At 37.0% G+C, this 57671-nt stretch carries 47 protein-coding genes (1 of these 47 running past the window's edge); 8 read left to right on the top strand and 39 right to left on the bottom strand.

All coding sequences use genetic code 11. The features are described 5' to 3' along the window. Positions 1–73: 73 nt before the first annotated feature. The 9 genes from LY28_RS09350 to LY28_RS09390 form a co-directional block, all read right to left on the bottom strand. Positions 74–499, bottom strand: coding sequence for a DNRLRE domain-containing protein (locus LY28_RS09350; RefSeq protein ID WP_110461927.1), 426 nt, complete (start codon positions 497–499; stop codon positions 74–76). A 67-nt stretch (positions 500–566) separates the two neighbouring features. Further along, positions 567–2354 (bottom strand): tetratricopeptide repeat-containing glycosyltransferase family 2 protein, encoded by a 1788-nt coding sequence (locus LY28_RS09355; RefSeq protein WP_110461928.1) that lies wholly within the window; start codon positions 2352–2354, stop codon positions 567–569. Between the two features lie 163 nt (positions 2355–2517). Continuing rightward, positions 2518–3453, bottom strand: a complete 936-nt coding sequence (locus tag LY28_RS09360; RefSeq protein WP_110461929.1) for a YdhT family protein — start codon at positions 3451–3453, stop codon at positions 2518–2520. A 523-nt stretch (positions 3454–3976) separates the two neighbouring features. Further along, a complete protein-coding gene (locus tag LY28_RS09365) occupies positions 3977–4660 on the bottom strand; it encodes a Crp/Fnr family transcriptional regulator (RefSeq protein WP_110462056.1) in 684 nt (227 codons plus the stop codon). A 366-nt stretch (positions 4661–5026) separates the two neighbouring features. Then, positions 5027–5335: a thioredoxin gene (gene trxA, locus LY28_RS09370; protein ID WP_110461930.1), complete on the bottom strand. Its 309-nt coding sequence runs from the start codon at positions 5333–5335 to the stop codon at positions 5027–5029. Positions 5336–5747: 412 nt separating this feature from the next. Next, complete coding sequence (locus tag LY28_RS09375; protein WP_110462057.1) at positions 5748–8624, bottom strand: DUF6055 domain-containing protein; 2877 nt, start codon at positions 8622–8624, stop codon at positions 5748–5750. 221 nt (positions 8625–8845) lie between these two features. Continuing rightward, on the bottom strand, positions 8846–9412 hold the full coding sequence (locus LY28_RS09380; RefSeq protein WP_110461931.1) for a hypothetical protein: 567 nt from the start codon (positions 9410–9412) through the stop codon (positions 8846–8848). A 237-nt stretch (positions 9413–9649) separates the two neighbouring features. After that, entirely contained in the window at positions 9650–12064 is a 2415-nt protein-coding gene (locus LY28_RS09385; RefSeq protein ID WP_110461932.1) for a homocysteine S-methyltransferase family protein, read from the bottom strand. Next, a complete protein-coding gene (locus LY28_RS09390; protein ID WP_242981201.1) occupies positions 12064–12714 on the bottom strand; it encodes a vitamin B12 dependent-methionine synthase activation domain-containing protein in 651 nt (216 codons plus the stop codon). Before LY28_RS09390 ends, LY28_RS09385 begins: the two co-directional genes overlap by 1 nt. 381 nt (positions 12715–13095) lie before the next feature. Between LY28_RS09390 and LY28_RS09395 the strand changes: the two genes are divergently transcribed. Continuing rightward, positions 13096–14127, top strand: coding sequence for a tyrosine recombinase XerC (locus LY28_RS09395; RefSeq protein ID WP_110461933.1), 1032 nt, complete (start codon positions 13096–13098; stop codon positions 14125–14127). 86 nt (positions 14128–14213) lie between these two features. Here LY28_RS09395 and LY28_RS09400 read toward each other — a convergent pair whose 3' ends face one another. The 4 genes from LY28_RS09400 to LY28_RS09415 form a co-directional block, all read right to left on the bottom strand. After that, positions 14214–15452, bottom strand: coding sequence for a serine hydroxymethyltransferase (locus LY28_RS09400; protein ID WP_110461934.1), 1239 nt, complete (start codon positions 15450–15452; stop codon positions 14214–14216). A gap of 226 nt (positions 15453–15678) precedes the next feature. Continuing rightward, positions 15679–16668, bottom strand: coding sequence for an AIR synthase family protein (locus tag LY28_RS09405; protein WP_110461935.1), 990 nt, complete (start codon positions 16666–16668; stop codon positions 15679–15681). A 61-nt stretch (positions 16669–16729) separates the two neighbouring features. Beyond that, positions 16730–17413 carry a DUF2225 domain-containing protein gene (locus LY28_RS09410; RefSeq protein WP_110461936.1) on the bottom strand — a complete coding sequence of 228 codons (684 nt, stop codon included), beginning with the start codon at positions 17411–17413 and terminating at the stop codon, positions 16730–16732. 45 nt (positions 17414–17458) lie between these two features. Then, positions 17459–18868 carry a VanW family protein gene (locus LY28_RS09415; protein ID WP_110461937.1) on the bottom strand — a complete coding sequence of 470 codons (1410 nt, stop codon included), beginning with the start codon at positions 18866–18868 and terminating at the stop codon, positions 17459–17461. A 406-nt stretch (positions 18869–19274) separates the two neighbouring features. Between LY28_RS09415 and LY28_RS09420 the strand changes: the two genes are divergently transcribed. After that, positions 19275–20528: a hypothetical protein gene (locus tag LY28_RS09420; RefSeq protein WP_110461938.1), complete on the top strand. Its 1254-nt coding sequence runs from the start codon at positions 19275–19277 to the stop codon at positions 20526–20528. Positions 20529–20623: 95 nt separating this feature from the next. Here LY28_RS09420 and thiI read toward each other — a convergent pair whose 3' ends face one another. From thiI to LY28_RS09465, 9 genes are all read right to left on the bottom strand, one after another. Next, on the bottom strand, positions 20624–21799 hold the full coding sequence (gene thiI, locus LY28_RS09425; protein ID WP_110461939.1) for a tRNA uracil 4-sulfurtransferase ThiI: 1176 nt from the start codon (positions 21797–21799) through the stop codon (positions 20624–20626). After that, complete coding sequence (locus tag LY28_RS09430; protein WP_110461940.1) at positions 21796–22959, bottom strand: cysteine desulfurase family protein; 1164 nt, start codon at positions 22957–22959, stop codon at positions 21796–21798. Before LY28_RS09430 ends, thiI begins: the two co-directional genes overlap by 4 nt. A gap of 31 nt (positions 22960–22990) precedes the next feature. After that, positions 22991–23221 carry a hypothetical protein gene (locus LY28_RS09435; protein ID WP_242981202.1) on the bottom strand — a complete coding sequence of 77 codons (231 nt, stop codon included), beginning with the start codon at positions 23219–23221 and terminating at the stop codon, positions 22991–22993. Positions 23222–23487: 266 nt separating this feature from the next. After that, complete coding sequence (locus LY28_RS09440) at positions 23488–24288, bottom strand: NADH-quinone oxidoreductase subunit B family protein (protein WP_110461941.1); 801 nt, start codon at positions 24286–24288, stop codon at positions 23488–23490. A 43-nt stretch (positions 24289–24331) separates the two neighbouring features. Further along, complete coding sequence (locus LY28_RS09445) at positions 24332–25924, bottom strand: hydrogenase large subunit (protein ID WP_110461942.1); 1593 nt, start codon at positions 25922–25924, stop codon at positions 24332–24334. A gap of 2 nt (positions 25925–25926) precedes the next feature. Then, entirely contained in the window at positions 25927–27411 is a 1485-nt protein-coding gene (locus LY28_RS09450) for a hydrogenase 4 subunit F (RefSeq protein ID WP_110461943.1), read from the bottom strand. A 23-nt stretch (positions 27412–27434) separates the two neighbouring features. Beyond that, positions 27435–28097, bottom strand: coding sequence for a hydrogenase (locus LY28_RS09455; protein WP_110461944.1), 663 nt, complete (start codon positions 28095–28097; stop codon positions 27435–27437). A gap of 205 nt (positions 28098–28302) precedes the next feature. After that, the gene (locus tag LY28_RS09460; RefSeq protein ID WP_110461945.1) at positions 28303–29241 is read right to left on the bottom strand and encodes a respiratory chain complex I subunit 1 family protein; all 939 of its coding nucleotides are present in this window, start codon (positions 29239–29241) and stop codon (positions 28303–28305) included. 117 nt (positions 29242–29358) lie between these two features. After that, positions 29359–31257 (bottom strand): proton-conducting transporter transmembrane domain-containing protein, encoded by a 1899-nt coding sequence (locus tag LY28_RS09465; RefSeq protein ID WP_422784998.1) that lies wholly within the window; start codon positions 31255–31257, stop codon positions 29359–29361. On the opposite strand from LY28_RS09465, the gene LY28_RS19525 reads away from it, so the two are divergent. Continuing rightward, positions 31142–31450: a hypothetical protein gene (locus LY28_RS19525; RefSeq protein ID WP_242981204.1), complete on the top strand. Its 309-nt coding sequence runs from the start codon at positions 31142–31144 to the stop codon at positions 31448–31450. The genes LY28_RS09465 and LY28_RS19525 overlap by 116 nt on opposite strands. An 87-nt stretch (positions 31451–31537) precedes the next feature. On the opposite strand, the gene yneA is transcribed toward LY28_RS19525, so the two are convergent. After that, positions 31538–31837: a cell division suppressor protein YneA gene (gene yneA, locus LY28_RS09470; protein WP_110461947.1), complete on the bottom strand. Its 300-nt coding sequence runs from the start codon at positions 31835–31837 to the stop codon at positions 31538–31540. Between the two features lie 444 nt (positions 31838–32281). Here yneA and lexA point away from each other — a divergent pair, with 444 nt between their 5' ends. Then, complete coding sequence (gene lexA, locus LY28_RS09475; RefSeq protein WP_110461948.1) at positions 32282–32935, top strand: transcriptional repressor LexA; 654 nt, start codon at positions 32282–32284, stop codon at positions 32933–32935. A gap of 59 nt (positions 32936–32994) precedes the next feature. Here lexA and hfq read toward each other — a convergent pair whose 3' ends face one another. From hfq to LY28_RS09510, 7 genes are all read right to left on the bottom strand, one after another. Then, the gene (hfq, locus tag LY28_RS09480) at positions 32995–33237 is read right to left on the bottom strand and encodes an RNA chaperone Hfq (RefSeq protein ID WP_110461949.1); all 243 of its coding nucleotides are present in this window, start codon (positions 33235–33237) and stop codon (positions 32995–32997) included. Positions 33238–33546: 309 nt separating this feature from the next. Beyond that, positions 33547–34467 carry a tRNA (adenosine(37)-N6)-dimethylallyltransferase MiaA gene (gene miaA, locus LY28_RS09485; RefSeq protein ID WP_110461950.1) on the bottom strand — a complete coding sequence of 307 codons (921 nt, stop codon included), beginning with the start codon at positions 34465–34467 and terminating at the stop codon, positions 33547–33549. 45 nt (positions 34468–34512) lie between these two features. Beyond that, complete coding sequence (gene mutL / locus LY28_RS09490; protein WP_110461951.1) at positions 34513–36585, bottom strand: DNA mismatch repair endonuclease MutL; 2073 nt, start codon at positions 36583–36585, stop codon at positions 34513–34515. A gap of 110 nt (positions 36586–36695) precedes the next feature. Further along, positions 36696–39311, bottom strand: a complete 2616-nt coding sequence (gene mutS, locus LY28_RS09495) for a DNA mismatch repair protein MutS (RefSeq protein ID WP_110461952.1) — start codon at positions 39309–39311, stop codon at positions 36696–36698. 25 nt (positions 39312–39336) lie between these two features. Further along, the gene (locus LY28_RS09500; RefSeq protein ID WP_110461953.1) at positions 39337–39723 is read right to left on the bottom strand and encodes a YlbF/YmcA family competence regulator; all 387 of its coding nucleotides are present in this window, start codon (positions 39721–39723) and stop codon (positions 39337–39339) included. A 44-nt stretch (positions 39724–39767) separates the two neighbouring features. After that, on the bottom strand, positions 39768–41204 hold the full coding sequence (gene miaB, locus LY28_RS09505) for a tRNA (N6-isopentenyl adenosine(37)-C2)-methylthiotransferase MiaB (protein WP_242981205.1): 1437 nt from the start codon (positions 41202–41204) through the stop codon (positions 39768–39770). A 158-nt stretch (positions 41205–41362) separates the two neighbouring features. Next, positions 41363–41878 (bottom strand): GNAT family N-acetyltransferase, encoded by a 516-nt coding sequence (locus tag LY28_RS09510; protein ID WP_110461955.1) that lies wholly within the window; start codon positions 41876–41878, stop codon positions 41363–41365. A 209-nt stretch (positions 41879–42087) separates the two neighbouring features. Here LY28_RS09510 and LY28_RS09515 point away from each other — a divergent pair, with 209 nt between their 5' ends. After that, positions 42088–42507 (top strand): PaaI family thioesterase, encoded by a 420-nt coding sequence (locus tag LY28_RS09515; RefSeq protein ID WP_110461956.1) that lies wholly within the window; start codon positions 42088–42090, stop codon positions 42505–42507. A gap of 102 nt (positions 42508–42609) precedes the next feature. Here LY28_RS09515 and LY28_RS09520 read toward each other — a convergent pair whose 3' ends face one another. The 8 genes from LY28_RS09520 to rpsO all read right to left on the bottom strand — a co-directional run bounded on the left by LY28_RS09520 (position 42610) and on the right by rpsO (position 50611). Further along, entirely contained in the window at positions 42610–43374 is a 765-nt protein-coding gene (locus LY28_RS09520) for a hypothetical protein (protein WP_110461957.1), read from the bottom strand. A 236-nt stretch (positions 43375–43610) separates the two neighbouring features. Beyond that, the gene (locus LY28_RS09525; RefSeq protein ID WP_110461958.1) at positions 43611–43829 is read right to left on the bottom strand and encodes a YlzJ-like family protein; all 219 of its coding nucleotides are present in this window, start codon (positions 43827–43829) and stop codon (positions 43611–43613) included. After that, complete coding sequence (locus LY28_RS09530) at positions 43826–44563, bottom strand: ClpP family protease (protein WP_133250187.1); 738 nt, start codon at positions 44561–44563, stop codon at positions 43826–43828. Before LY28_RS09530 ends, LY28_RS09525 begins: the two co-directional genes overlap by 4 nt. A gap of 375 nt (positions 44564–44938) precedes the next feature. Next, entirely contained in the window at positions 44939–45526 is a 588-nt protein-coding gene (locus tag LY28_RS09535) for a dipicolinate synthase subunit B (protein WP_110461959.1), read from the bottom strand. A 3-nt stretch (positions 45527–45529) separates the two neighbouring features. Further along, positions 45530–46402: a dipicolinate synthase subunit DpsA gene (gene dpsA / locus LY28_RS09540; protein WP_110461960.1), complete on the bottom strand. Its 873-nt coding sequence runs from the start codon at positions 46400–46402 to the stop codon at positions 45530–45532. 181 nt (positions 46403–46583) lie between these two features. After that, positions 46584–47825 (bottom strand): M16 family metallopeptidase, encoded by a 1242-nt coding sequence (locus LY28_RS09545; protein ID WP_110461961.1) that lies wholly within the window; start codon positions 47823–47825, stop codon positions 46584–46586. A gap of 115 nt (positions 47826–47940) precedes the next feature. Then, complete coding sequence (locus LY28_RS09550; RefSeq protein WP_110461962.1) at positions 47941–50037, bottom strand: polyribonucleotide nucleotidyltransferase; 2097 nt, start codon at positions 50035–50037, stop codon at positions 47941–47943. A gap of 310 nt (positions 50038–50347) precedes the next feature. Next, positions 50348–50611: a 30S ribosomal protein S15 gene (gene rpsO, locus LY28_RS09555; RefSeq protein WP_110461963.1), complete on the bottom strand. Its 264-nt coding sequence runs from the start codon at positions 50609–50611 to the stop codon at positions 50348–50350. A 504-nt stretch (positions 50612–51115) separates the two neighbouring features. Between rpsO and LY28_RS09560 the strand changes: the two genes are divergently transcribed. From LY28_RS09560 to LY28_RS09570, 3 genes are all read left to right on the top strand, one after another. Next, a complete protein-coding gene (locus LY28_RS09560) occupies positions 51116–52081 on the top strand; it encodes an AAA family ATPase (protein WP_110461964.1) in 966 nt (321 codons plus the stop codon). A gap of 71 nt (positions 52082–52152) precedes the next feature. Next, on the top strand, positions 52153–53358 hold the full coding sequence (locus LY28_RS09565) for a DUF58 domain-containing protein (RefSeq protein WP_242981206.1): 1206 nt from the start codon (positions 52153–52155) through the stop codon (positions 53356–53358). 5 nt (positions 53359–53363) lie between these two features. Then, entirely contained in the window at positions 53364–55841 is a 2478-nt protein-coding gene (locus LY28_RS09570) for a transglutaminase-like domain-containing protein (RefSeq protein ID WP_110461965.1), read from the top strand. A gap of 44 nt (positions 55842–55885) precedes the next feature. Here LY28_RS09570 and LY28_RS09575 read toward each other — a convergent pair whose 3' ends face one another. Next, positions 55886–57671, bottom strand: the 3' portion of a protein-coding gene (locus LY28_RS09575) for a putative bifunctional diguanylate cyclase/phosphodiesterase (protein WP_110461966.1). It continues 116 nt past the right edge of the window; the window shows 1786 of its 1902 coding nt (coding positions 117–1902); its start codon lies beyond the right edge, outside the window; it ends in the stop codon at positions 55886–55888.

Raw genomic sequence — 57671 nt, forward strand, 5'->3', positions numbered from 1 at the left:
CTTTGTCCAGCCATTTTAACACTACACGGTCTAACGCCTATAGGGCTTAATCCTATAGGATAGTGGTTGCTGACTAACAAGTCGCGCCGTAATTTCTGTCGGGCTGCTTATACCAATCCCTTACCTGCTCTGTAATGTCAATGGGATATTTTGTGCAATAAGGCACAGACTTTGAAAAAATTATTTCAGAACTATTGAACTGAGGCTGGTTAAGCCAATTAACATTATTAACGTCCCAATCGCACATTAATTTGCTGCCTGAAAAGCAGTATAAAGCTCCCGCTGCCACACTGATTGAAAGAGTTGCCCTTTGGATACGGGAATTTTCCGGCAAAGATTTAAAATTGAATTTAATTAAGACTCTATATTCGAACTCGTTATAGAATTTTCCCACGAACATGGCATTACAGCTTGATATTGCTACATTTTTATAGTAGGAATTTATTTGTGCAATATCATAATCAATATATTTCATATCTGTGCCGCGGGACGGTAACATACCTTACCTCCTCATATAATAGAACTCATATATAGCACTTTTTTAATATACATAAGTATTCTGTCATTTACAGCTGCTTCAAAATATTCAATGCATCCTTGTCATATATTTCAAATTCTTTAATTGACCTGATCAATTCTTTTTTGCTCATATCAAAATAGCCATATTTATAGTATAGCTTTCCAAGGTGAAGCAGTACTGATTTATCACTGATTAAATTCAGCAGGTTTATTGCTATATAAAACTCATCAAACCTCTTGTTTATGAGAAATATTTCTAATATTTCGAAAATGATTGCCGTATATTCTTTTTCTTTTTCATCCTCTGTTAAAACCTGTGTTTCCTTGCCGAAAAAAAGGTTAACAAGCTGAGTATAGCTTTCATATATTTTTTTATTTTTGTCCTGAAATGAATTGTTTTTTAAGCTGTCTATTATATAAAATGCCAGAAGCTTTTCTTTAAGCATTATGGCACATATTACCTTATACATTGAAAATGAAGGAAAAAAATAATGATTGCTATCAAAATTGTTAATTTGTATGCCCTTTTCAAAATCTCCGGTTCTGACAAGGGCTTTTATTTCTAAAAGTCTGACATCATCTGATTTTATGCCGTTTTCTTCACATTTTTTAATATATTCCAATGCTGCTTCATAGTATCCGACGGAATAGCAGATATCTGCAAGAACAATAGCTGCCTTTGCATCATCTTCAAAAAAGAGCTCTAAAATATATTTAAATTCATCCGAAGCTACATTTTCCTCTTTTAGTATATAAGCGATTTTATACACCGAAATAATCAAGTCCGGTTTTATCCTGATAGTTTCATTGAAATATTTATATGCGGAATGATAATCCTTTTGCTCCATACAAATTAAAGCTAATTCATACATAGCCTTGAAGCTTCCGGTGCCATATAAAAACTTAAGTCCGGAAGGCGGGTCCCCTATTTCAATGCATTTCTCCCAAGCTCTTACAGCCATGAGTGGTCTGTCCATGGATTTATATATGCAGCCTTTAAAATAATACAGGTCTGTGAAGCCGGGGTAATATTGTATGCCTATATCGGTAAATTCCAGTGCCTTTGTATACAATCCGATGAAATAATTTGCCAGAACTATCCTTAAAACAAGAATAAATCCGTATCCGGCAGCCGGTGTAAAATTTTCATATGACTTATAATAATAATCCAACGCTTTAGCTATTTCATTCGATGCAAAATATTCATTACCCAAATTAAATAGTGCATATTTGTTATCAGGCTCTTTTTTCAGCTGTTCTTCCAGCAAAAATATATTTCGTTTTCTCTTATCCTTTCCTTTTATATTGCTGTCTAAATAGCCGTAATGATATATTTTTATTGAAACACAGACATCCTTTGTACTTATTTTATGGTTAACCAGCTGATTATGTACTTCACCCTCATATTTATACCCAAGGTTATTTTTAAATAATCTTGGGTTTAGATTTATGCTGATATTGCTACTGTCTGCAAAACTGCCGCAATAATTCAATGTTTCAAAATAATAAAGCGTTTTTTCCTCAAGACTGCTGCTTATTAATTGCAGAAAGGCTTCTTTGTCATCCCTGCAAAATTCATCATCCGCATCCATTATAAGTATCCAGTCCTTTGAGGCATACTTCAGTGATTCATTTCTTGCCTCGCTGAAGTTATTATCCCAAATATAATTGTATACACTAGCTCCGAAGCTTTCTGCAATGTATACAGTTTTGTCCGTTGAGCCTGTATCTACTATAATTACTTCATCCACAATGTCCTTAACACTATTCAGGCATCTTTGAAGGTTATCCTCTTCATTTTTTACTATCATGCATAAACTTATTTCATTCTTCATAATATGCTCCTTATTACCAATATAGAACTATAGAACATAAGGCTGAAAGCCTCCTTGGCTTGTGCCGAGCAGCCGGCCAGACACAAGCCATATTTAAAGGCTGTTCTATTAAATAAAAACTATATTTTAAAACTTGCTATTTATGCAAATGTCAAAATGACAGCTAATATCTTCCGTTGAATACCGCAACAATATCCTGCTGATAAGAAGAAGTATTGTTGATTTGTGCTGAGATATATTCTAAATAATAATCATTTGTTATTACCCTCGGACTCGCATTTACTGTAGCCGATTCAAAAATCAAGGTGCGCGGATAGGTTCCTATTGCAGTACTTGGCGTTACAGCCAGCTGTACTGTAACAGCTCTTTTGTTAGTTGCAGAGGTGTTAATAAAATACCATGAGGTATCCTGGTACTTTGCAATATTTATCAAATTGCTGTAAGTCGATGTTGCTGAACTTACTGTTAATGTTTGTGTAATAGAAGTAAAGGTTCTGTCAGCTAAATTTATTTTTACAGTGCCAGCTACAGTATTTAAGGTTCCCACAGTCAAAACCCTGCTTAAGGTACCCAGCAGCGAGACCTGATTGATTGTTCCCAGCTCTGCAACCCTGCCAACTGTTCCCAATGAGCCGATTTGCTCAACAGTACTCAGGGTTCCTACGGCCGATACCTTGCTTAAGGTGCCCAGCAGCGAGACCTGATTGATTGTTCCCAGCTCTGCGACCCTGCCAACTGTTCCCAATGAGCCGATTTGCTCAACAGTACTCAGGGTTCCTACGGCCGATACCTTGCTTAAGGTGCCCAGCAGCGAGATCTGATTGATTGTTCCCAGCTCTGCGACCTTGCTTAATGTTCCCAGTAAAGACACTTGATTGATTGTTCCTAATATCGATACCTTGTTTACAGTTCCTAAAGTTTCTATACTTAGTACTTTGTTTATTGTCCCTATTTCAATAGCAGAGGTACCCGTATTAACTAACAGCTCACCGGCTTCATTAATGCTGAGAGGCTTGTAAGAACCACTTGAGCTGTTGTAACCGTAAATTGCAGTTTTTAATTGCTCGGCACTGTTCTGAAAAACTATACTGTTTGACAACACTATCACTCCCTTATTGTAAGCAAATATATCAAGTATTTACTTATAGCATATAAATATATAACAGGTTAAGATATTATTACTATTAAAAAGCCGATATTAACTGACTAAAGTCAATTACGGTTTAAGCTAATTTTAGACACAGTTTGGGTTCGAATTTGTTCTGACTTTATGGAGCTTTAGCCGATAGTAATTGACTTCATTAATAATATATGAATTTATATACCTAAAAAGTTACTCTATTACAGGATTATGGTTAACTTTATTATTATAAAGCTCTGCTTTGACGTTAAATAATTTATTTTTTATAGAGGACTTTGCATTATTTCCGGAATACATAGAAAAACCTGCAGACATTGCATCTGCAGGAGTATATTTTTATATTACACCTATCACACAGTTAAAATCAATTAAACGCTCCAGCCCATACTATCCTGCACCTTGTCCATACGCTCGCTTCCGTCAGCAATTTGCCTGTCTTTTTGCGAACAGATATAACTTTCTGCCCAAAATTCATGCAATGTCAAAAGGTAAGCAGAAGCTTTCTCATTTCGTTTCTGTCGGCAATTTTAACGCCGCCGCGGTAAAGGGAAACTAACCCGTCGCTTTCAAAATGCTTCAGCATCCGCGTTACCACCTCTCTTGCAGTGCCTATATATTTTGCAATCTGTTCATGAGTAAGCTTTATATTATCAGAATTATTTTTTACCGCTTCATCAATCAGAAAAGCAGCAAGCCGTTTATCCAGACTCAAAAACAGTATTTGCTGCATTGCAAACATCACATCCGAAAATCTGCTGACGGTGGTCTGAAGTACAAAATTTTCAATATATACATTCTTTGACTGCAGCTGTGAAAAGGTATAGGAGCTAATCAGCAGAGCCTCAGTATCTACCTCAGCATCAATATGGACATCAAAGGTAATGTCCTTTATCAGACATGAGGCAGACAGAACACATACCTCTCCTTTTCCCAGTCTATAGAGGGTAATTTCCTTTCCCTCCTCTGACAGGATATATGTACGCAATTCTCCCGATTTTACTATTAGGACTCCGATACAATCATTATCTGCACTATGAATATTCTCCCCTTTTTTATACCTGAGTCCGGTAGTATTATTTAAAAGCAGTGCAATTTCATCATTGTTCAGCCTATGCCAGAACGTTAAGTTTTCCTGTAAAAACACCTTGTCTTTTTCATTAAGCATAGCTTTTTCACCTCTGATATTTTTAATAAAGCCCGGCATATCTATAAGATACTTATTGACTTCTTATTCCATTTACTAAATTTATTATATCAGCTTACGCATATAAATAGTATGCCGTATCCCTTGAAAGAAGCAAGTAAGAAATAAAGCGGACAGCTGCTTTATTTTCTTAAGTTATCATATGAAAAATCAGACTGAACAATGCCAGGAAAATAAAAAATGCCCTTTCAAAAGGAGCTATGCCAGTTAAGACATAACAAGGTCTTGAACTGTATATGACTAAAGTCAATTACGGTTCAAGACCCTCTGCTCTTAATTATTATAAATTACTTAAACGTTTGCATTATTTATCAGGAGGTTAAAAAGCTATTTTACCATTTTAAGAATTTGTTCTTTCTGCTTTACTCCAACGGCCTGTGCAGTAACCTTGCCACCCTTTACTACAACCAAGGTGGGAATACTCATTACTTTGAATGCCTGTGCAAGCTCTCCCTGTTCGTCTATATTTACCTTTGCGACCTTAAAATCTTTTGCCTCATCTGCAATTTCATCCACTATCGGAGAAACCATTCTGCAAGGCCCGCACCAAGATGCCCAGAAATCAATTAACACTGGTTTATCTGATTTCATAACCTCATTTTCAAAATTATTTTTTGTAAGTGTAACAACTGACATAATAATCATCTCCTTGTATAATAAGTTTTGTAAGGGTAAAACCCTTACACCTTTACATTGCTTTAACCGGAAAAAAATTTGTTTTTTATTTTCTTAATTATAGCTTACCGTAAAATCAGAATAACTTCCGTGACTTTAGTCACATTAAATGATACTTTTGCTTCTTAATCCAGACCTAGCCAAGCAATTACTATCTGTTAGCTTTGAATAAATTATATCAAACATATTGTATATATTCTGTGACTAAATCACATATATAACTTTTTGAAGGCTTTTATAGAATTCTTCAAGCAAAAAGACAGATTGTGATTTCAATCTGCCTTTTTTAATACATACACAAATGTGTGATGCAATTATTTAATATTTTTAAAACCTGCTTTGATGTGTTGTTGCATATTCCTCAAGCCGTAAATCAGCTTAGAGATTCTATACTGCCCATAAGATACATTTTTAATTTCGCAAAGTCCAATGCATTTATACTGCCGTCACCGTTTACATCAGCTGCCTTCAAACCATATTGGTATTCAAAGGAGGCTATATTTCCTAAAAGATATTTTTTCAGCAGCGCAAAATCAATGGCATCAACAGCTCCGCTTCCGTCAATATCACCGGATAAATATGCCGTCTGGTTTTGCTCAGCGCTACCAGGAGCTGCCACAGCTCCTGCCTCTGTATACCCGGAGACTGAAATGCCTTCTGCATTTTTGAAGGATACTCTGAAGTAGTCAACAGAGCCCTTATAAAAGTTGCCGGAAAATCCTCTTGCAAGATAGTTGGATTTCCCCTCCAACATATCCTTCACAGCAATATCATCGGGATTTATTCCTATTATTTCTGTTCCATAGGTTTTATCATTGACAGTCATCAATGTTACATTACCCGAGAAGGTGATAGTTACGTCAGTCCATGCTTTTACCGGTAATGCGGCATTTGCCGTAACAGTGTATTCCTTTGCATTGTCACAGATTACAAACTGGGCCTTTCCGTTACTGTTTTCAGGAGTAAAATACATATACTTCTTATCATTTCCGAAATAAAAAAGCTTCTGCCCGGCGGTACCGCCCTCCCAATAAGTAGATAAATTAAGCTGCATGTCATCAAAATATGACAGGGAGCTGTCTAATACCGCATACTGGTCATTCCCGTCAAAGGTAATAACGCCGCTTCGTCCGTTTAGGCTGCCTGCCCATAAGGGAGAGCCTTTTGCAAAACCGTCAGTGGAAGCACAGGTATCGTTTACAATATTGAACTTATCATTATCAAAGTCATATTTCGCATACAAGCCGTCGGTATAGCTTCTTGAGTAAGCGGAATTGTTTGCCGTTGCATATGGCACTTTGAAACGGGTGGAAGCATCAACACTTTCATAGCCTGCAAAGGAGCCGCCTGTGATAGTATAGGTCATATCCTCGAAAAAATCACCGTAGCCGATAGCCTGTCCTGCAGCCTGTCCTATGTGATTTACTCCGTTTTCGGTATAACCGCCCATACACAGGGACATTCCCTTAATAACAGCATTGTCCTTGACTTGATACCAGCCGAATACAAAAGCACTTTCCAGCACCTTTGCATTTCCTGAGACAGAAGCTTCCCCAGCAACTATTGCTGTATCACCTATATAGGCATTGTTACTGATGCTTGCGGTGCCATCGACAATGGCATATCCGCATAAGGTGGCATTTCCGCTTATCTTCGCACGGCCCTTTACTACGGCATGGTCTTCAATTCTGGCATTTCCGCTGATAACAGCATTGCCCAGAACCTTTGCATCAGGCCCTACATATACGCTGGCAGCCACACTTGCCGTGCTTGCTACAAAGCCGCCTCCGTTGGAATGATATGCGCCCTTGATTCCGCTTGTGCTTACAACTCTTCTTTGAGGAGCTGCATTTGTCAATTCTATTTCATAGGGATATTGAGTTTTGCTGTCAAAAGGAATTTTCACCTCTGAATAACGTTCCTCCCAGCTGCCGATGCCGCAATTGACAATAGTGTCCTTTGCAGGAGTTGCCGCTACAGACAGGTATGCCTTCTCACCGCTGTATACGGTAATCTCACCCGTATCTCCCTCAGAGAACAGGTCCGAATATCTTGTAACACCGCCTGTGCTTTCCACCGCAATGCGCGCCCTCCAGCCAGCACCCTCGGCAGAGGTCAATCCCTTAAGCTTTACGCTGACTGCCGCTGAATTACCGGCTGAAATATTCGCCTCCAACGGAATAATGTTGTAGCCGGTTGCCTGAGGCGCACGTTCGCTAGGAACCTGATATGTATTTACCGAACCGTTGACCTTATCCGGCATGGTATAAAACTGCTGCCAGTATAGGGAGGAATCATTCAGCATCTGATTAAGCTTGTTTTTATATCTTTTCTTATTTTTAAGATCCAAGGTTGCCATACGGCTTGCGAAATATCCTATGGTGTCGGAAAGCTCCTCATTGCTGTTCAAGTTTTCAATCAAATCATATATTGAAGCGGTTTTTGTTCCGTTATTCAACATTTTGGCTACAAAGCCTGCTCCGTACCCGTTTAGATTATCAGGATTATCCTCAAGATACTGAAGAATAGGCCATGCCTCATAGTAGGCACGTCCATTGCATGCCATCAGGCTTGTCTGCCTTAAATAATATGCGGAAAGGTCTGTTGCATATTCTGTATCAGTTGTATATTTGTCGCTGAAAAGGTACTGTTCCCTGAACCAGTTTGCAACAGCCTCATACCATGGGCCTAAATAACCGTTTTCCCCCCAGCTGTTTTTCCCTTGTGCAAAATGCATTACATGGCCGAATTCATGAGGCGTTACCCATGTCACAGGATTGTAGCTCATTGCCCCCACATCACACATCAGATACGGGTATCCCAAATTATCCATGCCTGCATATGCCCATCCCGATTCATATCCGGTAATTCCGGTTCCCATAATTACAACATTGACCTTGTATTTTTTTGAGTCATTTGTAAAAGTAGCAGAAGTGCAGGGTTCATTCATCTTGAGGTTATTAACATATATATTCCAGCAGTCCTCAAGGATTTTGGCATTTCCCTCCAGAAAAGCAGTATTCACCTTGGAAGCATTCCCGCTGTTTCCCCACAGAAACTGGAAATGCTCCGATTCAAAGCTGTTATACTGTGTGCTTGACACCTCATAGCTTCCGTTATTTACCCCTCTTGTGTAATATCCGGCGGCAGCATATGCTCCGCTTTGCATAAATGGCACTGCGGTAATTGTAACTGCTGCTGATAGCAGTATTGCCGAAGCCTTTAACCAAAGCTTATTTGAATTTTTCATATTTTTCCCCCTTGTTTTTTATAATACAATTTAATTGTACTTTTGATTTGCCCGGTGTGCCTTTAATTATTGGAAAGCAATTTCAATATGTCTTGCTCGAAGCTTCCGGCATAGCCCAGCCTCCTTTCTGCCTTTTTCGCTATATTTCTACATAGAAATATATTACATATTAACTATATAATATAATACGGAATAAAATCTGTAAAGAATTGAGCAACAATTCAGGCATTTCCAGCATCGGCATATTCACTGCTGCTGTCCTTTTCCTCCCATGTATTTTCCTCATTGCCGGCAGCATCCTCCGCATCAGCTTTATTTATAATAATTTCAGCTATAATTTCATCCTGATCCTTTGCAATTGACTTTAATAATGAATCAATTGCATTTTGATCCAGCTCTCCGTTTTCATCAATAATATCTATAAATCCATACTTCTTAAGAATTAAAAATATTAACCGCAGTATAAAATTATCCCTGTTAAAAATACTGTCATTTTCAAATTTGTCAAAGAAATGAACAAAGCTCTCATCGTATTGCTCCTGAAGAACTTCCTTAACCTGATTTCTCACCTTGGCAATATAATTTCTGCTTTCTGCTACAATAACCTTGTCAAAAGTATCGCTTGACAAAACCGGCTTGTATAATTTTACACTGTTATCAGCCACTATTTGCTCTAATATTTTAACCTTTTCGGTAATTTCTTTTAATTCATTTTTTCTGACATGTGAGCTTTTAGATTTTTTGTGGCTTTTAGATTTTTTAAATATTTTTCTCCTTTTCCTAAACATCGTCAACGCTCCTAACTGAAATTTCTCTATATACTATTAAGTTATGAATTGTTAACATAATTTGCGACAAAAATCAATACAACAGCTTAAAAGCAATAGCCGTTCAATTTTTCATAAAGCTGTTAAGCAAAAAAACAGAGGTAAACTGTTAATTTGCTTCTGCACAATTTTACCTCTGCTTTACGGCTTTTTCTACCTATTAACTTAGCTTGCTCAATCTTCCGGCATGCATATTACTTAGTCCTTTGAAAGCCTCTTTGCCAGCTTTACCGCTTCATATGCGTCTCTGGAATATCCGTCCGCTCCGATTTCCCTGGCATAATCCGCATCAACCACAGCTCCTCCAATCATAAACTTACAGCTCAGATTCTGTTCTCTGGCAAGCTTTATTACATCCTTCATTTCCACCATAGTTGTTGTCATAAGGGCTGATAAGCCTATAATATGAGCCTTCAGGCTTTTAGCCTTGTTTATAATTGTCTCTGCACTTACATCCTTCCCTAAATCATAAACCTTAAAGCCATAATTTTTCAGCATTAAAGCTACTATATTTTTGCCGATGTCATGAATGTCTCCCTTTACAGTTGCAATTAATATGATAATTTCCTTTTCCTGAACGGAACCGTTTTGCTTTAGCAAGGGCTCGACGTATATAAATCCTTTTTTCATTGCCTCAGCGCTTTGAATTAATTGAGGCAGAAAATATTTCTTTTCATCAAACAGCTTTCCCACCTGATTAATTGCAGGAATCAAGTGGTTGTCCACTATATCGCGGGCACCTATATTTTCATCAAGTGCTTTGCTTATCAGTGCTCCAATGATTTCATTATCACCTTCAAGTACCGCGTCAAATATTCTTTCGCCTATTTTCTTAGCTTCTGCTTTTGCTTGTGCCTCAACGGCAGAAGGCTTTTGCCTGTTGTTGAAAAAAGAAATATAGTTCCTGCTGTTTATATCATTTTTAGTAATTACATCACAAGCCATTTTTATATTCATTAATAAATCGCTGGAGGGGTTGGCTATTGCCATGGTAAGCCCGCTGCCGACAGCCATTGCCAGAAAAGCCGCATTTACCCAGCTTCTCTCAGGCAAGCCAAAGGATACATTTGAGAGCCCGACAATTGTTCCGCAGCCGAATTCTTTAGCACACCAGGCTATCAGGTTCAGGGTTTCAACAGCTGCCTCCTGATTTGCAGAAACTGTCATTACCAGACCATCCACCACCACATCGCTTTTTTGATATCCGTATTCAGCTGCTTTGTCAAATATATTTTTTACTATGGCTTCTCTTTGTTCTGCTTTTTCAGGAACTCCTTCATCACTTAACGGAAGCAAAATAAACATTGCCCCGTATTTGGCCGCAACGGGCAAAAGTCTTTCAAGCTTTACCTTTTCCTGAGAAATTGAATTTATTAAGGCTCTTCCGGGATAGATTCTCAAAGCTGCTTCAAGAACCTCGGGAGAAGAGGAATCAAGGCATAAGGGTGCATCGGTGATACTGCTCAGCAAGCTGACAGTACTCAGCATAGCTTCTTTTTCATCTATTCCGGGCATACCTACATTTACATCAAGTATATCCGCACCCTTTTCAACCTGTTCAGCGGCAAATCTTCTTATTTCGTGGGTTGCCCCTTCTCTCAGCTCAGCCTGAAGCTGCTTTTTGCCGGTTGGATTAATCCTCTCGCCAACAATGGCTACAGGCCGGCTAAATCCGAAAGCTACAGTCTTTCTTATTGAGGTTATTGCACTGTACGGCTTAAAAACCGTAGCTTCCGGTTTCATTCCACTGCTTTTCATATATATCTGTCTGATATAGTCTGGAGAGGTTCCGCAGCAGCCGCCCAGCAGATTTACTCCTGCTTTTAGAAAGTCCTTTGTATATTCTCCAAACTCCTCAGGCTCCATATCGAAGATTGTCGTACCGTTAACAAGCTTAGGAAGCCCCGCATTGGGTTTTGCCATCAACGGCACTCGGGCATAGGGCTTCATCATGGATATAATTTGCACCATCTGCCCGGGGCCTGTAGAACAGTTGCAACCCACAACATCAGCTCCAAGACTTTGAAGAGTGATAAGAGCGGTAACAGGGTCAGTTCCCGTTAAGGTTCTCATATTCTCATCAAAGCTCATACTGACACAAATCGGAAGATCGCAGCTTTCCTTTACAGCTAGCAGCGCAGCTCTTGCTTCCTGTATGTCAAGCATGGTCTCTATTACAAAAATATCCACACCGCCTTCAAGCAGCCCCTTGACCTGCTCCTTATATATATTTACACATTCCTCAAAGGACATATCCCCAAGAGGCTTAATAAATCTTCCTGTAGAAGCCAGATCACCTGCTACAAGACATTTATTACCGGCTGCTTCTCTAGAAAAGCTTGCAAGACTTCTGTTAAGCTCAACCGTTCTGTCTCCCAAGCCGAATTCATCAAGCTTTATGCGGTTTCCGCCAAAGGTACAGGTATATAATATATTCGAACCTTCCTTTATATATTCTTTTTGAATACTTTTTATTACATGGGGATTTTCAAAAACCCATTTTTCAGGGCACACACCTGTGGGCATTCCTTTTTTCTGCAGCTCTGTTCCCGTAGCCCCGTCAAGTATAAGTAATTTATTTGAAATAAGCTCCCTGAATTGTGCTTTATCCATTATACAGCTTCCCCCTTTTCTTCTACACCTGAAATCGCAATAACTGATTTTTCAGGAATAAGCATAAACTTTTCTGTAAGAGACATTTTCAGCCTGTCAAGCTGAAGAGCCTTAAAAATTTCTTCTTGATACGAAAGCGGCAAATCTCCATACCCCGGACTGTACCTGTGCTTTGTAAGTATTTTGCCTTCTCTGACAAGAATTTTTCTTAATAATTGTACCATCCAATCAAGTGCTGCATCGGCAGTCTGCGAGGCTACCGAATCAATAATCAGTCCGGCGGCTGCCTTTCCTTGTGAAACCTCATAGGAAATTCGGTCTACAACCTCTTTTCCTACTGTAGCTGCCATCAAAACCACACTGCGGCTGTTATTCAGAAGCTTTAAAAGTCCGTTGCTGTCAAATCTTATTCCGTTTTCGAGGATTATGCAGGATTCCGATATTGATAATACGGGAACAATAAGGTATGCTCCCACAGGCTTGCATAAATATTCACCCTGTCTGATACTATCTTCAAGCAATACCCTGTCATTTTCATTAAGTTCTGTGACACCGTTTCTGTACCCAAGTCTGGTAAGTATCAAATTTCTCTTGGGAACGGCAGGTATATTTTCAAAATATTTAATTTTACTATAGAAATTTTCAGCCAAAAAAGTCAGCTCCATTTGTTTTATAATTGCATCCATAAGCCTTTTTGCCAACTGCTCATAAGTTTAACCGCTATATTTTATTCAATTAAGCCATATCATTAATTTACAATTATATATAGTTTAAGGCAAATATAAATGAAAGTCAAAGCATCTTTTATATAACTGCTTGCAGGATTTGCCTGACTAAAGCCAATTACTGTCCAAGCCTTCGCGACGATATTTATATCAATCCTGTAAGTATTTCCTTAATGTAATATCAATTTCAGTCAAATGGGTGATATAATATTTTGTGAAAGAATTTTACACATAGTTTTAGCAAGAGGAAAACCGGCTTATTGTCGCAAGGCTGTAAGCTAAAATAATCTAGAATTGGAGTTATGTATGAAAAATATTTCTGATTTTGAAATGCCTTTAGTCCTGAGAGATTTTCTGAATTACTTGCAGACAATAAAGGGAAAATCCGTGAATACAGTTCAGGTGTACTTTTATGACCTACGGGTTTTCTTTCGTTTTTTAAAGCTTCATAGAAGGCTTGCAGACAAGCAAATTGAGTTTGATGAAATAAATATTACAGATGTTGACACTGAGCTTTTAAAAACCGTTACCTTAAGTGACTTATATTCATTTATGTCTTTTGTAAGCAATAACCGTGATAATACCTCCAATGCCCGGGCCAGAAAGGTTGCAAGTCTGAGAGCCTTTTTTAATTATCTTGCAAATAAGGCAAAGCTTATTGATTATAATCCTGCAAGTGAATTGGAATCACCTAAAATTATAAAAAGGCTGCCCCGATATTTGAATGTTGAGGAAAGCAAGGAGCTGCTTGATTCTGTTACCACTGTAAACAGCGAATATTCAGAGCGTGATTATGCAATTATAACCATATTTCTCAATTGCGGCATCCGGTTATCCGAATTGGTAGGCATAAACTTAAATAATATAAAAAATGACAGTCTGACTGTTATCGGAAAAGGGGACAAGGAACGCAGCATACCTCTTAATAATGCATGTCTCAAAGCTATCAATGACTACATGAAGGTACGGCCCGTTAACAGTGTGAAGGATAAAAATGCATTGTTTTTAAGTAAACGCTTGCAGCGGATAAGTAAGGAATCCGTTCAGAAAATCGTAAAAAAATATATTAAGGAAGCAGGCCTTGATCCCCAGAGATATTCAACCCATAAGCTGAGACATACGGCCGCCACTTTAATGTATAAATACGGAAAGGTTGATATAAGAGCATTACAGGAATTATTAGGCCACCAGAGTATTGCAACTACAGAAATATATACTCACCTTGAGCAGGAGCAGCTGCGTGATGCTGTAAACAAAAATCCACTCAGCCAGTTTGAACCAAAAAGCCGGAAAGAGCTTAAAAGTCTTGATGAAGAAAATATAATAAAAGAGCTATAACAGACTGAATAATCTGTATAGCTCCTTCTTTTCAAATTCAGAACAAACTTAAGCTTAGGTCAAAACCGGCTCAAGAAGTAAAGCTATTATTTATATAACGGATATTTTCCGCAGAGAGCTTCCACCCTGCTTATGATATTATTTTTTGAATTATCAAAGTCAGTTATAGTGAGATGAATAAGATCAGCAATCTCCCTCATATCCTCTTCCTTCATGCCTCTTGCTGTTACAGCAGGAGTTCCAAGCCTGATACCGCTGGTTATAAACGGACTCTGTGTATCAAAAGGGATACCGTTCTTATTGCAGGTAATATTAACATCATCAAGCTTTAACTGAGCTTCCTTACCTGTTATATTCATATTTGTGAGATTTACCAGCATCAAGTGGTTATCAGTACCGTCTGAAACCAGTTTGAAGCCTTTTTCCATAAGTGCCTCAGAGAACGCCTTTGCATTTTTAACAATATTCTGCTGATAGGTTTTAAATTCAGCAGAAAGTACTTCTTTGAAGCAAACGGCTTTTGCAGCAATTACATGCATTAAGGGTCCGCCTTGAGTTCCGGGGAAAACCGCACTGTTGATTTTCTTTGCATACTCTTCCTTGCAGAGAATCATACCGCCTCTTGGTCCTCTCAAGGTTTTATGCGTAGTTGTGGTTACAACATCTGCATAGGGTACAGGACTTGGATGGACACCTGCTGCAACAAGACCTGCTATATGTGCCATATCAACCATTAATACAGCTCCGACTTCATCGGCAATTTCTCTGAAGGCTTTAAAATTTAAAGTTCTAGGATATGCACTTGCACCTGCAACAATAAGCTTTGGAGAATTCTCCTTTGCTATTTTTCTGAGCTCGTCATAATCTATGTAGCAATTATCTTCTCTTACGCCATAGGGGACTACATTGTAATACTTTCCCGAAATATTTGCAGGGCTTCCATGACTCAGGTGACCTCCATGTGCTAAATTCATTCCTAAAAAGGTATCACCGGGATTTAAGAAAGCAAGAAAAACAGCTGCATTTGCCTGTGCTCCGGAATGAGGCTGAACATTTGCATGCTCTGCACCGAATATTTCCTTTGCTCTGTCTATTGCCAGCTGCTCTATAACGTCAACATGCTCACAGCCGCCGTAATATCTTTTTCCGGGATAGCCTTCTGCATATTTATTTGTCAAAGGTGTGCCAAGAGCTTCAATTACAGCATCACTTACAAAGTTCTCAGAAGCTATCAGCTCAATTTTGTTTCTTTGTCTGTTAACCTCAAGTTCAATAGACTCTGCTACCTGAGGATCCATTTTTTTAATTGTATCAATATTATACACTTTTTTGCCTCCACTCCATGCCAAAACCTAATATTTGACATTATTCGTTAATAATATACTATTAAGTATTATAATAAAACAGCCGCATATATGTCAATTATATCTGAAATAATTATGCAAAAGTCAATTACTATCGGCTAAAAAACTGATTCCATCGGTCGATAGTTTGGGTTTGAGGCTGAAGCCTCCTAAAGTCAAAACAAATTCAGACCCAAACTGCCACTTTTCATTTCAGCTTATAAAGCTCATCAGCCGCCGGCGGCTCAATCTCCTCTATAGTTTTTTTATTCTTGCTTATAAGCAGTCTTTCATTTTTATTTGCAGTAACTGAACCAATAATTGCTGCTTTGACTCCATTACTTTGCAGATGCCTTACAAGTCCTTCACCATCAGGACAGGTTATTAACATACAGCCGCTGGAAATCAGCCTAAGTGCATTCAGGTCTAATACTTTGCATATTTCTTCGGTAACAGCTTCAACAGGAATATCATCCTTGTTTATGATAATACCGGCACCGGAAGCTTCAGAAATCTCCCATACCGCACCTAATACACCGCCCTCGGTGATATCATGCATAGAGGTGGCACCGAATTTGCCTGCCAGAGCACCTTCTTTCACAACGCTTATCGATTTAATAAAGCTTTTGGCATGGAGTAATTCGTCATCACTAACCAGTCCTTTAAGCCTATATGAAAAATCACCTGCAATTATGGCTGTCCCTTCCATGCCCGCACTTTTTGTCATAATTATGCTATCACCCGGCTGTGCTCCCGAGGATAGTACAATTTCACTTTTTTTGCCCTTTCCTACACAAGTTGTTGAAAGAACAATCTGATTTACAGCTGAGGTGACTTCAGTATGTCCCCCTATTATTTCAACATTCAGCTCTGCAGCTGTAATACATACCTCCTCCATTACCTTCTCAAGCTCTGCCTCACTTGTCCCCACAGGGCACAAAATTGTAACCAATAAGCCTAAAGGCTCTACTCCGCTTGATGCAATATCATTGCACGATATGTGAACAGACAGAAGACCTGCTTCATTTACGGCCGCCGTAATAGGATCAGTTGACAGCACACACGCATAATCACCAAAAGCTATAGCAGCGCAATCTTCACCGATTCCAGGCCTAAGAAAAACATCTTCTCTGAATTTATTAATTTTACTAAGGACAATTTTATTTAAAACTTCATTTGGTACTTTACCAGACTCCATTACTTTCCTCCAAAATTAGCTCCTGAAACAAACATAAACTAAGTATTTTTTATAAAAAAAGTCAATTACTGTCGGCTAAAGCCAGCTGATCCTTTGCAAGCTGGTACTGGTCTCTGGCCATGTCAATTAATGAGGGCTTGCTTCTGGCTTCAGGAGACGCAACAATACGGCTGAACCAAACAATTGCTTCATCAAAAATGCCAACTCTTCTGAACAGCTCTGCAATTATATACATGCAAGTTATCTCATCAAGCTTGTCCAAAGGAAACCTCTCATTTTGATATGCATGATTATATGAATCCAATGCAAATTTGAGATACTTAATTTCACCCGGACTTTTTTTAAATCTGTAAAGCCACGCTATTCTCAAGCATACTTTTGCCACTTCACTGCTTTTTGCATTTCGTACTTTTAATGTGAGGAGTGCAAGCTTGAAGGCCTCTATAGCCTTGTCAGCATCCCTTTCTCCCAAAAAGCTTCTTTTTACCCAACTGATGCCTATATTATCCTTTATAGCTTTTATATCTCTGGTAAACAACCCTTCGAACTTATCCTGCAATGCTGCGTATCCGCAGTTACCACATACCCATACATCATAAAAAAGTACATTTATATTTTCATAATGAACACACATATCCGTATCTCTGGAAAGAACTTTGCAAGCCTTGGTTTTAACTCTTGTTACTTCTATCTCCCTGTTGCATACAGGACACATAACCTTCTTATTATAAAGTAATTCATTCATGTCAATACCTCTTGAGAAATTTAAATTCTTGAAAAACAAAATCAATTATTTTTTCAGGGCTTTAAAAACCTTTCTATTTACAGCAAGTACTCCCCGGACAGGTTTATATATGTCCTGACTTATTTTTTCTGTATCAATAAGCGAACCTTGACTGTTATATGTATCCCGGTATAATACCACCTTAAATCCCTTTTTTTCTTTTGTCCTTATAACAACCTGAGCATCAGAAAGACTTTCGTCAACAATATATTCAGGGTATGGAGGAGCATATTCCTCAACAATAACCGGTCTCAATTTGACTGAGGGATCATCATTTCTTTTTCTGCCGATTATTTTCACAGTCACATTGCCTTCACCTGCTTCTGTTGCAATGCAAATCGTATAATCCCTGTTATTTTTGAATTTAAAGTCTATATATCCCTCCGATATTGTTGCATCCTGCCCAAGAGGAACATAATTCAAAGCTATCGAATGGTTTACTCTTCCGGTAACTTTCAGCATTGACAGCAAAACAGTATTGTACAATGTTGAGGTAACCTGACATACCCCGCCCCCCGTTCCTCTCACGACAGTACTTTTCATTATAATCGGTGCTTCCATGAAGCCATGGGCTGTAGTTCTTGGCCCAAGTGCCAGATCCATGGAAAATTCTTCGCCGGGCAGCACTAAATAATTGTTGATTTTTTTGCATGCCAATTTTATGTTATATGCTCTGCTATAATTATTTGCATTAAAATTTGTTGTATAAACAGCAAGAACATCCTTTATTTCTTTAACATCCTCAGTTGTTATCTGAGGCTTCACCGGCTGAACAATTAAATTAATATCCTTAAAATTCCTGTTAAGCAGATATGAGTCAACCAGCTTTCTGTTTAAGTCAATATCAAGGTTTCTTCCTTCAACAGCTTTTGTATAGTTTATTTTACCACAATTATAATTATATGTGGAGGAAATGCCTAAAAAATCTATTTCTTTTTTAATGGTGTCTAATTTTTCTGCAAGCTTATCCGTATCATATTTAGCAGATACAATAAGGTTAACGGGTTTTTTGTTAATTCTCAAGATTGTTTTCAAGCGATGGATTATACCTCCTTCTCTTCCTATTTTATATGCATAATCAAGGGTGGCTTCAAAATCAAACAAATAATTTATGCCTTCCAGCGGCAAAGGCCATGATTTCTCATTATATTTTAATAAAATTATTCTGCTGTTATAGCTTTTTGCAAATTCCTCCTGAAGCCTTTTTTTTGCCGTATCCCTTGCCATACCCGATATTTTTATTCCATCCACATAAATTCCGCTGTAAAAGTACTTGTATGTAAGCTTTCTATAAGCAGATATACCAAAAACCATATTTACTAATATAAGTATAATTAAAAATACAGTAATTATACTATTTGCTGCTTTTTGATTCCTTCTATCATAGGCATATCTTTTAAATAAATGTTTATACATAATGACCTCCGCGCCATATCCGGACACAAATTTGTATTAAAGCAGCCCTCCTTGTTTGACTGAAAAGACCATATAAAATATCGTCCTGAAGGCTTGAACCCAAGCTATCGACCGATGGAATCGGTTTTTTAGCCAATAGTAAAAAACTATATATTTATTTTATTATTCAATTAATAACATTATTTCAAATCATGGCAAAACCAATGAAATATAAGTCAATTACTATCAGCCGGAGAACCGATAGTCCGAAGCTGAGGCTAACCTCCCTATTTAGTTTTAGCAATATATTATTGGATTTTAGAAACAGAGCTAATTGGCAAAACGCTGAATTTACGCATGATTAGTAACACTTGAGGTATTCTTAAAATAGTATGTACTAAACGCAGTTGTTTAAGGAGACTTAATCATGGAACTTAATAGTTCATCTCATTCCAAAAATCATCATCGCCGAAAAAAACAAAACAATTCTAAGCTAAATATTCTGGAATCTATTCAGGAACATATTCAAAGCGATAACTGCAAAAAAGAGTTCTGCAGCTGCTATAACTGTTGTAAATGCACTAAAAATAAAAATATATGTATGCACGGTCAATGCTCCGGCTGCTGCAGCTGCATGTGCTATATCAGTCCGCCTTGCCTGATGGCAGGCTCAGATGGGAAAGCAATACAATTAAGTCCTACTTTAAATACAGGACCAACCGTTATAACCGGTCCCACTAAGCAAATAAGCCCCAGCTTGGATACAGGGGGCAAAGTAATAACAGGACCTATCGCATACACAGGACCGAATACATATACCGGATCTTCGCTTGACACCGGTACTGCTGTTGATACAGGACCAACTATATTGGCCGGTCCGGGTATAGATACCGGTACAAATATCCTCACAGGACCTACTATAGATACAAGTTCTAATATAATAACAGGACCTAATTTAGAGGCAGGTCCTGTTATCGATACAGGTGCTAATATTATAGCCGGGCCTACCGTAGATACAGGCACAACCATAGATGCAGGCACTAATATTATAGCCAGTCCTACCGTAGATACAGGTACAACCATAGATGCAGGCACTAATATCATAGCCGGGCCTACCGTAGATACAGGAACAACCGTAGATGCAGGCACTAATATTGTAGCCGGGCCTACCGTCGTAGATACAGGTACAACCGTAGATGCAGGTGCAGCCATAGATGCAGACTCCGGCTCTGCTGCTGTCGACATAGATACTTCTGTAATGAGAGCTTCTGAAATAAATGTATATGCTTATATTTATAATTTGACAGGCCAAACTATTGAGCCTGAAGCAAATATACGTTTCAGCAATGACGGAGCCGTCACCGAAGGAATTATCCATACGCCGGACACAGATTTAATTATAATTAAGACTCCCGGTATATACTTAATAAGTTTTTATGTTTCCGAAAGTAAAAAAAATGTATTTACACTGTTTCACAATACTCATCCTGTTTTGTTAAGTACTTTGGCCACCTCACCTATTATAAAAAACAATATAGGCGTAGGAATTGTTTCTGCTTCCGCAGATGACTGCATAGCAGTAAAAAACTATTCAAATAAGGCCGATATCAAGCTGGAAGCTGTATTATCCGGAACTAAAGCCTGCTCTAATGCAGCTATATTCATTCAAAAGATTAATTAGCAAAGCAAGCCTTTTACAGAATATTATTAAATAAAAATTTCAAGTATATGATTGGATGTCCTATAAACACAAAGCATTCTGTATTCCACGGCTATTTATGGCTTAATAACAATAACCTCAGTAGTTTCAACAGCTGTTTTTATCAAGGGCTCAAAATCTACCTTTGATTCCGACAGAAGAATTTTATCAAGCTTAGGTTTGGTCTGAGGGTGCTTTGCGACAAAAACAGTACAGCAATCTTCATATGGTAAAATTGAGGTTTCGAAGGTATCAATTTTTCTTGCCATATCCACAACCTCTACCTTATCCATACCAATCAAAGGTCTGAATACAGGCATATTAACAGCTGAATCCGTACAATATAAGCCATGCATAGTCTGACTTGCAACCTGTCCCATACTTTCACCTGTTATAAGGGCCATTGAATTTGAATTACGCGCTATTTGCTCAGCAATTTTCATCATAATACGTCTCATAATTATAGTAAGCTGCTCCTCCGGACAATTATCATTTATAGCCAACTGTATCTCTGTAAACGGAACAATATGCAGATGAATTTTACCGCAAAATCCGGATAAAATTTGAGCAAGATCAATTACTTTTTGCTTTGCTCTCTCGCTTGTATACGGATAGCTGTAAAAATGAACAGCTTCAATTTCCACTCCCCTTTTTCCCATCATCCATCCTGCTACAGGACTGTCTATGCCACCGGATAATAAAAGCACAGCCTTTCCATTTGAGCCTAAAGGCATACCGCCATGTCCTTTTATCGTTTCAGAATATATATAAGAATTTTCTCTGACCTCAATATACATAATAAAATCAGGACTATGAACATCCACTGATAATCCAGGAATATTTTCTAAGATATAGCCGCCCACATCATTGCAAATCTCAGGTGACTGCATGGGAAATCTTTTGTTCCCTCTTTTTGTTTCTACCTTAAAGGTCTTGTATCTCTTTTGATTCACTAATTCGGAGGCCATTTTAAAAGAATAGGCTTTTATCTGTTCATAATCAGTATCAATTTTCCAAACAGGGCTTACAGAGACAACACCAAATACCTTTATAACCTTATGCAGCACCATATCAAAATCATAATTTTCCTCCTCAGGCTCAATATAGATTCTTCCCTGAGATTTTAAAACCTTGGACTTACCGAATTTATATATCGCTTTTTTTATGTTACCAACAAGCTTTTCTTCAAAAACCGGTCGATTTAAGCCTTTTAATATAATTTCACCATAACGTACCAATATAATTTTTTTCATTTTTTACCTCCATGTTTGATACTTATTACCGGAATAATTTCTTCCAATGCCCTTATTGTTTCATCTATATCACTGATAGAATTTGATGGCGATAAACTAAATCTTATAGCACTGTCAATATATTTTGTACTGACTCCCATAGCCTTTAAGACATAGCTGTGATTGCTTTTATGAGAAGAACAAGCAGACCCTGTTGACACAAATATATTCTTCTGTTCAAGATGATGCAGCAATACCTCGGATTTTAAATTTGAAAATGAAACATTAATAATATACGGCAAGGCTTGCTCAGGAGAGTTAATAACGGCCTCACTGAAGTATTCCTTTATCTTTCTTACAAAATGCTCTTTTAAGCTGCTTACATACACATAATTTTCATCAATGCCGGCAAATATCTTTTCTGCCGCCAGTCCAAACCCGCATATTCCCGGTACGTTTTCTGTACCCGAACGCAGTGAAGTTTCCTGCCCTCCTCCCAATAAAACAGGTCTGACTTTTACTCCCTTTTTTATATAAATGGCACCTACGCCTTTAGGACCATGAATTTTGTGAGAACTAATTGACATAAGGTCTATACCATAGCTTGCAGGGAAAATGCGCATTTTACCAAATGCCTGAACTGCATCTGCATGAAGGACTGCCGATGGACATACAGTGTTTCTTAGCTTACTAATCTCTTCGATAGGCTGTATTGAACCCGTTTCGTTATTTGTATGCATAAAACTTAGCAAAGCAGTTTCTGAATCAATAACCTCTTTTAATGCATCCAGTTCAATAACGCCATAACTATCTACGGGAATATAGTCAACCCTGTAGCCGTCCTTTGCCAGCTGTTTAAAAACTTCCATGACAGATGGATGTTCTATTTTGCTTGTAATAATATGGTTTCCGGCTCTGGGATTTGCTTTTAAATATCCTGATACAGCAAGATTATTTGATTCTGTTCCTCCTGATGTAAATAGGATTTCCTTTGTATCTGCCTTTAATTCTGCAGCAAGCTGAGCTCTGGCATGCTTTATAAGCTTTTCTGCCTCAATCCCTTTTGTATGAAGAGACGAAGGATTACCGTAAAAATTTTTACTTACATCATACATATATTGAATAACTTCATCATAGGGCTTTGTAGTAGCGCTATTATCCAAGTATATCTCACTGCTCATCTAATGTGACCCAACCTTTCCAAATCTAACCTTAGTTATTCTTTTTTTCTTTTTCACTTAGTTTTTTATTGAGGTTATCAACTTGCTCTTTTGTAATATTTGATTTCATAAAATCTTCTATATTTACGCTTCTGTAATCATCAACCTCATCAATACAGCGCCCGCAATTATCGCAATGTTTTTTTGGATTTAAATCACAAATATCACATTCTCCGCAATTAATACACTCTCTGTCATATATATCACATTTATTTTTTTGCATGCTAACCTCCACGCCAAGTTTAATACTAAATAACAATATAGCTATCGTGGCGGCACGCAATGATTATTGTAACCGCACATTTTGTTTTTCTATGCTAACCTCCACGCCAAGTTCTTCATTGAATATATGCATATTATAATAATTCTGCCACGGAAGTCAATACTACCGGCTAAAAGCACCATTAAACTCAAAAAACAAATTTAAAATCCAGACTTCACAAACAGCCGGCATAGAAAACAATATGAAGCCTAAGCTTTATTATTTTGCTATGATCTGCCGATGGCTTTTAAAATACCGTATATTAATGCCTGAGGTCTGGGAGGACATCCCGGAATGTATACATCAACAGGCAATATGGAATCGACACCATTTCTGCCTGCGTAGCTGTTTTTAAATATGCCGCCGCTGCAGGCACATGCACCCACGGCAACAACTAATTTAGGTGAAGGCGTCGCATTGTATGTCTTTATTAGTGCTTCCTCCATATTTCTGGTTACACAGCCTGTCACCATTAACATATCCGCATGCCTCGGCGAAGCAACGAACTGAATACCTAAGCGTTCTATATCATTATAGGGTGAGCTTAAAGCATTTATTTCATAATCACATCCATTACATGAGCCTGCATCTATCTCTCTGATGTTTAAGCTTTTCCCATAAAATTTTTTTACGTTTTCTTTAAGTTGTTTTCCAAGAAGCTCATAGTCCAGCACGCTTACATCTTCATCCTGAATTATAAGCGGAGCTGCCCGCAAATCATTTCTGTTCTTCTGAGCCAGCTCAAATATATTTGAAAAATATACCGCATCATTTTGACATGCTTCTTCACAAAATCTGCAGAAGATACATTCATCAATATTTACTGCCGGTACCTTCCCATTCTGCCCGTCATTATCTGACAAAACAATAGCCCCGGTAGGACATGAATTTTTACACTTCATACAATGCATGCATTTATCATAGTTAAACTTCGGCACACCTGTAATATATGAACTTTTTATATGCTTTTTGGGGTAATCAACGGTAACAGTACCATATTGAAAAAGCTTTTTAATTGCATTATACATTCCACATTTACCTCTTTTAAAATTTTCATATAACAGACTACTTTTACAAATCATTCCCTGCGTAAGAAAGGTTAAAGCTTTTATTTATCAGCGGGAAATCAGTTAAGGTATTTGAGTTAACAGCATGGCAAAGCACAGGCCAGTTGCAAAATGAAGGTGTTCTGACCTTATACCGCATTATGGTATTATCAGCTCCTGTCATAACAAAATGAATATTCTCGCCCCGAGGTGATTCGGTCATACCAAAGGCAAAAGAATAAGGCTTCAATTTTCCGATTTCAACAGCTACAGACCCCTTATCAGTCATTTTATCTAAGGCCTGCCTTATAATGCCTATAGACTCAATAACCTCTTCAATTTTAACATTCATTCTGCAATTAATATCACAATTAGCATGTTTTGGCACATTAAATTTCAGCTTTGAATATGCCGCATATGGAAATTCCTTTCTGACATCGGTATTAATTCCACTGGCTCTTCCGCCGGGACCAACCGCATTTAAATCAACAGCTATTGAATTATTCAAAATGCCGGTATGTTCTACCCTGTCAATAAACATGCCGTTATTTTTTATTATTTCTATTGTATCATTAAATTCTGTATACAGATTATTTAGGCAGTCTAAAATTAATTTTTTATTATCCATTATAAAATCTCGTCTTAATCCGCCCGGCTTGTTCGTATTTCTTAAAAATCTGCTGCCTGTAAGCTGCTCGCACAGCATCTGTATCCATCTTCTCATCATTGCAAATTGCCCGTTTGCAAAAATATAACCGGTATCAACGCACAGCCCGGAAATATCACCAATATGGCTGCAAATACGTTCAAGTTCAGCAAATATAACTCTTGAATAAAGCGCTCTTTCAGGCAGATATGTTATCCCGTTAATTTTCTCGATTGCCTGACAATAAGCTAAAGAATTTGTAAAGGTTTCATCTCCGGATATTCTTTCAGAAAACAGAAGCACTTTCATATAGTCTTCATTTTCTGATAATTTTTCCAATCCCCTGTGTGTATAGTAGAGCTTGGCTTCAATATTGATAATAGGTTCACCGGCGACACTGAATCTGAAATGCCCCGGTTCAATTATACCTGCGTGAACGGGCCCAACAGCAACCTCAAATACCCCTGTACCTGAAATACTTGTAAAGCTCTGCTCACGTTTTTCGAAAGCCAGCCTTGTATTTTTCCTGAACTCTTTTTTTAAAGGATGTACCTTCAGCGGAAAGTTGCCATGATGCACCAATTCTCTGCTGTCTGCCGAATCTGTAAAAGAAATGCCGAACATATCTTTTATCTCTCTTTCATACAAGCTTGCAGCAGGAATTTCCTTTGATATTGAACTGATTTGCATCGAGCCTTTTTTATCAAGTTTAATATATAACGTTATTAGCGTGTTTGATGACCTAACGGCAAAGGTATAATAAACAGTTATGCTGCCATCAATTTCAGAAGTATCATTTCCGAATAAATCTACAAGAACACAGTCAATATTATTATAAATATTAATACAGTCATATTTATGAGAAGCTAAAGAAACCTCTGAATATATCTCGTTTTCATTAAGCAGCTTGCTTTCAAGCATATGTGATGACAGCAGTCTGTTTATCGTATCAAAAATAGCCTCAGAAACCATACTTACATACCTCCTAAAATTATATCAGTACAAGCGTCCATTAATAACTTAAACGGTTTTGGTATATATATACCAAAAGACACAATTATAAAAAGCAGTATAATAAGGACCGCAGGCCCTATAAAATCAAGCTCGCCTTTTTTTATTTCTGGATTAGTATTATTTCCATAAAACATTTTGCCGGTTTGCTTAATAAAGCCGGCAAATATAACTGCTAAAAAGACTAACAGCAATACAGCAGCGATGTAGGCTTTTGATTGAACAGCCCCCGCAACTGTATTAAATTCGCTCATAAAAATACCAAAGGGAGGCATACCTGTTATGGCAAAAACACCAAGGATAAAAACCAGACCAGTAACAGGCATTGTATTTATCAAGCCTCGTATCCCTGATATTTTTTTGGTATGGTATTTTAAATAAACATTCCCTGTAGCCAGAAACAGCATTGACTTTGTCATTGCATGATTAAATACATGATAAAGTGCTGCAAAAACACTTATCGGTGTACATATTCCCAAGCCAATGGCGATAATACCCATATGCTCTATGCTGGAATATGCCAAAATTCTTTTATAATCCTGCTGTACCAAAATAAATATGGCAGCAGTTGCAATAGATAATAATCCCAGCAGTATAAGCAGGTTTCCTGTATATTTGCTGTTTCCCAGATTGCTGTTTACAATTGACAAGGTTCTTATAATACCATACATTGCAGTATTTAAAAGTACTCCCGAAAGAAGGGCACTCACAGGCGACGGCGCTTGGCTGTGAGCATCAGGCAGCCAGGTATGCATGGGAGAAAAACCAACCTTAGTACCAAAGCCTATTAATATAAATATAAATGCAATTTTTAAAATGCTTGGATCAAGAGAGGATGCATTCTGTAGCATAAAATTCCAATTAAGTCCTGAAATCTTTGAACCAACCTGCGTTATTGTTGATGAATAGTATAGAAGTATAATTCCGAGCATAGAAAAGGCGATACCAACAGAACAAATAATAAGGTATTTCCATGCAGCTTCAATTGCTCTTTTATTATTATAAAAGCCTACAAGAAAAGCTGATGCCAGTGTTGTTGCCTCAATTGCTATCCACATTACCCCCATATTCTTTGTAATCAATGCCAGAAGCATTGCTAAAACAAAAGCATTTGAGAGACTATAATATAGTTTTAGCTTATTTAAGGTAATTACATTTCTTCTTAATTCCTCGCTGAAATAGCTTATAGAAAACAATGAAACCAGAAAGAATGCCAGCGCAGTTATAAATAATATATATCCGCTTAATGAATCAATATAAAACAAATCCTTAAATAAACCCTTGCCGGTAACTGCTTCATACTTTTTAATATCAGCAAGTGATAATATGGAAAATATCAGCAGCAATAAAGCTCCTGCCAAGTTGGTGCAATGTATCACAAGCTTATTTTTTGTTACCCATACAAAACTCCCGGCTATTAAAGGAATAGCTAAAAATGCAGAAATCATATGCCCCCCTAAAATCTTCAAAGCTAACCTTTTAAATTCTTTAGCTTATTGATATCTATTGAATCAAATGTGTCATTAATCTTAAAAACAAATATACCCATAATCAAAACCGCTGTAAGCAAATCAAAGAAAAGACCTAATTCAACAAACATAGGCATTCCTTCTGTAGTAAGCATCGCTGCAAGAAACATCCCGTTTTCTATAACCAAAAAGCCGACTATCTGTCCAATTGCTTTTTTACGGCTTATCATAAAAAATAATCCCAGCATTACAACTGACATTGAATATATAAGATAATTTCTGGTATCAGAATTATTTATCCCTTCAATGCTATAAATAACATGCCAGCACAGCACAACCAATCCGCAGCAAATCAACATTGAAACCGGAATGTTGATAAAGAAGTCCTTCTCAACTGTGTATTCTACCTTTTTTGATGTCCTTTTTAAAACAATTGGAATTATAACTACTTTAAATAAAACGATTAAACAAAAAATTATAATTACCTCGTCAAATTTTTTGTTACTAAGCATACTTCTTACTGATACCAGCAGCGAAACCAAAGCAAGCAGCAAGGATTGAAATCTGAAAGTAGATATATATGCATTTTGACGTTTATTTGCAATTAAAATAAACGATGAAATTAATATTAAAATAGCCAATAGGTTTATAGCATTGCTGTACATAATAACCTCCACGCTCTATCAGAGCACAAAAACTTTATAAGGATTTCTGTGAAAAACCTCTGCTTTTCAGAGGTACGAATCAATTTTAATATATACTACCTACACAGCCCGAAAATACACTACGTTTGTACGAGCTCTGCTTTCGAGGCTTTCAAGCCAACTCCGCAATAATTAACTTGCTTTATTTTATATAGCCAATAAATACTTATTTAAGTATGAAGCAAGTAAGAAACCCTAAAACTGATATAATAAAAGCAATTGCTGCAAAATTAGGAATACTGTATAAACGAAGTTTGACAGTATTAATCTCAACAAGTGCAACAAGTACGGTAATAGCTAATATTTTTAATATATAAATTCCCAAGCCTATAAATATATTTTCAATATTAAAGCCTATCGGAATAAGAATATTCGCCATAAATGTCATGAAAACAAGCTGCTTAATATGTGTTCCCATTTCAATAAAAGCAAGATGCCTTCCTGAATACTCCAATACCATTGCCTCATGGACCATTGTAAGCTCAAGGTGCGTAGACGGATCATCAACCGGAATTCTGGAAGATTCAGCAATTAAAATCATCAGCATACTTGCAAATAATAATAAATTTATCGGAGAAAAAGCTGCTTCAGTATGACTCAAGGTATATTCATATATTGAGGAAACATTTGTCGATGCAATGCCTGTCCTTGAGCTTACAGTAATAATTATTACAAATAAAGCAGGCTCAACCAATGCCGATACAAGCATTTCTCTGCTGCTCCCCATTCCTCCGAAAGCACTTCCTGTGTCTAATCCTGCAAGAGCCATAAAAATACGGCCTGCGACTAACAAATATACTATGACTAACAAGTCTGTAAAATATGCAGGCCCTATCAACTGATGAACTACAGGCAAGCAGAGAACAGCAAATAGTGATGTCATAAAGTAAATATAAGGAGCAACATTATAAATCCATGATGTAACAGATGAAACCACCAAATCCTTTTTGCACAACTTAATCAAATTATAGTAGGGCTGAAATACAGATAAACCAATCTTATGCTGAAATTTGGATTTCAGCTTCTTGATAACACCTGTAAAAAACGGAGCAATTATCAATATTAACATAATCTGTACTAATAGCTTTAAAACTGATACTATCATAAATTCAATCCTTTTCAATATGTATATAGCTAATAAAATTAAAATCAATTTTTACTTGCTAGTCAAACTTTTTAGCAATAATAATTTAAAACCCGTCTCAAAATAATACTCCCGCAATTAACCCATAAATGAATAATATAACAGCATTAAAATCAAAATAGTAAAGAAATACAGTAAATATATATGGATACTGCCTGTTTGTATTTTATACCTGAATTTCTTTGAAAAGCTGATTATAAACTTAATAAACGGAGCATATAAATATTTTTCAATTACCTTTTCAGTGGACATGGTATAAGTTCCCTTCTTTATATTGTATGGAGCATATCCTTCTGTCACTGTAAGATTTCTGTTTGGCTTAAATATTCCTCGCAGGATAATTCTTATGGACTTTGAAAAACCTGTAGCCGAATATTGAATTTTTGGATTTAACCGAGTATAACCACAATCCCAAGTATTGTATCTCTCCACATTTGTATGTTTTCTGATAAACATTACCAGAAGCAATATAATGCCTGACAAAAGTACTATAAAAGCTGACAATAACCCAATGGAGATATCCAGCTTGCCATTATTTACAGGATAATGTGCAAATTTTGTTAATGACCAATCAGTTGATAAAAGCCGTAAATTCATAAGCTCATTACTTATATTATCAATAAGTCCAATCACGTATTTTGAAAAAACGCCAAGTGCAACGCAAAGAAAGGATGAAATTCCAAGAGCAATCAGCATTGGTTTTCCCGGCTCCTTTACGCTTTCAGCTTCAACAGATCGAGGCATGCCTAAAAAAGATATTCCGTACATTTTTACAAAGCAAAAGGCAACTAAAGCACCTGTCATAGACAAAGCCGCCGCCGCAGTTATAAACAAAATAATAAGCGGTGAATTGGAAGAAAACCAAATAATACTGTTTATGACAGTCTGAAAAATTATATACTCACTAATAAAACCGCTAAAAGGAGGCACTGCTGAAATAGTCAGGCAGCCTATAAATATAAACAGTGATGCAACAGGCATTTTTTTTATCAGGCCACCCAGCTTTTCCATATTTTTTGTATGTGCACTATATTGAATTGCTCCTGCTCCCATAAATAACAGCGATTTAAATACGGCATGATTTATAGTGTGCAAAAGTACTGCTGTCATAGCCAAAGCAATCAAAAAGGAATTATCTGTTGTTCTGGCAATAAGCAGCATACCAATTCCTGAAAATATCAGGCCCATATTTTCAATACTTGAATACGCCAATAATCTTTTAATATTTATTGTAGACGCAACTGAATAAACAACTCCAAATACTGCAGAAACAACACCGGCTATCAGAGTCAAAGTCCCCCACCACATCGGATTTTCAGGCAGAAAGTCTAACACTGCTCTCAATATACCATATACCGACATCTTAATCATTACACCTGACATCAGTGCAGATATATTTCCGGGAGCGACAGGATGCGCATACGGCAGCCAAACATGCATTGGTATCAGTCCTGCTTTAGTTCCAAAGCCTATAAGCAAAAACACATATATTAAATTTGCATAGCCGGTCGGAATTGAAGAATTGCTGATTGCTGAAAATTCAAAGCTGAAACTCTTTGTGCAATAAGCAATTAATCCAAACGCAGCAGTTATGAAAGCTGTTCCCGCATATGTCATTATAATATATATCCTGCTTGCCTTTTGAACCTCTTTTTTTTCGTTTTCATAATTAACAAGAAAATATGAAATTAAAGACATAAGCTCCCAAAAAAATAAGAACAAAAGCAAATTGCTGCTTGAGACTAAAAGAATCATTGACAAAACAAACAAATTATACAGGAATCCAAAAATTGAAATATTTCTTTTAAAAAAGTAATGAGACATATATGTATATGAAAACAGCGAAACCACAAAGGTAACAATGGATATTATTAAAATAAAAAATGCAGAAAGATTATCAATATTAAAACTTAAAGAAAAAAAAGGTATATTGTTGGTAAAATTTGGTGATAAGGAAATTTTTTCAGCAAATAGCAGCTTAAGTATCATTAATATGCTTAAAAATCCACTTGCAGCCACTGCACACGAGTTGGAGAGTTTATTTGAGACTCTTGGGGATGAAAATGTAAATAAAGAAGACAGCGCTCCAATAAAATATACTACCAAACATATGCTAAAACAGATTGTTAAATTATTCGCTGTCATGAAACAAAAACCTCCACACGGTTAAGCTACCAAGTTCTTATCAAGCACAGCATCTATCATACTACCGCATTATATAATTGTCAAATATGCGGGTTTACATTATATAGCCTGCTTATTCCTTAATATAATCATTACTTGGAATCAGAATAGCAGTATTTTTCTGTATTATGCTGGATTCTAAATTATTAATTTTCTTTAAGCTATGTATATATTCCCGAATATCATAATCCTTTCCATACTTCTCAGCAATAGACCATAGCGTATCTCCCGTATTTACGGCTATAGACCTGTAGTTACTTTCTTTATAGCCTGATACCGCATTTGCATAAATCATAATAAACGAAACAAATGAAAGGAAAAATAAAAAACCAAAAAATCTTCTTTTGTTCCTTAAAATATATTTTTTCTTCATAAATCATCCGCCTCCAAACATATGTTCTTTTTATAATAATATAATACAGAACATATGTTCTAATGTCAATATATTAAATAATTTTTTTATTTTTTTCGAACATTAGTTTGATTTAACTTTATATTATGTTATACTAATTATGGAATTAGCAGATAATTCATAAAATCAATTACGGTTGCAGCCTTTGCGCGATGATTTATCGGGGCGATATATACCGTTTTTCAGGAGAATACTGCTTTCAAGTTATTTTGCAGTTCTTCAGCCGATAGTAATTGACTTTTTTATAGGTATAGACACTTTTTACTTATATTGATAAATTTTTGTGCCCGATCCGGGCGTGGAGGTCAGCTTGAAAGACTTTAGATACAGCTGCGAAAATACTAGCGTACCTCCACGAAGTCCTTACCAAAATTTTGTGCCGAAAACTCGGCGTGGGAGGTTAATATGACAAAGAAAAACTCAAATAAGCAGCAGGAAATTCTTGAATATGTTCATAAATATGTAAATGAGAATGGATATCCGCCTTCTGTCAGAGAAATTTGCACCGCAGTCGGTTTCAAATCTACATCTACTGTTCATGCATACTTACAAAAGCTTACAGACAGCGGTATTTTACAGAAAGACCCTACTAAACCGAGAGCAATCAAAATTGTTGACAATTCAAACATTAAAGTAAAAGAAACTAAAACAGATTATAAAGAAGGTTATTATTCTTCCCGTGAAATGGTCAATGTCCCGATTATAGGAAAGGTTGCAGCGGGACAGCCGATATTAGCTGTAGAAAATATTACTGATACCTTTCCTCTTCCGGTTGAATTTCTTCAAAACGGAGATGCATTTATGCTTAAGGTTCAAGGTGACAGTATGATAGAAGCCGGTATACTGGATAAGGATTTTGTACTGGTAAGACAGCAGTCTTCTGCAAATAACGGTGATATTGTCGTAGCTCTTATAAATGACGAAGCTACCTGTAAGACCTTTTTCAAGGAAAATGACCATATACGGCTTCAGCCTGAAAACAGCAGCTTGGAGCCTATTATTGTAAAAGACAATCTATCTATTTTAGGTAAAGTAATAGGAGTATTCAGACGCATGTAATATCTCAGGCTGTCACGATAGACCTTTGATTAGTCCGTGACAGCCTGTAGTAAAACCTGTTATTCTTTAACCTGATCATTGAATATTAAGTTTACCATTTTCATTGGAGATATAGTAGAAATCGCATGCTTATACACTAATTGCTGCTTTCCGTCGCTGTCAAGAACAACCGTAAAGTTATCAAATCCTTTAACCATACCCTTTAGCTGAAATCCGTTTGTTAAGTATATAGTAACGGCTATATGCTCTTTCCTGACCTGATTCAAAAAAATATCCTGCAAATTAATTGTACTCTTTACCAAAGTATCCACTCCTTTGTATTATATATTTCTTTCATACATAAGTATGTCATACCACACATTATGAATATTAAACCGGTACTTCATAGCTTATTTTAGTTTTTAATGTTACTGCTTATTAGCTTCAATAAGTCCTCAAACAATATCTGAAACAAATAACATTTTCATTTTACTAGAATATTCCAGATATTGCAATAAGAATATAGTACTAACTGAAACTGAAAACCCAAGCAAATTAGCTGTTCATGTACATTTAACCACCACTTCTATTTTACCATATAATGAGCAAATACTTTTTAAAATTCAAAAATATCATAAATAATTTATTACGGCTTCAGCAACATTATGATTATTTCCATAATTATCAATGCTAAACCATTTTATTTCCTTCATTCTCTTGAACCAGGTTAATTGCCTTTTTGCATATCTTCTGGAATCACGCTTTATAATTTCAACTGCCTCATCCAGAGTGCTTTTTCCCTTTAAATATGACAATATCTCCTTGTAGCCGATTCCCTGCATAGATGTTATTGAATCTGCAAACCCAAGCTCAACAAGTCTTTTAACTTCTTCAACCAAACCATTTTTTATCATAATATCTACTCTTTTATTAATTCTTTCGTATAAGCGCTGCCTGTCCATTGTTAATCCGATAGTATTATAGGTAAAGCTTGGCGGTATTCCTCTGGACATTTCATTATGGTAAGACATGGGCTTTTCTGTCTGATAAAAAACTTCTAAAGCACGTATTACACGCTTGACGTTATTTGGATGAATATTATCGGCAGATTCTTCATCAACCTTTTTAAGCTTATCGTGCAAATACTGAGAACCGTATTCCTCAGCCTCATTTTTTAAGGCTTCCCGAAGTTCCCAATCACACTCGCTTTCACTGAAATTTATATTATCAATCAATGAACTTATATATAGTCCTGTACCGCCTACTACAATTGGCTGCTTACCCTTTTCAACAATTTCCTTTATATATTTTTCGGCAAGCTCTTTAAATTTTACGACATTAAACTCTTCACTGGGCAAAACCTCGTCAATCAGATAATGTTTTATTCCACGCATTTCATTTTCAGTCGGCTTTGCAGTACCAATATCCATATATTTATATAATTGCATCGAATCTGCCGATATTATTTCTCCATTCATTCTTCCGGCAAGCTCAATTGACAAGCTGGTCTTGCCGGAAGCGGTAGGCCCTGCTATCACAATTACACGGTTCATTGATAAATCCTCTCTGCAATAAATATATTTTTAAAAGACCATCACTTAAATAATCCTCTTAAACATTTTCTCAATTTCATATTTTGTTAAACGTACTACAGTCGGACGTCCGTGAGGACATGTATACCTTCTGCCGGTGTTCTCAAGCTCTGTGAGGAGCTGCCTGACTTCTTTATCGTCCAGCTTTTTGTTTGCTTTAATAGCCGCTTTACATGCTATTGTATGAATAATATCATCTGCAACCGGCGTATTAATGGGATTAACAGAACTCTCGATTTTATCTGCCAGCTCCAAAAATATATCTCTTGTAGAATAGCCTTCTGTAAGATATGGAATCCCTCTTATTATTATTGAATTATTTCCAAAATCCTCAAAAACAAAACCTATTCTATTTAACAGATCCGTGTTGGATTTAATTGCTTCGGCTTCAAAAGCCTGTATCTGGATAACCACCGGCTCAAGCAGTAATTGAGTTGTATTTTCCTGCGAATCAAATTTATCCTTAAGCTGCTCATACAATATTCTTTCATGAGCAGCATGCTGGTCAACAAGAACAAGCTCATCACCTGTCTGAAGAATAATATATGTTGAAAAAGCCTGTCCTATATATTTCATATCAGCAAGCCTTAAATCAGCCCTTAGCATATCAGGCTCAGTGAGTGAGCTATCGCTCTCTTCTCCGGGTTCAGACAGCAGGACTTCCTTGCAAACTGTATTATCTAAGCCTTGATTCCCTGAGATATCCTTAATGCCACATAAGCTTGTAACATTGTCCTCCTTTGATATATCATAAGAAAGCTCATCAGTTTTTAATCTTTCTGCCTCTCTATTCACAGCTCCGCTCTTGAAGTCTGTTCTTGCCAAAGGCTCTAATGCCTTGGCAAGTATCCTTATTTCGTCCGTTCTGTCTGAAATCTCCATAGGATTGTTTAGGCTATACTGATTATTCTCTTTCTGCGGGAAATTGTCAGTCGCTTTTAGTGACTGAGACTTATCGGAAGTCTTATTAAGTACATTAACATCAGTCTGCCTTGAAAGCTGCTCCTGAATATAGTCCTTTTGCGGCGGATCTGTCTTAAACTTAAACAGCTCTCTATCCTTAGCAGGAACTGAAACAGGATTAAACAGGCTATTTGAGCTGAGAGCTTTTGATACCGCCATATAAACAGCTCTTGACAAATAGCTTTCATCCGCAAACCTCACGTCCATTTTTGCAGGGTGTACATTGGCATCAACTAATTGTGGATTTATATCAATATTCAAAACAAAAAAAGGAAATTTATTTTTCATAAGCATACTGGAATAAGCCTGTTCCACAGCATATGAAATCACCCTGCTTTTTATATACCTCTTATTTATGTAAAGAGACTGGTAATTTCTGTTTGACCTTGCTGCTTCTGGTTTACCAACATATCCTGAAATTTTAAATCTTTCATCCATATACTCTACGCACATGAGCTGACTGATTACTTCTTTCCCGTAAATACTGTAAATAGCGCTTTTTAAATCATTATTTCCCGGAGTATGCACCAGAATTGTTTTTCCGCTAGTCAGCCTAAAGGAAATATCCGGATTTCCCAAAGCTATTCTGGAAAGAGTATCAGAAATATATCCTGCCTCGGTTGCATCCTTCTTTAAGAACTTATATCTTGCCGGAGTATTAAAAAATAAATCCTTAATGATAAATGTTGTGCCGACAGGACATCCTGCTGGTCTTACCTCCTTAAAGACTCCGCCTACAACATGAACATACATTCCATATGTGCCGCCGGCAGTTTTTGTTTGCAGCTCAACAGATGAAACAGCAGCTATACTTGCCAGTGCTTCTCCACGAAAGCCCATTGTAATAACAGAATCCAAATCCTCTGCCCTCTTGATTTTACTGGTTGCATGACGTTCAAATGCAATTTCCACATCATCCTCTTCCATTCCGCTGCCATTGTCAGTAACTTTAATGTAGGATATTCCGCCATTTCGAATATCTACCGAAATATTTGAGGCACCGGCATCAATTGAATTCTCAACCAGCTCCTTTATGACAGAAGCAGGCTTTTCTACAACTTCTCCTGCTGCTATTTTATTTGAAGTATTCTCATCAAGTACAATTATATGTCCCACTTATGTCACCCTTTCTATGAACAAAGCTTCAAAAACCAAACTTTGCTGAATCCGGAAAAAGAATATTCGCCGCAAAGGCTTTCAACCCAACTGACTTCCATAATACGAATTCAGGCATTCATTTTTCTTTGCAAATCATACAGGATATTCATTGCATCAATAGGTGTAAGCCTTGATAAATCAATTTTCATAATGTCTTCAAGGACCTCATTGTTTTGTGATGCTTTAGCCGCCGCTGCAAATAAATCCATCTGGCCTTCCAATTGCTTTTTTACCTTTGTTAATTTACTTTTTTTAGTTACGTCTGCATCATCCAATTCAAAAAGTATTTCTTTTGCCCTGTCAATTACAGACAGCGGAACTCCTGCAAGTCTTGCGACCTGAATACCGTAGCTGCCGTCTGCACCGCCTCTGATAATTTTCCGAAGGAAAATAACGTCTTCGCCCTTTTCCTTTACGGTAATGCAATAATTTTTAATACCGGACTGCTTTCCTTCAAGTTCTGTCAGCTCATGATAATGTGTCGCAAAAAGAGTCCTGCAGCCCAAATTTTCCTTATTGACTATATATTCTATAACAGCCCAGGCAATACTGAGTCCGTCAAAGGTACTGGTACCTCTTCCGATTTCATCAAGTATGAGCAGGCTTTTCCCAGTTGCATTTTTTAAAATATTTGCCACCTCTGACATCTCTACCATAAATGTACTCTGACCCGAAGCCAGATCATCAGATGCCCCGACTCTCGTAAATATTCTGTCGGCTATCCCAACTTTTGCGGAAGCCGCAGGAACAAAACTTCCTATTTGAGCCATTAGAACAATAAGAGCTGTTTGCCTCATATATGTTGACTTTCCAGCCATATTCGGCCCTGTGATAATTGACAGCCTGTCCTCTTCCATATTAAGCATTGTATCGTTCGGCACAAAGCTGCTTTTGTCCATCATCTTTTCAACTACCGGATGTCTGCCGTCAATTATCTCAATTTCATCAGCAGCTGTGACCTCAGGCTTGCAGTAGCTTTCCCTGTCTGCCACTTCAGCCAGTGCCGCCAATGCATCCAGCTCAGCAAGTGCCCTTGCTGTCTGCTTTATTCTTGTTAATTGTATAGATATAGCTTCTTTAATCTCAATAAACAAGCTGTATTCCAATTGAACAATTTTTTCCTCTGCTCCTAAAATTGTATCCTCAATTTCTTTCAGCTCTGGAGTTATGTATCTTTCACAGTTTGCAAGTGTTTGCTTTCGGATATACTCCTGAGGCACAAGTGAAAAATATGATTTTGTCACCTCTATAAAATATCCGAAAACCTTATTAAATCCCACCTTCAAGTTTTTTATGCCTGTTTTTTCTCTTTCAGCCGCTTCAAGAGAAGCTATCCAGTCTTTTCCCTTGGTCGAGGCCTGTCTAAGCTTGTCCACCTCGGCATTATAGCCGTCTTTTATTATCCTGCCCTCTTTTATTGTAATGGGAGGGTCATCTATTACTGACCTTTCAATTAGACTGCTTACATCCTCAAGACAATCCAGCTGTTCGAAACAGTCTTTATTATATTGCGCTTCAAATTCACTCAAAATATTTTTTATGTAAGGTATCTGGTCAATTGAGTTCTTTAATGCCGTCAAATCCCTGCAATTAACACTGCCAAGCACCACCTTGCCCATCAGGCGTTCTACGTCATAAACTCTTTTTAACAGCTCTCTGATTTCAACACGTGCCATATATTTATTTTTGAATTCATCAACTGCATTTAACCTGAGATTTATATCTCCGAGATTTACAAGAGGCTGTTCAATCCATTTCCTGATAAGCCTGCCGCCCATTGAGGTCATGGTTTTATCCAGAACCCACAGTAATGAACCACGTTTTGACTTTTCCCTCATGGTTTCTGTGAGCTCAAGATTTCTGCGGGTAGCAGCATCGAGAATCATATATTCCTCAATGTTGTATGAATTAAAGCTCTGGATATGGCTCAGACTGACCTTCTGAGTCATGTCCAGATATTTTAATAACGCTCCCGCTGCATTTACAGAGATATCATAGTCAGATACTCTTGAAGCAAAATCGTTAAAATGTGCTCTTAAAGTATCTGCCGCAAAACCATATTCAAAAAAGCTTTCTTCAAATACAGAAATATATATGCTAAATCTGATATTCAATTCGGAAAGGAATTCAGAATCCTTATTAAACTCACTGTTTACAACCAGCTCCGACGGATAATATTTAGCGATTTCATCCAGCAGCTTTCCTCTCGTATTTCCCCATGTAATTCTGGTTGCATAAAAATCGCCTGTCGTTATGTCAACAGCCGCAATCCCATAAAAATTGCCATTCTTGCATATTGACATAAGATAGTTATTTTTCCTGTCATCAAGCATTGCCATATCTGTAACTGTACCCGGTGTCACAACCTTAACCACATCTCTTTTGACAATACCCTTTGCAACGGCAGGATCTTCCACCTGCTCACATATGGCAACCTTAAAGCCCTTTGCGATAAGCCGGGCGACATATCCGTCCGCCGAATGAAAAGGAACACCGCACATGGGTGCCCTTTCCTCCAAACCGCAATCTTTTCCTGTCAGAGTAATTTCAAGCTCTCTCGCTGCTATTTCTGCATCAGAAAAAAACATTTCATAGAAATCACCCAAGCGAAAAAACAAAATACAATCCTTATATTGCTCTTTTATATCAAGATACTGTTGCATCATAGGAGTAGCAGCAGCCATTTTAAACCTCACCTGCCTGTTATTTTTAACCTCTGCAGCCTCCGCCGCATGATTTGCACTGCTCTTCTGAACAAGTCGGCTCACCTGTAATTGAGAAAACAATTATATCATTTACCTTTTTCATTAAAGCTTCCAAATTGCCCTTTGAAACAAGATAATTATTGGTCACTTCATAGTCGTTTATCTCCTGCTGTTTTTCCAGCAATTTTATTCTTGCCTCATCAATTGCAGCAGAGCCTGCATTTTCACGGGTAACCTTAACCATCTCTATCTGAAGCTGCTTATATTCCTTCATAAGCCTTGTTGACTTTTCATCTGCTTTCATTGCTGACTCAGCTTTTATATAGGACTTCATTTCATTTGAGTCTGCCATCATCAGACCAAGTTCCCTTGCCTTTTCGATAATATCCATTTTTATTCACTTCTCCCTTTGCTTTATTTATATTTCAAGCTGCCTTACTGAACCAGACGGCCTTTCAATGACCATGTCTGAATTGTGTCTACTTTTACCTTTACAAGCTTCCCTACCAAATCGGGACTTCCTTTAAAATTAACTATTTTATTCTGCCTTGTTCTGCCGGTATAAGTTGTATCACTGTTTTTGCTCAGCCCCTCTACAAGAACCTCAACTTCTTCTCCCAGCAAATTATTATTAATCCGCAGGCTTATGGAATTTTGCAGCTCCAGCAGTCTTTCGAATCTATCCTTCATTACGTCCTCTGAAACCTGATTGGGATTTTTTGCCGCCGGTGTTCCTGTTCTCTTTGAGTAGAGGAAGGTGTATGCCATATCATACTCTGCTTTTGAAACAACCTCAAGTGTCTCGCGGAAATCCTCCTCGGACTCTCCGGGAAAACCCACTATTATATCAGTTGTTAACCCGATATCAGGTATTTGCTCTTTAACCTTGTCAATTAACCCCAAATACTTTTCTTTAGTATATTTACGGTTCATATCTTCCAGAATTTTCGAACTCCCTGATTGAACAGGCAGATGCAAATGCTCGCAAACCTTGCTGCAATCCCGTATTGCGTATATTAAATCCTCAGACAAATCCTTTGGATGAGAAGTCATAAACCTGATACGCTCTATTCCCTCAATTTTGTCCAATTCTCTCAAAAGCCTTGCAAAAGTGAAGTCTCCCTCCAAATCCTTGCCATAAGAATTAACATTTTGACCTAAAAGGGTAATTTCCTTGCACCCTTCTTTTGCCAATTCCCCAACTTCCTTCCGTATTTCATCCAGACTCCTGCTTCTTTCCCTGCCTCTTACATACGGAACAATACAATATGAGCAGAAGTTATTGCAGCCGTACATTACCGTTACCCATGCCTTTATTTTTTCTTTCCTGCTGATAGGCATGTTTTCAGCAATTGAACCGGTGGAATCCCACACGTCAGTCACTGTTTTTCCGGTTGTAATTACAGTATTAAGAAGCTCCGGAAGCTTATATAAATTATGTGTGCCAAATATTATATCAACATGCCTGTAAGTTTTTGTTATGTGCGCAACAACCTCCGGCTGCTGCATCATACAGCCGCAAACAGCGATAATAAGCTTGGAATTGGTATCCTTGAGCCTCTTTAATGCCCCAAGATGTCCATAAACCTTTTGCTCTGCGTTCTCACGCACACAACAGGTGTTGAATATAATTAAATCACTGTCGGAACGAACCTCACATTCTGAATATCCCATCTCGCAAAGCATTCCTGCAAGACGTTCCGAATCATTTTCATTCATCTGGCAGCCAAAGGTTTCAATACTGTATCTGGCAGCCTTGCCTGCCTTCATGGCAATATCCTGATTATACTGCTTAATATCCTCTATATATTTGTATTGACGGTTAATTTCCTCGGCAGATACTTTTGTTGTAACTCTTTTGCCCTCACTCAAAACTATTCCTCCATAATTTGAATCCATATCAATATTAACATAAATACACAGAAGCTATTATAACATAAAATTATTAATTTTAAATATAATTATTTTAAGGGAGGCAGTTACGGTCAAAAGCCTTCTCCACACAGAATATTAAGCCTTGGCAAAATAAATTATATTAAATTCATTGCGTATTTTTCAACTACAACTCCCTGCCCGGCATAAAAAACCGTATTGACTTCCATCGTATTAATAAAGCCAAACCTTCTGTAAAAATTTACGGCCCTTTCATTTTCTTTTATAACCCATAGATAACAGCTTTTGCAGCCTTGAATTTTAAGCCTTTCAACTGCAAATTTTGTAAGCTCAAAGCCTTGCATGGTTGACCAGTGCTCAGGAAGAACATACAGTGAAATAATCTCCCCTTCATCGCAATCATCACAGCCTGCATCTGACCGATCCTTTCCATATGTGATTGTACCGGTAATTAAATCATCCATTTCATATACTGCTGCCTCATGAACATTATATACAAAAGCTCTTGTGAATAGAGGTATCCAGCCATCATCAGATATGTTACTCAAATATTCCCTGGGGATAAATTTATCATAGGCTTCCTTCCATGTCCTTGCATGAACATAGCTCATTGCTTTTACATCATTGACACCTGCCAGGCGTACTCCCTTCAATTCTTCACCCCGCTCGCTTCCGCTGTAATTATAGTTTGTTTATAGATATATTGTAAGCTTTATAAATTATAAATTCAATAAATCTGATAACTTAACCGGTTGTTCTGTTAAATTTTTTCATTTTCGATTTGGGAAGTTGAATTGCTCTTTCATTTTGCTATATAATTATTTTTGTGCTTATCATTTTATTGACACAAGGAGATTCAATAATGGAAAAAGATATTATAGTTTTTTTCGAGAAAGACAGATTTGCTCATTATGTGGGAATTGAACTTATAAAAGTTGAGCCGGGCTTCGCAGTAACGCAATTGAAGCTTTCAGACAGGCATTTGAATGGATTAGGTATTGTACAAGGAGGTGCAATTTATACTCTGGCAGACTTTGCCTTCGCCGCAGCAACAAATTCCGGAGGACTTGCAACTGTCGGCATTAATTGCAGCATCACTTATTTCAGCTCACCCAAGGGAAGTATTATTACAGCTCAGGCAAAAGAAACCTCCTCGGAAAAAAGAATTTGCGGCTGTGATGTTGAGGTGCTTGATGAGGACGGGAAATTGATAGCAAAATTCAGCGGAACCGGTTACAGGATTAATAAAACTATTGATTATAAAACAGGTACGGTTGAATAATTTTTAATGCATTTTATTTATGGGGCATACAAAAGTCAACTGCTATCGGCTAAGAAACCGATTCCATCAGTCGATAGTTCGGGCTTCAGACGAATACTGCTTTCAGCCTATGATAATTGCCTCGTCCATATAAAGCTCAATTCCTGCTGCCTTTGCGCCCTGTCCCCATGAATAATAAACCAGCCCTCTATCCGCATCCCAGATAAATTTTGTGTTTGAACTGTTTTCACTGTTATTTGAAGTATATGTACAAACATTTTTTCTGACAATTATTGCTGTTTTCCAAATTCCATCGTTAAGATATATATCTTCGCTTCCGGAAAGAAGGAAGGTTTTATCATTATCTGGCAGCTGACCTGTAGCTTCAAGCTCCTTTGCATAATTAATATAATTGAATTTCCCATTTTCGTACAAATTTTTATCCGTCGTCTTTTTCGAGGGATTAAAACTGAAAATATTATCTTCTGTCACCCATAAATAGTATTTATCACATATTTCTTCTTTGCTGCCGCCATCTCTCATGACAGAAAAATTAAATTCAAATACACTGCCTTTGCTCAGCTCCGCAATTTGAGATATTTTAAGCTTTGCTTTAACCTTTATATTATTATAACCATCAGTATTATCACTATCCCGGTCAAAGATATTATCACCCCAGACCGTGCCTGTATAAGAATACTCATTTTTTATTGAAATATCCTTAAAGAAAAACTTATTATATTTTTGCAATTCCTTTAATTGGTTTACCTGAGGTTCCTGCATTTGCTCAGCAGTCTGAAAGCTGCAATCTTCCGCATATTTGCTGCAGCCTGCCATAATTGAAGCTGAAGCTAATAAAATTAGTACGGCCTTTGTCTTATTATTCATACTTACCTCCAAACCGGATATCCGGCAAAAAAATATTATAGGCTTTGTCCTTTAAATAGGGTAACCAAGCATATTTATACAAACGGAATAAATGTAAACCAATAAATATTTGTAAATAAATTACTGATTTTCCTATTTTATATTACCATTAATTTTTATACCTGTGAATTTTTTTCATACGATAATTTTGATAAGTATTTTATTTTTAAGAGCCGAATTTTTATTTAATTATGGATTTATCTCTGAATTAAGCATCCCGGCTGCAGCTTTGGATTTAAATAGTCCCTGGGGTTTGTGCTTAATATTCTTTCTATACGCAAGTCCGCGTTGTTTGTCTTGGAAACCTGAACCGAAACTCCGCCAATATCCATATTTGAATAGCTGATATTTGTATGCTCACCGTAGCCTTGATTTCCAAATACAACCTCTTTATCATAAATAGAATAAATAATCATTGAATCACTCCTCCCTGATTATCTTCAGCCTTCTTTGCGTCTATGAGCTCTCTCAGCTTTGCAATAGCGTCTGACAAGCCTCCAACAGCATCAATTAAGCCTGTTTGAACTGCTTCCTCACCAAATAAAACCACACCTACATCATTTGCCAGCTCGCCTGTTTTAAGCATGAGCTGTTTAAAGCTTTCCTTGGTAATTTTTGAATGCCCGCATACAAACTTAACAACCCGTTCTTGCATTTTATTAAAGTATTCATATGTTTGAGGAACTCCGATAACCATACCGTTAAGCCTGATAGGATGTATTGTCATCGTTGCAGAGCTTGCTATAAAAGAATAATCGGCTGAAACCGCCATTGGAACCCCTATGCTGTGACCACCGCCTAATACTATTGAGACTGACGGCTTTGACAGGCTCGCAATCATTTCCGATATTGCAAGTCCTGCTTCAACATCTCCTCCGACGGTATTGAGTACAAGCAGCAAGCCTTCAATCTGTTTGCTTTCTTCAATTGCAACAAGTTGAGGAATTACATGTTCATATTTTGTAGTTTTATTGTGAGGAGGCAGCAAAATATGTCCCTCAACCTGTCCAATTATGGATAGGCAATGTATATTACTTTCCTCTTGAGGCAAATTCGTGGTACCAAATTCTTTGATTTCCTGAATTTCATTATTTTGGTTTTCATTTTCTGAAGGCTTTGTATCAGGTGAAGCTTCTGTATTATTATTCAAAGTAGTTATACCTCTTTTATAAAGTTTAAATTTCTTATATGGACACAAGGAATAATGTAAAGTACTACATTATAATAGTATATATTTTTTATTAAAATAAATACGCGAATAAAAAATTATACACTCATGCAATACGTAATAACAGCATGTTGACATACTGTTATTTATTGAAATAGGAATCAATATTCCCGTATACTAAATTTCAAATAAAAACTTAACTTTTCATTTGAAATTTAGTATAAATAAAAGCTTATATCCGTTATTATCTATGATATTTATGATATCAATAAATAATAAGGTATAAGCTTCTGATGCGTTAGCCAGTATTTTTCTATATAGAGGCTTTCTAAACAAGAAATTTTAAAATTTAATAAGTTATGTCCTGCTGATAAGCATCGGCTGTATTTGAATGTTTTGCAATGCACTCTGGACAGAAAAAAGTATTTTATCAAAATCTGCAACCAGTGAAGTACATTTTTTTATTGGATCATCCTGACCAAACGGAACCATATATATATTTTTCATGTTAAGCAAAATTCCTAAATTTTTGGCATTTGCACTCAGCCCGTCATTTGTTGAAACAGCTATAACAACCGGCCTCATATTTCTAAGATGGGCTTTACATGCCATTGTAACCGGTCCATCTGTGATTGCATTTGCTATTTTGGCGATAGTATTTCCTGTGCATGGCGCAATTACCATTATATCCAACAGCCCCTTCGGGCCTATTGGCTCAGCATCAACAATTGTACTGACAGGATTTTTTCCCGTTATACCTATTAGATCTTTTTTTAAGTCCTCAGCCGTTCCAAATCTTGTATCAAATTTATCTACAGACTCAGATATAATAGGAAATACCTCTGCACCTTCCTTTACCAAAACCTCAATCTGCGGGATTGTTTTAGCAAAGGTGCAAAAAGAGCCTGTAATTGCAAAGCCTACTCTAACTCCCTCAAGTAACATTTGTTATACCCCCAACTCTTCGATAATATTGTAAGCGGTGTCCTTCATAAATTCTGCAGCTGTTACAGGAGCAACTTTACCCGGGAGTGAGAGCGCCCATATTGCTTTTAAGCCAAGTTCCTTAGCCTTTTCAAAATCGACTCCGCCCGGCTTAGAAGCTAAATCAATAATAAGGCAATTGGAATTCAGAGATTTTAACACTTCATTATTCAGTATAATGGATGGTATGGTATTAAATAAAACATTTATTGTTTTTACAGTATTAAACAGATTATTTAGCAAAACCGGCTTATATCCATAGTTTTTTATCCATGCCAAGTCAGAATATTTTCGTGCCTCTACATAAACATTTGCACCCATTCCTTGAAGTGTCTTGGCTAATGTTTTCCCAATTCTGCCGAAGCCAAGTATCAGCGCATTACTATTATGTAAAGTAATAGGCATTTCCTCCAAGGCTATCTGAATCGCTCCCTCTGACGTGGGTATGGCGTTTAAAACTGCCATTTCCTCTCTTTCCAGCATATCAACCGTATAAACATTATAAACCTGAGCCAGATGTCCGATTTTTTCACTTATTCTGCCGGCTATAAATAATTGATTTTTATTTATACATTTAAATACTTCGTTAATATAAATTTTTTCATTATGAAAAGGTGCATTTAGCAGCTCATTGTCATTTGAACATGGAATAGGACCGATTACAACATCACTGTCGTTGATTGCATCTGCTATAGTTTCACTTTGCTTCAGCTTTATTTCAAAGCCTGCATTACTAAAGCCATATATATTAACAGAGTTGCCTTCCGCAGCAATCAACTCAGCTAACTTGACATTTCTCAAATCTCCGCCTATAATGCTATATTTTTTTTCTCCCACGCAAAGTCCTCCTCATTAAATAATTGAATGTTATACTAATTATGACGACTAGTATATCTTATGTGCGGAGAGAATTCCAAGTGCCTGTACAAGGTTTTATATAATGAAAAAACAGCAGATAAAAAGAACTGCCCCTATCATAAAAACAGGGGCAGTTCAAATTTATGTGCCTTATAATTATTTAAAGAATTATTTCATTTTTCAGATTCCCCACCGCAGAGATACTCATTTTTTCATATTTAAAAATCTTTTCAATTATTTGGTATACATCATCTATCTTGATATTATCCATTTTTTCAATGACTTCCTCCGGTGTTTCAATCTTTCCAAGCATAAGCTCAGATTTTCCGATGCTGTTCATTCTGCTTCCGATGCTCTCCAGACCTAATATATAGCTGCCCTTCAATTGATCCTTTGACTTGTTCAGCTCATCTTGAGTTATACCGTTTTTAGTAAGAATATTAATTTCTTTTTTGGTAAGGTCAACTACTTTTTGCAGATATTCAGGGTTCATACCTGCATAAATCATAAAAAGACCGGCACCCATATATGTTGAAGGATACGAATATATTGAATATACCAGCCCCTTTTTCTCTCTTATATTTTGAAACAGCCGGGAACTCATTCCTCCGCCCAAAATATTATTAAGAGCAAGCAAAGGATAAATGCTGTCATCACCATGCCGGATTCCTTCAAAGCCCATGCATAGATGAATCTGCTCTGTTTCTTTTCTTCTGATATCCTTATCGATTTTATATTCTACAGGGGAATATTCCAAGTTAAAGCTGCCTTTATAATTCCAATCACCGAAATATTTTGTGATAATTTCTGTTAATTCCCTCTCATCAAAATTTCCGGCTACGGAAATAACGGTATTATATGGTGTATAATATTCCTTCATATACTGCTTAATCATCTTTTTGTTAAATTTGCTTATGCATTCCTGAGTCCCAAGTATAGGATACCCCAAGGAATTTCCATGCCAAACCATTTCAGAAAAAATATCATGCACCAATTCCTCAGGAGTATCCTCATACATGCTTATTTCCTCAATAACAACCTTTTTTTCAGTATTAATATCAGCAGCTTCAAATTTTGAATTAAAATACATATCAGTTAATACATCCAAAGCAATGTTAAGATGAGTATCAAGTGTCTTTGTATAATAGCAGGTACACTCTTTACCGGTAAAGGCGTTTATCTGGCCTCCGATAGCATCAATAGTTTCTGCAATTTCCTTTGCTGAACGATTTGCAGTACCCTTGAAAAGCATATGCTCTATAAAATGTGAAATACCATTGTTGTTTAAGTCCTCGCTCCTTGAACCGGTTCCAACCCATATCCCCACAGAAACAGATCTCACATATGGAATGTTTTCATATACAAGCCTTACCCCATTTTTTAACATAATCTTTTTGAACATTTAATCCTCCGCGGTGGTATTTAATCCTACAATATTATTTATTATACAGTAATATGGGCGTAAACAGCAGTTTACGCCCCAAAATAACATTTTATATGTCGATTATTTTGATGAATCAGCTGTTTTCTGACAAGGCATCCTTATGAGAAAGATTTATTCTTCCCTGCTTATCAATTTCCATTACCTTTACAAGAAGCTCATCGCCTACGCTTACAACATCCTCTACTTTATCAACTCTCTTTGTATCAAGCTTTGAAATATGCACAAGACCTTCCTTACCCGGAAGTATTTCAACAAAAGCACCGAAGGTTGTAACTCTGGCAACCTTGCCCATATAAATCTCACCGGGTTCAATATCCTTTGCTATGCCTTGAATTATTTTTAATGCTTTCTGTGCCGCAGCCGCATCCGGTGTAAGTATATATACCCTTCCGTCTTCTTCTATATCTATCTTGACTCCTGTTTCTGCAATTATCTTATTAATCATTTTTCCGCCAGGCCCAATTACATCTCTTATTTTATCAGGATTTATATATGTTGTTATAATTTTGGGAGCATACTCTGACAGCTCCTTTTTCGGAGCAGGAATAGCCTTCAGGATAACCTCGTTAATTATCTGCAAACGGCCCTTTTTTGTAAGCTCAAATGCCTGACGAATAATTTCATAGCTCAATCCGTCAACCTTTATATCCATCTGGATAGAGGTAATACCCTCTGTTGTTCCAGCCACCTTGAAATCCATATCGCCGAAGAAGTCTTCAATACCTTGTATATCCATAAATGTAACAAAATTATCAGGATTTTCTTCATCTGTAACCAATCCGGCAGATATACCTGCTACAGGTGCTTTAATAGGAACACCTGCATCCATTAATGCCAGAGTGCTTCCGCATACACTTCCCTGAGAAGTGGAGCCGTTCGACATTAATACTTCTGATACCAGTCTGAAGGCATACGGAAATTCCTTTTCGGAAGGTAAAACCGGAACAAGGGATCTTTCTGCAAGAGCACCATGACCTATTTCTCTTCTTCCGGGGCCTCTTGAGGTTTTAGCCTCACCCACACTATAGCCGGGGAAATTATAATGATGCATATATCTCTTTGTTTCTTCTGTGTCAATACCATCCATTTTCTGAACATCGCCCATGGCACCAAGAGTACAAGTAGTCAATACCTGTGTCTGGCCTCTCTGGAACAAGCCTGAGCCATGTGTACGAGGAAGCAGACTGACTTCGGCACTCAGAGGCCTGATTTCATCCAGACTTCTTCCGTCAACACGCTTTCTTTCCTTTAAAATATACTCACGAACAACTTTCTTTTCCAGCTTGTATATACACTCATTTATTTTAGCCTGCATATCAGGATATTCCTCTGCAAGAGCAGCTTGGACTTCCTCTGTCAATTCATTTACTTTTTGGTCTCTGTCCTGCTTATCCACAGCTAAAACTGCTGAACGCATTTTTTCGTATCCCAAAGCCTTCACAGCCGCAAATAAATCAGAGGGTACTTCTGCCGACTCATATGCAAACTTTGTTTTACCGATTTCCTTTACTATACTGTCTATAAAAGCACATATTTCTTTTATAACCTCATGGCCTTTTTTACATGCATCGAGCATTACATCATCAGGAACCATTTCTGCTCCAGCCTCTATCATAACAATCTTCTCTTTGGTTGCCGCAAGAGTAACATACATCTGACTCTTTTCACGCTGCTCCTCGTTCGGATTTATGATAACCTCACCGTCAACCAGCCCAAGAACAACTCCGGCTGTAGGCCCGTTAAAGGGTATATCCGATGTACTTAAGGCTATTGAAGCACCGATCATTGATGCCACCTCGGGTGAATTGTCCTGATCAACTGACATAACAGTACTGATGACCGTTACATCATTTCTCAAATCCTTTGGAAATAAAGGCCTTATCTGTCTGTCGATTACTCTCGAGGTTAAAATCGCCTTATCTGTCGGCTTTCCTTCCCTCTTTGTAAATCCTCCGGGAATTTTGCCTACTGAATATAAACGCTCCTCGTAGTCAACACTCAACGGGAAGAAATCAATACCGTCTCTTGGTTTTGACGATGCCGTCGCCGTACACATTACAGCTGTGTCTCCATACTTTACCAATGCTGCTCCATTAGCCAGCTGAGCCAGCTTTCCAGTTTCTACGGTAAGCGTTCTGCCGGCCAATTCCAAACTAAATGTTTTAAACATGTTACTCCTCCTATGTTTTAAAATAGTTATTATTTTCTATTACAAAACTATAGACATGTAGCATGTAGATTCTGCGTCAAATTCTAATTTGGCGCACAATCTACCTTCTACCGTCCATAGTCATATGACTTTAGGTTAATCTTAAAGTATCTGCCTTTCCTGTATAGAGACAAGAACTCTCTTGCAGCCATACTGCCGGCTAGTCATCCTTGGTACTAATAGTATTATTGCGATATTTTAAGAAACTTATTATTTAAAATTTCTACTAAATTAAAACAGGCAGACTAAAAGCCTGCCTATTTCAATAACATTATTTTCTTAGACCCAGCTTCTCGTTAATTGCACGATATCTTTCAATATCATTTTTCATAAGATAGTTCTGCAAGCCTCTTCTGGCACCAACCATCTTAAGAAGACCTCTTCTTGAGTGGTGATCCTTTTTGTGAGTTCTCAGGTGCTCATTAAGGTGATTGATTCTTTCAGTAAGAATTGCAATCTGAACCTCAGGTGAGCCTGTATCACCTTCATGCAGCTGGTACTTGTTAATAATTTCCTGTTTTAAATCCTTTGTCATTTCAAAATACCTCCAAATATAATAATTTTAATCGCCATAAACCAGGTAATTGGACGGAGAACCCAAAAACGTAGTTCATGGTTAAATGCATTTTGTACCTAGAGTATATTAGCACATTTTCTGCTTATTGTAAATAAATAGTTTTCAGCCGGCATACAGGAAGATACAGGGAAAAACTGCTTGCATATATGAAATATAGGTTTACGGCTGAAAATACCACATTTATTTCTACCGGAAATATATCCCAAGGTATGCTTGGGATAAAAAACAGAGGACAATAAATTACAGTATTGAATTATTTTGCACCTTGCAGGGTTTGTTTTTTCGCTGCCCGCAATACAATTGCATTTTATTGTTTTTTTGTAAAATTATTTGTAAAAGTTGTATAATTATGTGGTACAAATAAAGATTGTTTATTATAATTATCATATATTAATTTTAAAATATTTAACAGCTTATAAGAAAAGTCGCAATCAATTAATAAGTTATAATTCGGAGGTTATTATGAATGATAATTCAGTCCTTTTAAAAAAAATTTGCGATAACATTGAGAAAGTCATTGTAGGAAAAAGAAATGCAATTGAGCTGGCTGTGATTGCACTTATTTGCAATGGCCATGTCCTTTTAGAGGATGTTCCCGGAGTCGGTAAAACCAGCTTGGTTTCCGCACTGGCAAAGTCTGTTTCCGCATCCTTTTCAAGGATTCAATTTACCCCCGATGTTCTTCCTTCCGATATCACAGGCTTTTCTATCTATAATCAGAAAACATGTGAATTTGAATACAGACCGGGAAGTGCCATGTGCCAGATATTGCTGGCAGATGAAATAAACAGGACCTCTCCCAAAACCCAGTCAAGCTTGCTGGAAATAATGGAAGAAAAGCAAGTGACAGTTGACGGAATTACATATAAGCTTCCAAAGCCCTTCATGGTTTTGGCAACTCAGAATCCAATAGACTATATAGGTACCTATCCCCTTCCGGAAGCTCAGATGGACCGTTTTTTTATAAAGATATCATTAGGGTATCCCGAGTCAGGTGAGGAAGTATACATACTTTCAAGATTTCTTCAGGAAAATCCTTTGGAAACACTAGAGCCGGTCGCTGACAGCTCGGATATCATAGCTGTTCAGAATGAAGTCAGGCAGGTACACATAGACAATACCCTGAAAAACTATATTGTGGAGATAGTCAATCTGACAAGGAGGAATGAATTCATAGCCTTGGGCTCAAGTCCCAGAGGCTCTCTTGCAGTCTGCCGCGCAGCACAGGCTTGGGCATATTACAGCGGAAGAAACTATGTCCTTCCCGAGGATGTAAAAAAAATGCTGCTTCCTACACTTTGCCACAGGATTTTATTGAAGCAGGAAGCAAAATTAAAGAAAATTTCAGCACTGGATATACTAGCCTCAATTATAGACAAGGTTTATATACCCTTGTCAGATACATTTAAAAAGGCTCAGACGGATTGATATCAAAACTAAGCGAGGGAGATGCCGAGCTTATCCGGTATTATTTAATTTTTACTGGATGCGGTTTAGCCATGATTATGAAAAAAAATAGAATTACCTTCATATTATTAATTTTTTTATCAATAATTTTTAAATATAATTTCGGCGGATTTGTTTCCTCTTTCTTTTTTAATACTATGATAACGCTGCTTTTTGTTTCAACCGGATATACTGTTTATGTTTATATAAGATTTAAGTTCGTTCAGGATATTGAAAAACGAATTATCGTCAAGGGTGAAAGTGTAAGGCTTATTATAAAGCTTTGCAATGAGGATTTTTTAATTTTCCCGTATGTGTTTGTGTCCTTCTTCGGCTCGCATTCACTGTTTAATGCAGACAGCTATTCCCAAAGCCTTACTATTACCCCGTTTTCAAAAAAGGAATTTGCTTTTGATATGGTGTGCAAGTATAGAGGCCAATACGAAATCGGTATAAGTGATATTTACATAGAGGACTTTTTAGGTCTTATCCGTTTGAAGTATAAAATCCCTGAAACAAAAAAAATTATCGTTTATCCCAAAATTGAGTATCTTGACAGCTTTGATATATTTACAAACAGCTGCGCCGATTCTCAGACCTTTTCGCAGGGTATGCTTGAGGATATAAACAATATTAAGGACCTTCGTAACTATACCTACGGAGACAGTCTCAGAAAAATCCACTGGAAGCAAACTGCAAAAAACGGCAGCCTTATGATAAAAAATTACCAGAGCACTACCGACGTAAATGTAAATATACTGCTGGATTTAAGACGCAACAGGTATTCGGACGAAATTAATACCATTATAGAAGACAAGCTCATTGAAGCAGTAATTGCAGTTGTACATTATTACTTGTATAAAAATATCTCTGTAAGCTATATGTGCTTCGATGAAAGAATGGACATCATTAAAGCATCAAATCAGGCGGAGTTTGACTATATATATAAAACCTTGTCTTCAATAAGCTTCCGCCAGCAGGTATCCCTTGCCGATATTGTAAAGCTGCATTATGAGAACCGGAGCAGTTCGGAGGATATGATTATATTTACAGGTATTTTAGATATTGAGCTTTACAATGAAATTTATAATGCTCAAATTTCAAATCACACTATATGCCTTGTTTATATTTCGCCAAAGCTAGTTACTGACGAAAAAGACAATATTGTCGATGATATTTTGGACAATTTGCCTGAGATTGGTGTGAAAGCATATACTATCAACCCAAATGACAATTTAAAGACGGTGCTTGGAGGTTAAAAATTATGTCGCATGAAAACAGGATCAGCAAATCAGCATATTTATTTCTTGTAATGCTTATGTCATCCGGAATTTGCCAGACCTTATATACATCACTTTTTATGACAGCTGATTTGAGCGGTACTGTTTTTATTGCCGTTATCCTGTTTACCTTACTGTATTTTGTGATATTCAGAAATAAAATTACTACGCTTGCAGCCTCTCTGGTTTTATTTGCTGCCTCTGCCGCAGGAGCACTGTATTTGATTTTTATTATCGGAATAACTGATATGGGAAATTGGTTGAATAATTTTTACAATTGGTTTATTAATGTCTGCAATGGCTATACTGACGAAACCTCTCCCCTTTATGCCAATTTGATTTTACTGCTTCTTGTTTCTTTTGTCACTCTGCTTGTTTTCATTTTTTCTATAAAAGCATATAATTTTTATGTCCTTACATGTATGATGTTTTGCGTGTTTTTTGTCCAGTTACAATTCGAGGTTTTTGTAAGCGACATATCATTTATTCTTTCTCTCTTTTCATTTTTACTGTATTACTTTTTTCATATATTAAAAAGAAGAAGCAAGGAATCAACTTATGTTATTGAAAATAAGCTCATGTATCTTGTGTGTATTCTTCCTGTCTGCATTTTAGTCATAGCCTTCAGCCTTTCTCTTCCTGTCGGCAGCAACAGAATCGAAATATCCTGGCTGGACGAAAAGTTTGATAATGCAGCTAATTATTTTTTTGAAAAAGACAGGGCTGACTTTGATTATTTTTCAATTGAAGCAACAGGCTTCGGAAATAACAGCCGATTAGGAGGAAATATAAAGCTGAATAAAGCTCATGTTATGAATGTAAAATCAGAATCTTCAAAATTATATCTCAAGGCTTCTTCAAAGGCATTTTACAACGGTCACGGCTGGTATGACAATAATGAACAATTGACACAGCTCGGAACCTCCCGGAACAACTACACAATTCAATTAAATCAAGATGCCGAAGAATTTTGCGACGGGATATTTATCGAGACAGGCTCACTGGATAATGATGAAATTTTCAAGCCTGTTAAAACGGAAATAGAGTTTGAAAATATAAAAACCAAATCCATATTTGTACCGTTAAAAACAAATGCAATTACCTTCAGAAACTTTCAGACCCTGTTCTCCGACAATGAACAAATGATATCTTCAAGCGGCAAGCAAAGCAGAGGCTTTATATATACAGCAGAATACAATAATTTAATGCTGAACAGCGACAAGCTTAAATCAATATTAAGAAAAAGCTATAAAGGGTATTTCTCAAACCTCCTTGAAAAATATTATGCTGGAGAAAGCCCCTCTTTTGTTCTGAATATGTCCGGCTTAGTAAAGATTCCATATACAGACAGAACCTCAAAACTGTTTAATGAAAGAATTATATCAAATAAAGAAATGAAGGATTTTATCTCAAGAACTTATAATATATACGAAAGATACACTCAGCTGCCGGAGGAAGTAACTCCTCGGGTAAGACAGCTTGCACAGAACCTGACAAAAACTGAATATAACAATTATGACAAGGCCAAGGCAGTGGAATCATATCTTTCAAGCAATTTCCCCTATACCTTGTCACCCGGCAGGCCTCCAATAGATAAGGATTTTGTTGACTACTTCCTTTTTGAGGGTAAAAAAGGATACTGTACATACTATGCAACAGCTATGACAGTACTTCTCAGATGTATAGACATTCCCGCCCGCTTTGTTGAAGGCTATGTCATGCCGCCCAAAGCAGATAACGGAATTTTCAAGGTTACAAATGAACAGGCTCATGCATGGGTTGAAGTCTACCTTGAAGGGTTTGGCTGGATTCCGTTTGAACCGACAGCCTCCTTTACGGGGAAAATGTATTACGATACTACCATTACCTCCCAAGCCTTTGAAGACAAAATGCCGGATTCAGGCTACAGCAGCTATCTTGATTATCTGGAAATGCTGGAAAAGAACAAGAATAAAGCAGGTGCAGGCTATGACGGAAATATTTCCGACCTCTCAGAAGAAAATGAAGCAGGCAATGTTTTTCTTGTAATAATTATTATATTAACATCCCTTGGCATGTTTTTACTTGCTTTTATATTATTAATCATCATAAATACAGTTAAGCACAATTTTGCTATTCGGAAAATAAGGAGGCTTGAGCCAAACAAATCTGTTCTTGAGGGATACAGCTATATTCTGAAAGTATTGCATACCCGGAATATTTTTTATGAGCCTGGAGAAACACCTGCCCAATTCGGAAAAAGGATTGAAAAAACTTTTGACTTTAAGGGCTACTCTCTTAACAAGACTGATTTTACAAGGATAACGAGCCATTATATTAATGCAAGATACAGCAAAGTATTATTGAAGGTTAATGACAGGGAGGATATGCTTTATTTTATAAATGTACTGCTGGATATGACCGCAGATCAGGCAGGAAGGTTCAAATCCATTATGTCCAGATATATTTTGGGTAAATTCTAAGTGTAACCGGCATTATTAAAGCTTCTTTAATTGTGAATATTTATTCATATTGCTTCTCCTATTGACTCCCCTAAAAGCTCTTGTCTGGATTCAACGGTATTTTCCTTTGAATTTCCCGAGGTCAATTGAAAAAGCAGCTTATTCAGATCATCGTCATTAAGAGGCTTTCCCCATATATATCCTTGTATACAGTCACACCTCTGCTCCTTTAAATAATCCAGCTGTATACTGTTTTCTACACCTTCCGCAACAACCGAAATATCCAGCTGATGAACTAACGAAATAATAGGCCCTACAATATGCTTTTCCAGCCCCTTGCCAACAATGCTGTCAATAAATACCTTGTCTATTTTCAGCGTATCAATAGGAAGCAGCTGCAAATAACTAAGAGATGAATAGCCCGTTCCAAAATCATCCAATGCAATATTAATTCCCATATCCTTCAATTCATTCAGAACACCTATAACATATTCCATAGACGATATAAAAATTGATTCGGTAATTTCAATTTCCAAATTATACGGGTGGACACCTGTTTCTTCAAGAACTCCTTTAATCATTTGAACAAATGAAGGCTCCATTATCTGCACCGCTGAAATATTTACGGATAATATTGCATTAAAATTATACTTATCCTGCAGCTTCTTAAATTTTGCACAGGCTGTTTTCAAAATCCATTTTCCCATATAATTTATGAATTTTGTCTCCTCGGCAACAGGTATAAATTGAACAGGACTGACAAACCCCAACTCGGGAGAATTCCATCTTATTAAAGTTTCAAAGCCTCTCAGCTGCTTTGTATCCGAACAGTATTGAGGCTGATATACAAGATACAGCTCGTTATTTTCGATTGACGCCAGCAATCTTTTTTCAAGCTCCATCCGCATGTATATTTTGTCTTTCATCTCTTTATTGAAGAACTGGACTCCGTTTTTCCCGTCTTCCTTTACCTTGTACATTGCGGTATCCGAACATTTAAGCAAGTCCGTGGAATTGTCCCCGTCTCTCGGGTATACCGAAATTCCAAAGCTTGCACTTATAGTCAGTTCTGTATTTTCAATATAAAATTTATGTAAAATTTCTTTCCTCAAGCTTTCAATGTATTCTAAAATCTCGTCCTCTTCCAGCTGTCTCTGAATTATTAATGCAAATTCATCTCCGCCTAAACGCCCCAGCATGTCATCAGTATGTATAACCGCCTTTAGTCTCAGTGCAACATCCTGCAGCAGCAGATCTCCCGCGTGATGGCCCATTGAATCGTTTATTCTCTTAAAATTGTCCAAGTCAATAAAAATCATTGCAAATTTCATTTTCTTTTCCAATGACAAGGTAATCAGAATATCTAATCTGTTAATAATCATTTTGCGGTTGGGAAGCTCGGTTAAAACATCAAAAAAGGCCAGATAGTTTAATTTCTCCTCGTTTTCCTTCATATCCTGATTGTATTCAAGCAGCTGCTTATTCTGATTGAACAATTCGCCTTCAGTAACGGCAAGCTCCTCATACAACGTAACTAACTCTTCTTTTTGCTCCTTTATCTCCTCATATTTCTGATTCAGACGTTTACTGAAAAAATAAATAATAGTTATTGTTATGATAGTACATATCGGAAGTATCATTCCCGGTGCAGATCGTACATTGCCTCTGGAAAATACATTTACAGCAACCAGAAGAAATTGGATGACATTTATGGAAACACCGATTATATATCCGTTTTTCACGGCACTTACCACCAAATATACCGAAATCATAACCTGAAACTGAGCAAGGATACCTGTGACTGTATCTGATGTGGTACGGATCTCTATGACTATAATAAATAAATATATA

Origin of the sequence: Ruminiclostridium sufflavum DSM 19573, assembly GCF_003208175.1 — a bacterium.
GTDB classification, from domain to species: domain Bacteria; phylum Bacillota; class Clostridia; order Acetivibrionales; family DSM-1351; genus Ruminiclostridium; species Ruminiclostridium sufflavum.

Coding starts and splice junctions, on each gene's coding strand:
- LY28_RS09350 (WP_110461927.1), bottom strand. CDS start 499: ATGTTACCGTCCCGCGGCACAGATATGAAATATATTGATTATGATATT.
- LY28_RS09355 (WP_110461928.1), bottom strand. CDS start 2,354: ATGAAGAATGAAATAAGTTTATGCATGATAGTAAAAAATGAAGAGGAT.
- LY28_RS09365 (WP_110462056.1), bottom strand. CDS start 4,660: ATGCTTAATGAAAAAGACAAGGTGTTTTTACAGGAAAACTTAACGTTC.
- trxA (WP_110461930.1), bottom strand. CDS start 5,335: ATGTCAGTTGTTACACTTACAAAAAATAATTTTGAAAATGAGGTTATG.
- LY28_RS09375 (WP_110462057.1), bottom strand. CDS start 8,624: ATGAAAAATTCAAATAAGCTTTGGTTAAAGGCTTCGGCAATACTGCTA.
- LY28_RS09380 (WP_110461931.1), bottom strand. CDS start 9,412: ATGTTTAGGAAAAGGAGAAAAATATTTAAAAAATCTAAAAGCCACAAA.
- LY28_RS09385 (WP_110461932.1), bottom strand. CDS start 12,064: ATGGATAAAGCACAATTCAGGGAGCTTATTTCAAATAAATTACTTATA.
- LY28_RS09395 (WP_110461933.1), top strand. CDS start 13,096: ATGAAAAATATTTCTGATTTTGAAATGCCTTTAGTCCTGAGAGATTTT.
- LY28_RS09405 (WP_110461935.1), bottom strand. CDS start 16,668: ATGGAGTCTGGTAAAGTACCAAATGAAGTTTTAAATAAAATTGTCCTT.
- LY28_RS09410 (WP_110461936.1), bottom strand. CDS start 17,413: ATGAATGAATTACTTTATAATAAGAAGGTTATGTGTCCTGTATGCAAC.
- LY28_RS09415 (WP_110461937.1), bottom strand. CDS start 18,868: ATGTATAAACATTTATTTAAAAGATATGCCTATGATAGAAGGAATCAA.
- LY28_RS09420 (WP_110461938.1), top strand. CDS start 19,275: ATGGAACTTAATAGTTCATCTCATTCCAAAAATCATCATCGCCGAAAA.
- thiI (WP_110461939.1), bottom strand. CDS start 21,799: ATGAAAAAAATTATATTGGTACGTTATGGTGAAATTATATTAAAAGGC.
- LY28_RS09430 (WP_110461940.1), bottom strand. CDS start 22,959: ATGAGCAGTGAGATATACTTGGATAATAGCGCTACTACAAAGCCCTAT.
- LY28_RS09435 (WP_242981202.1), bottom strand. CDS start 23,221: ATGCAAAAAAATAAATGTGATATATATGACAGAGAGTGTATTAATTGC.
- LY28_RS09440 (WP_110461941.1), bottom strand. CDS start 24,288: ATGTATAATGCAATTAAAAAGCTTTTTCAATATGGTACTGTTACCGTT.
- LY28_RS09445 (WP_110461942.1), bottom strand. CDS start 25,924: ATGGTTTCTGAGGCTATTTTTGATACGATAAACAGACTGCTGTCATCA.
- LY28_RS09450 (WP_110461943.1), bottom strand. CDS start 27,411: ATGATTTCTGCATTTTTAGCTATTCCTTTAATAGCCGGGAGTTTTGTA.
- LY28_RS09455 (WP_110461944.1), bottom strand. CDS start 28,097: ATGTACAGCAATGCTATAAACCTATTGGCTATTTTAATATTAATTTCA.
- LY28_RS09460 (WP_110461945.1), bottom strand. CDS start 29,241: ATGATAGTATCAGTTTTAAAGCTATTAGTACAGATTATGTTAATATTG.
- LY28_RS19525 (WP_242981204.1), top strand. CDS start 31,142: ATGGATATTATTAAAATAAAAAATGCAGAAAGATTATCAATATTAAAA.
- yneA (WP_110461947.1), bottom strand. CDS start 31,837: ATGAAGAAAAAATATATTTTAAGGAACAAAAGAAGATTTTTTGGTTTT.
- lexA (WP_110461948.1), top strand. CDS start 32,282: ATGACAAAGAAAAACTCAAATAAGCAGCAGGAAATTCTTGAATATGTT.
- miaA (WP_110461950.1), bottom strand. CDS start 34,467: ATGAACCGTGTAATTGTGATAGCAGGGCCTACCGCTTCCGGCAAGACC.
- mutS (WP_110461952.1), bottom strand. CDS start 39,311: ATGGCTGCTGCTACTCCTATGATGCAACAGTATCTTGATATAAAAGAG.
- LY28_RS09500 (WP_110461953.1), bottom strand. CDS start 39,723: ATGGATATTATCGAAAAGGCAAGGGAACTTGGTCTGATGATGGCAGAC.
- LY28_RS09515 (WP_110461956.1), top strand. CDS start 42,088: ATGGAAAAAGATATTATAGTTTTTTTCGAGAAAGACAGATTTGCTCAT.
- LY28_RS09520 (WP_110461957.1), bottom strand. CDS start 43,374: ATGAATAATAAGACAAAGGCCGTACTAATTTTATTAGCTTCAGCTTCA.
- LY28_RS09525 (WP_110461958.1), bottom strand. CDS start 43,829: ATGATTATTTATTCTATTTATGATAAAGAGGTTGTATTTGGAAATCAA.
- LY28_RS09535 (WP_110461959.1), bottom strand. CDS start 45,526: ATGTTACTTGAGGGAGTTAGAGTAGGCTTTGCAATTACAGGCTCTTTT.
- LY28_RS09545 (WP_110461961.1), bottom strand. CDS start 47,825: ATGTTCAAAAAGATTATGTTAAAAAATGGGGTAAGGCTTGTATATGAA.
- LY28_RS09550 (WP_110461962.1), bottom strand. CDS start 50,037: ATGTTTAAAACATTTAGTTTGGAATTGGCCGGCAGAACGCTTACCGTA.
- rpsO (WP_110461963.1), bottom strand. CDS start 50,611: ATGACAAAGGATTTAAAACAGGAAATTATTAACAAGTACCAGCTGCAT.
- LY28_RS09560 (WP_110461964.1), top strand. CDS start 51,116: ATGAATGATAATTCAGTCCTTTTAAAAAAAATTTGCGATAACATTGAG.
- LY28_RS09565 (WP_242981206.1), top strand. CDS start 52,153: ATGATTATGAAAAAAAATAGAATTACCTTCATATTATTAATTTTTTTA.
- LY28_RS09570 (WP_110461965.1), top strand. CDS start 53,364: ATGTCGCATGAAAACAGGATCAGCAAATCAGCATATTTATTTCTTGTA.